Origin of the sequence: Streptosporangium sp. NPDC051022 (assembly GCF_040683035.1) — a bacterium.
Classification (GTDB): Bacteria; Actinomycetota; Actinomycetes; order Streptosporangiales; family Streptosporangiaceae; genus Streptosporangium.
Genome location: NZ_JBFBCF010000001.1, coordinates 413,079 through 469,202 on the forward strand (window position 1 = coordinate 413,079; position 56,124 = coordinate 469,202).

The following is a 56,124-nucleotide window of genomic DNA, read 5'->3' on the forward strand; positions in this document are numbered from 1 at the left end:
AGCGGCTGCCGGTTCCGCACCCGCTGCTGGAAGGCCGCCGACGTGTGCGCGGAGGAGGAACCCGGACTGCTCGACCGTACCGGGCTCGGCGCACTCAACGCCTGCCACTTTCCCGCCCGCGAGTAGCAGGGGACTTCCCCCTCCGAGCGACCGCCCGTGCCAGGCGCGCAATGCGGAAGGCCCGGAAGCCGTACGGCTTCCGGGCCTTTCTACGCGCCAGGATCAGAGGCGGTAGATGTGGTACACCTTCTGGAAGGTCTCGTGGACGGTCCAGGTGCCCTTCCAGCCGACGGGGAACACCGCACTCGACCCGGGCGTGAGCTTGACGGGTTCGCCGCCGTCCTCCTGCACGGTCATGCTGCCGGAAAGCACGTAGATGGACTCCTCCCGGTTGGGGTACTCCCAACGGGACGCCCCCGGCGCGCACTCCCAGTGGCCGATGATGAACTTCTTGTCCTCGCTCATGTGCAGGACGCGGTTGCGGGTGAGAATCTCGGCAGGCTCGATGGGCGTGGCGCTCGGCGGCACGAGCGGCCGCTGCTTCGCATCGCTCAGATCGAGCTCTTCGGGGCGAAAGTTCATCGTCATGGATCGTTCCTCACTTCGTCTGGATCGCCGGACGGCCTGGCCCCGGTCCTCGCCGGGGCCGATGACGACGGCACTGCGTGAAGTCTTTTTGAATTCTACCCCTGATATATTACACGTCAAATCTAGTGCATGCCAGGGGTGATGGTCGTCGTCACCCGTGTGCCCCGCCGATCGGCGTGCTGACCGGCCGGCCGCTCTCGGCCTCCCGGGCGGTCGCGCGGGGGAGGCCGAGGACACGCTCGAGCCAGGAGTCGCGGGCGGCCTTCGACGCCCGGCTGACCGTGGCGTCGGGAGCCTGCTCCGTGAAGCCGTGGAACGCCCCCGCCCAGATGTGCAGCTCGGCCTGGCCGCCGACCGCCCAGATGCGTGTCGCGTAGTCGACGGCCTCGTCGCGGAACACCTCGCAGGCGCCCGCGTCGATGTAGGCGGGCGGGAGACCGGACAGGTCGGTCGCCCGCGACGGCGCGGCGTACGGGGACGCCTCCGGGCCGCCCGCGTCGTCACCCAGCAGGAAACGCCAGCCCCAGAGGTTGCTGTTACGGTCCCACCAGCCGATCCCGTCGTACTGGTGACTCGACGCCGTGGTGTTCCGGTCGTCGATCATCGGGCAGTACAGCCCCTGCCCGGCGATGGCGGGCCCACCCCGGTCGCGCGCCAGCAGCGACACGCCCGCGGCGAGGCCGCCGCCCGCGCTGCGCCCCATCACGACGATCCGTCCCGGGTCGAAGCCCAGTTCGCCGGCGTGCTCGGAGACCCAGACGAGGCCCGCGTAGCAGTCCTCGACCGGCGCGGGATGCGGGTGCTCGGGTGCGAGCCGGTACTCGACCGAGACCGCGACGAGCCCGTAGACGTCGACGAGCTCCACGAAGCTCTCCATGGACCAGAACCGGTTGCCCATGCACATCCCGCCGCCGTGGATGTTGTACAGCGCGGCCGGAGTCGTGACCCCGCCCTTCGGGCGCAGGATGGAGACGGTGAGGTCCGGGGCTCCGGCCGGGCCCGGGATCACCCGGTCCTCGAACTCCACCGGGCGGCCGCCGAGGATCTCCTCGATGGGCTTGGTCATCGACCCGCCGCCGTCGCGCTGCGCGCGTACGGTCTCCGGGCCGAGCGGCGGGCCTCCGCCGGTGTGGAGCGCCTGGTAGACGGGCAGGAGATCGGGGTCGAACGGGACGGGTGTCACGGTCATCGGGTGGCCACTCCTTTGGATCTCGGACAGGGGAAACGGCCGCATCCGCTGACCGGTCGTGATGTTCTGATGCGAGAGAGTGAGCAAGAGCGACTTCATCCCGTTCTCTATAGATACTAGACGTGATGTATCAGTCCCTCTATCGTGTGATGTGGGGCACCCGGGCCGGACGGCGTATGCCGTCCGGCCCGTGGAAACCGGGTCTAACGTGCCGGGTCGAACTCGGCGGGATAGACCGTCGTGCTGATCAGTCTGCCGAACCCGTCGAGCGTGAAATGGGCAAGAGCCTGCTGGGACTCGTCGAGCCCGAACAGCACGCCTCGCGAACGGATGCTGCGGATGTCGCGGTGGTCGGCGACCGTCACCGCCGCGCAGGGGAGCGCCTTCTCCCGCCAGGCGAACAGGAAGATGCCGGGGCGCAGTTCGTAGGCGGTGCACTCGTCGGTGTCCGCGAGCCCTTCCTCCGAACCGGCCAGGCACTGCCAGGTGTACTGCCGCGGCCCGAGGTAGATGTGCTCGTACACGCGGTCGGGGCCGTACTCCCACAGCACGCGGCGGCCGGTGAGCGCGGTGGACGGCGCGGGTGGGAGCATGGTCGACTCGATGCCTTCGATCCGCGCCGTCGCGAAGCGCTGCCGGACCCGGGGCAGGCCCGGCGAAGGGTCGCCGATCAGGGTGCTCACCGACAGTGCGTGCCCGCTCGTGAAGTCGAGCGCGAGGCTTACGGACTCCGTCGGCGTCTGCGTGTGGCGGAACTGCACGTAGAGGAGATCGTCCGCGAACCGGAACGCCTCATAGCGGCCCTCTCCGGAGGCCGAGACGTCGTCTCCGCGCCCCGGGCTACGCGTCCACGTGACGGTGTCCGCACCGAAACGGTGCGTGATGCGGGTGCCGTGGTTGTCGTAGAGCACGACCACGCGGCCGATGAGGGCGGACGGCGGATCGGTTCTGGTGAGGCCGATGTCCGCGGCCGCGAGAAGTCCGTGGACGGGTCGACTGATCGAGGCTTCGGAAAGATCGCTAATCATGGTTCTCCTCACCGGAGGAAGACGAGGCGAGGGCGAGCGAGGACGCCGCGGGCGCGGATGAGGCAGCGCCCGTGACTCCCGCTCGGCTCATCAAACTCGGGTTCGCCCGCAGCGGCGGACTCTGGTCTGTCAGTAAGCGCGCGGCTGTACGCCGATCGTCAGGTGTAACGCTGGTCACGTGGAGCGGGATGAACGAGGCGGAGACGGTGTGGTGGAACTCGGCGAAATCATGGGCGAACGCCGTGGTGACGTGGCCGATCCGCGTCTCTTGAACAGTATCGTTCAAGACTTACCTCCCTTGCCTCAAGGGCAAAGCTTGCCGATCCCATATCGGATCTCGACAGGTTCGGTGCTGTCAAGGTGCCTTGGGCCGGCACCTGATCGGGTGATCGCCGCACGTCCGACGATCGACGACAGGCTCCGAAGCGCGCCGGGCGACCGCTACCGAGGTGGGTGGAGCCGCTCACGGGCGCCGATGTACTCCGCGACGATCTGCTCGACGATCTCGGCCGCCGGGAGCACCGAGTGGATGAGCCCGGCGGACTGGCCCGCCTCGACCTTGCCCCAGGTGACGTCGCCGTACAGCGCGGCGTCCCTCAGCGTCGCGGCCTGAAACGCCTTGCGGCGCACGTCGAGGTCCGCGTTGGCCTCCTCGAGTTCGGTCATGCGGGCGGTGAACTCGTTCGCGAGCGCGCGGGTGACGCTGAGCCCGCGTCCGACGGCGCGGGTGCTGTCGACGGTCGCCGCGAGGACGGCGGCCTTGTAGTTCGGGTGGACGGTCGCCTCGTGGCTGGCGAGGAATCGGGTACCGAACTGCGCGGCGCCGGCCCCGAGGGCGAGCATCGCGGCGAGGCCCGCGCCGTCGGCGACGCCGCCGGAGGCGATGACGGGGATGTCGGGAACCTCGGTGACGACGGCGCGCACGAGGACCTGCGTGGTGACCATGGCGGGTGGCGGGTGGCCGCCCGCTTCGGCGCCGACGACGACGAGCCCGTCGACGCCCGCCGCCGCGGCCTTGTGGGCGTGCTCGGTGCTGGCGACGACGTGCAGGCACGTGGTGCCGACGTCGCGGAAGCGCTCGAGGTAGCGCTGCGTGCCGCCCTGGGCCGCGATCAGGACCGGCGGTCTGTGCCGGAGGAGGACGTCGATCACCTCGTCGGCACCCTGCCGGTAGAGGGGAAGGTTGACGGCCCACGGCCGGTCGGTCCCGGCGGCCATCTCGTCGAGCGTGCGCGTGAGGTCGGCGAGCCGCATCGGGCCCGCGGCGACGACGCCGAGTCCACCGGCCCGGCTCACGGCGAGCGGCAGGGCGGAGCTGGACGAGGCCCAGGACATGCCCCCCTGAATGATCGGCAGGTCGATTCCGAGCAGGCGGGTGACCGAGGTGGGGATCACGCTCCCACCTCGCTGCGCTTCTGCTCGAGCAGCCCGCGCGCGTGGGCCGCGAGCTGGTTCTTCTGCACCTTCGAGCTCGCGGTCATCCCGATGTCCTCGAACCCCTCCACGACGCGGAGGTAACGGGGGACCTTGAACCCGGCGAGGTGCGTGCGGGACCAGTCGAGCAACTCCTCCTCGGTGGCGTTACCGGGCTCGGTGAGCACGACGAACGCGAAGGGAACCTCGATCAACCGCTCGTCGGGGACCCCGACCACGGCGGCCTGACGGACACCGGGATGGCGGTGCAGGGCATCCTCGATGTCGGCGGGTGCGACGTTCTCTCCACCGACTCTGATGATGTCCTTCGTACGTCCGACGAAGTGCAGGCGCCCGGCCGCGTCGAGGATGCCGACGTCGCCGGTGAACAGCCATCCGTCTGCGTCGACGGTGGCGGCGGTCTGCTTGGCGTCGTCGAGGTAGCCCCGCATGACGTTCCAGCCGCGGACGAGGATCGAGCCCGGTTCGCCGGGGGCGCAGTCACGACTGTCGTCGAGGGTGCGGATCCGGACCTCGACACCCGGCTGGATACGCATCGCGCCGGAGGCCCGTACGGCCTCGTCCTCCCACCAGGCGGACAACGCGACGTTGGGGGAGGCCTCGGACAGGCCGTAGGCGGCGACACACTCGGCGGCGCCGAGTTCGTCGATCACGCGTCGGATCACGGTGGGGGACGCCGCGACCCAGGCTCCCCGCAGGTGCAGCGTCCGCCGGGCGCGGTCGGGGTGGTTGAGCAGCATCAGCGCGATGGTGTCGTTGCCGGAGAAGTGCGTGCACCGTTCCGCCTCGAACAGGCGCAGCGCCTCGGCGGGCTCGAAGCGGGGCATGGTCACCAGTGTGGTGGCGTGCTGGATCGATGCGAGCACCGAGAGCGTGCTCCCCGCGACGTGGAAGAACGGCCGCGCACTGTGGTAGCGATCGCCCGGGCGCAGGCCGAGGCGTACCCCGGCGAAGAAGGCGTCGGCGCACATGCTGCGATGGGTGAGCAGCACGCCCTTCGGCCGCGAGGTGGTGCCGGACGTGTACTGGACCAGCAGGATGTCGTCCGGACCGGCGGCGGGCGGCACGGCGCCCACATCGCTCCCCGCGTCGATGAAGTCCGACCACGCGGTCGCCCAGCCGGGGACGTTGTCGCCGAGCACGACGACCGACGTGAGCTCGGGCAGGGCCGGGCAGGTCGGGGTCCCGGCGTGACCGATGCCGAGCTCGCGCAGCATCGTGATGAAATCCACGCGCAGGACCCGGTCCGCCACGAACAGGGTGGAGATGCGGGCGTGGTGCAGCGTGTACTCCACCTCGCCGGCGGTGAACCGGGTGTTCACCGGGACGGTGACGGCTCCGACGCTCCCGAGGGCGACGAACAGGGCGACCCAGCGTGGCTCGTTGCCGAGGCAGACGCCGACCCGGTCACCGTGCCCGATGCCGGCGGCGGTGAGAGCCGCGCGGATGCGGGCGACCTCCCGGGCCAGCTCGGCGTAGGTGATTCGGTCATCGGCGGTGACTATCGCCTCGACGTCGGGAGCGAGCAGCGCGGCGCGGTCCAGCGCCTCGTGCGCGGTGACAGGACACGCCGTTCTGAGATCCATCAAGCTTCCTCCGTCCCGGATCCGGTGCGCCGGACCTGTGGTCCGTCCGGGGCGACATACGCGCAGATCGTGATCGCGTCGGCCATCGAGCCACCTCCTCGTGCTGGCTCTAGGAGTACGCAAATCTGTTGACGTTGTCAACACCCTAGAGATCGTTTGGGTGGTCGCGTTCCTGGCGCTCCACGTCCAGTGCGAGGTCGGCGAGCTTGTCGAGTGCGCGCACCAGCACCTTTCGCTCCTCCGGGGACAGGACAGCGAGGAACGTCGCGTCGCGCTCGTTCGCCGCACGTATGAGGCCGCGGTAGAGCTCTATGCCCGTCTCGGTGAGCGCCAGCTGGAATGTCCGTCCGGACCCCGCGGTCCGGTTGACCAGGCCCCGCTCTGTCAGCTTGGTCACGACGCGGCTCATCTGCGCTTTGTCGAGGCCGGCGCGCCGGGCCAGCCGGTTCAGGGTGAGCGTCGGATCGGCCGCGATCAGGGCGATCGCCCGCCACTCGCCGAGGGTGACGTCGAACTCGCGGCGGTAGCGCAGGGCCGCACTGCGGGAGAGGGCCGCCGATGTGCGTGACAGGCGATAGGACAGCAACTCGGTGATGGGGACGAGATTCCTGACGTTCGCGCGCTCGGGCATGGAGGGATCGTAGTCCGGCAGGGGGCGGTGTTGCATCATCAACAACTAGCGGGTCCGTGGCGATCGCTGGGTGATCGCCACGGACGCGGGCGTGCTGGCGGCTTCCTCTACCGGGCCGCATACAGGCCTTCCCATTCGCCCGTTTCACCGAAGTTCGGTGCCTTCGCCGCGGCCTGCCCACCTCATCCTGGACGGGAAAGTCTTCGACACCGATGCCGCCAGAAGACCGCCGGCGTGAAAGGCGAGAAGACCGATGCCTGGCACGCGGAAAAGGCCTCCGATTTCGGTGGCGATATCCCCCGTGTTTATATCCCCCATAGGCCGACGCGCCGCAAACATCATCGGTTTACCTTCAGGGAGTTGCCATGCCTCCAGGCAAGTATTACCGGCGGGGACATTGAGTCAATAAAACGAGACCGAAAAGCGCGCAGGGGTCCGGATGGGTGATTCTGGCAGTCCTCGCCGCCTTCGCGTGGTTCGCCACCCCGGGTCCGGGGCGGACGAGAACACGCCGCAGACGCGGACCGCTGCTCCACCGACGCTGATCCGGACCACCTGGCGGATCGTCTGATTCGCGAAACCCTGCTCGGACCAGTTCGGGGTGTAGTTCGCGCTCGGGCGCTGCGGCGAGGCGGTCCAGGTGGCGCTCCAGCCGCGGGCCGTGGCGGCGCCCGGGGCCGGGGGCGCCGCGAACGCCACTTCGGAGCCGCCCAGCAGCGTGGTGGACATGAGGGTCAAGGTGAACAGCAGCCGCCGTGGTACGGCATACATGGGTGATCCCCTAACGATTGACCGCGTGTGCAGAGCACAAGCACGGCGGTTCAGATGGTCGGCGAGGTCCGGTGAAGGGGGTGGCACGGTCGTCCGTCATTCAGCGGTGCCGGACTTCTTGAGCCGATCGCTGCCGACGGTGAGAAGGACGATGAGGAAGAACGCGACGAACGCGGTGGAGGTTCGCAGAACGTGGAATGCCTCCCACCGTTGCAGGATCGCCGCGTAATCGGCCGGAGCCGAGGTGAGGGCCCACTGCTTGATCTGGCCGTTGATGGGCACGTTGCCGAATCGGGTGACCAGGAACGAGATCACGGCCAAGGCTGCCGCGCCTGCGGCGAGAAGTCGCGGGGCGGCGCGCGTCATGACGGCCAGCAGGAGTGAACTGAGCACTGCCAAGGCCATCAATGTCTGCATGACGAAGCCGTTCACCTGCATCAGCGCCGTGTGGAAAGTGAAACGCACATCGAGGGGAACGATCCGGAACGCATATGCGACGTTCACTGCGCCATAGCTGAATGCGCCAGAGAGCAAGCCGGTGGACAGAAGTGCGAACGCTTTGACGGGGCGAACCAGCACGATGAGATCTCCTATGAGAACGAAGAACACGTTTACTTGTCCGCCAGGCGCCAGGCGCCAGGCGCCTGCCGTACCTGCCGGAGCCTTTTTCGAGAAGAGGCCACGCGGCTCCCGTGTCGCGGCTTCCATCTGAGTCGTTCTCATGCCGAGATCGTCGCTTTCGCCGCCGCTCACAGTCGTCCCACCTGGGAGGACTCCTTCGGCTACGCTGCGGAGCGCAGACGCGGACGGGACTACCACGCTGGGAGCAGCGCGGACTCCAACCTGGTGCGGAGGAGGGCGATCAGGACAGGCCCTACTGTGCAGGGATGAGGTCTAAGGTCGGATGGCGCCCGCCGGCGACGGACGTGTCACTCGCGGCGGTGGTGGGCGCGCTGCTGACGGTCGGCGCGCTGTCGGCCCCCGATACGCATCCCCTGGACTACCTGACCATCGTGGTCGCCTCGCTCGCGCTCGTCGCGTGGCGCAGGACTCCGGTGAGCGTTCTGGTCATCACCACAGCGTGCATGCTGCTCTTCGCGACGCGGACGAATCCGGGGCCACCGGCCGCCTTCCCCGTGCTGGTTGCGATCTACGCCACGGTCCGGGCGGGCCACCGGGGGCTCACGGTGGTCGCCGGTGCCGCGTTCCTGGGCGGTACCTTGGCGGTCAGCCTGGCCCAGGCCACCGAACGGTCCGTCCAAGATCTCATTGATCGCACGGTTCTGCTGCTCGGCTGGTTCCTCGCCGCCGCGGTCACGGGAATGGTCAGCAAGCATCGGGCGGCCTACCTGCACCAGGCCGAGCAGCGGGCCGCCGAAGCCGAACGCACCCGGGAGGAGGTCGCGCTGCGGCGGGCAGGCGAGGAAAGGCTGCGCATCGCCAGGGAGCTCCACGACTCGCTCACCCACAGCATCTCGGTCATCAAGGTGCAAGCCGGGGTGGCCGTCCACCTCGCACGCAAACGCGGGCAGGAGGTGCCAAGCGTGCTGCTGGCCATCCAGGAGGCCAGTGGCGAGGCCATGCGCGAACTCCGCGCCACCTTGGAGGTACTGCGCGACGATGCTGCCGACGAATCGCAGGGCAGCGGGCTGGACCGGCTCGACGACCTGGTGAACAGAGCCCGTTCTGCCGGCCTGCCCACCACCGTCACGATCAGCGGTGATCGGCAGACTCTACCCGCCGCCGTCGACAGCACCGCCTACCGGATCGTTCAGGAGGCGCTGACCAACATCACCCGTCATGCGGGCCAAGCGTCGGCTTCGGTGCACATCGGTTACGCTCCCGGCGAGCTGACCGTGCAGATCGACGACGACGGCGACAACAGCCCGAGCGGGAGTCCCGTGCCAGGCATCGGCCTGACCGGCATGCGCGAGCGCGTCACCGCTCTCGGCGGTCGGCTGCGCGCCGCACCCCGGTCAGAAGGCGGCTTCACCGTCCGCGCCGAACTCCCTGTGAAGGAACTCCTGTGATCCGCGTGCTGCTTGTCGACGACCAGGCGCTCATCCGCGGGGGATTTCGTGCCCTGCTGGAGGCCGAGGACGACATCGAGGTGGTCGCCGAGGCCGCCGACGGCCGGCAGGGCCTTGCCCTCGCCCGCCGGTACGTCCCCGACGTCGCGCTCATCGACGTGAAGATGCAGGTCATGGATGGTATCGAGACGACCAGGCAGATCGCAGGCGACCCGGATCTGAGCAACGTCCGCGTGGTGATCCTCACCAACTACGGGCTGGACGAGTACGTCTTCGACGCCCTGCGCGCGGGTGCGACCGGATTCCTCGTCAAGGACACCGAACCGGCCGACCTCCTGTACGGCATCCGCGTCGCGGCCCGCGGCGACGCACTCCTCGCGCCCGCCATCACGCGCAGACTGATCAGTGAGTTCGTCGCTCGCCGCCCCAGGACCTCTGCCACCGGACTCGGCACGCTCACCAACCGCGAGCGCGAGGTGATGGCGCTGGTCGCCCGAGGTCTGTCCAACGACGAGATCGCCGCGCACATGGTCATCAGCCCGGCTACCGCCAAGACTCACGTCAGCCGAGCCATGGTCAAACTACAGGCTCGCGACCGCGCTCAACTCGTCGTCTTCGCCTACCAATCCGGGCTGGTCACCGCCCTTGAATGAATCGATGCTCTCGCGGAGCTCGGCCCGGCATCCGACCGCGTACCGCGAACAGAAATCGAGCGTCACATACAGGTCGTAGGTGACGCCCGGCCACGGCCTCCAGAGCTTGTCGCAGAAGAATGCGAGCGGGCGTTTCTCTCACATGGGCGGGGTATAACGAGCTGATCCTTTGGGGGGAGACCTTCGCCGGGCTGCGGATGAGCCGCTTCGACCGACTGCTGCGGGTGTTCACGCCGGTGTTCCCCGTCTGTTCTGGCACGGATCTGGCACGTGATCAACGTCGCCTGGAAGGACCTGGACGAGCATGCATGGGGCATGGCGCACCCGCGAATGTGTCCGCATGCCTGATCGCCTTGTCCGTCGTCGATCCTTCCTGTCGGAGAGAGCTGAGCATTTTCGGAACGCGGTACTTGCCGTCGCTATAACGTCCGTGTTATGAACCGGGGAGAGGTGGAACTGGAGCCAGAGGTCGATGAGTGGTTCGACACGCTTGATCAGGAGGACCAGGAGACGGCGGCGTTCTACGTCGACCTGCGGGCCGAGCGTGGCGTCCTGCCGGATGAGCCCTACACTCGTCAGCTCCGTGGCAAGCTGCGTGAGCTGCGTTTTCACCTCGATCGGGAGGCGGTACGGATCACTTACCGGATCGCACCGGGTAGGCGGATCATCATGCTGACGGTGTTCCGCAAGCAGCGGATGCGCGAGTCCGCCGAGATTGAGCGGGCGTGGCGGGCCATGCAGCGGTGTGTCGCTGAGGCTCACACGGCAGACGAGGAGTGAGCGGCATGGGCGAGCGCAAGAGCTGGAGCGCCAAGCGGGCTGAGATCATGAGCCGCCCGGGAGCGGGGGCGGCGTACGAGGCTGCCAGGATCCGCTTTGAGCTGGGTGAGGCGGTACGGCTGCGCCGTGAGCAGCTCGGTCTGACCCAGAGCGAGCTGGCCGAGCGTACGGGGTTGAAGCAGCCGGCGGTGGCGCGGTTTGAGTCGGGCGGGACGATGCCGACCATTCCGATGCTGGAGCGGCTCGCGGAGGCCTTGGAGATGAGGTTGAGCGTTCAGTTCCAGCCACTGCGCGAGGCGAGCTGATCTTTCGAGGTGTTCCCATGATCTTTCTGCGGACGGTCAGGTTTGCGAAGCCGAATCAAGGTCGTTCCTTTCCCAGCGGCCGCGGAGCTTCCGTCCAGTAGGGGCGAGCGGGTACGACCTGGCTGGACGGGTCGCCTCGCGTGAAAGGAGTTGCCCGGTCAACTGCTGGGGAAGGCTCATGGAGCACGCGGCGGGCGGAGGTGGGTTCGTGGCCTGGGAGAGGTTTTTCTCCGGCGCAACCGGATGGCGTAGGCGAGCGCTGATCCGGCGAAGAGCACGCCGGTGACCAGCAGCCAGCGGCCCAGGTACGGGCTCGTGTCCAGTGCCGTTGACCTGCGGTAGTTGACTTCGGCCAACTCCAGGATGAGGGGGAACCAGATGAGCAGCAGCAGCCCGGACAGCGCGGTGGGCACGCGCAGGTAGTTGGTCCACGGAGGCCACGGGACGGGACCCGGCGGCCGGCGGCGGCGCCACGGGCGCCGCCGCGCGGTGATGTCGGCGAGGGTGTACAGCGGGTACAGCAGGAGGTCGTGGATGATCGCGGCGCCGACGAACCACACCAGGAAACCGGCCCAGATGCCGGCGGCGACGACGCGGCTCGCGGCGTACCCGGCCAGGGCGAAGCAGGCGATCAGGGCGAGCAGGTGCAACGGGTCGGCACCGTAGCCGGTGGCCATCCGCCGACGCATGCTGTGGATCCGGGAGAGCATGGCCATCCTCACGCCGTCGCAGGGTGGAAACTGAGCTTGCGGACCCACTTCGTGTTGTGCACGCCGGGGGCGTTCGGGACCATGATCCGGGCGGGATAACCGTGATCGAGGGACAGGTCGGCGCCGTTGACCCGCAACGCGAGCAGGGAGCGGGGGTCGGCCACCTGGCCTGTGCTCAGCGACGCCTGGCCGAAGGCGCCCCCACGTTCCAGGGACTCGACGAACACCTCCACGGTGCCGGGCGCCGCCCCCGCCAGCCGGGCGAGGTCGGCCAGCCGTACGCCGGTCCAGGTCTGCTCGGTCGACCAGCCCTCCACACAGGCGATCGGCAGTGCGTAGGTGTGTAACCGCATCGCCAGCAGTTGCGCACGGCTCAGATATGTGGGGCGCGGTCCGGCCAGCTCCAGTCGCCAGTCCGGGCCGGTGTCGGCCGGATCGATGCTCATGGCGGCGGCGGCCTTGTTCACCTGGAAGTCGTTGGGGTCTGGGCCGTAGGCGCGTCCATGGGGGGCCAGCAGCGCGGTACGGCGCAGCGGCCCGTCCAAGGTCTGACCGACGGACAGGCCAAGAGTGATCAGTGAGGCGCCGCCGACGAAGGCGAGCAGGCCTCGCCGTGACATGGTGGGTGCCTCCGGGGCCGGGGGAACCAGGCCGTCGGGATCGGGAGGTTCCGGCCGGGTGCCGTCCAGGCCGGTCCGCAGCTCGTCGAGCAGGCGTCGCGACCGCAGCGACCGGACCATCTTCGGCAGCTTGAAGGCGACATGGACGGCGAACGCCGCGAGGAAGATCCACGCCCCGTACAGATGCGCGGGGTAGAAGGAGAACGGGAAAACGTAGAAGAGCTGGATGTTCAGGATGCCGGTGACGAACTCGAACACCACGCCGCCGACCAGGAGCAGCAGGCTGGCGCGCTCCACCGCTTCGGCGAGGGAGCGTGCCGGTGGCCAGGCGAACAGTTTCGGAATCACCGACCACAGCTTGGCCAGCAGTACCGCGACCAACGTCAGTCCCAAGATGACGTGGACTCCTTGCGTGACCCGGTACAGCCATGCCGGATTTGTGGGCCAGTCGAACAGATAGAAGCCCAGCCATCCTCGTTCGGGAGTCGTGTCGTTGCCCGGCAGCCGCGGGTTGTAGGCGGCGTAGGACACCAGCCCCGTGATCGCGACGATCGGGATCCCCACCAGCAGTATCAGGCCGAACATCGACGTCAGCCACGGGCCGCGCAGCGGGCTGCGCCAGAACTCCGGCCGGAACGGGCCCGGTGGCGGATGTTCCCGTAGCCAGGCGGCGGCGTCTCGTCTCAGACGTGCGGTTTTGCGGCTCGTTCTCCTGGCGGGCTCGCGGTCGTGATGAGTGTCCCTTCGGGACGGCTGATCTGACATCGAATCACCCCGAAATCAGCGTCTGCCGAAAGCATCCATGCGCTCAGGCCGGTGGCCCAACGTCGGGTTAATGGTGCTATTTGTCGGAAACATCCCCTTTAGGCAGGGTAGCTGATCGCTTTCGATCATTCTCGGACCGTCGTCGTGTTGCGTAGCGGCTCCCATGGCCGCCCAGGCCGCCGATACGGTCCCCGGCGGTCACCCGAGCAGGCGGGTGATCTCCGTGCAGGAGCCCCGGTCCACGGGAAGCCACAGTGTCGAGGGGCGCGGTCCCCCACCGATCGGGCGGAACACCTCGTCTGGGACGCCCGCCAGCAGCCTCTGGGGACAGCGGCGGTAGTTCCGTGTCAGGTCGGGTGGGAAGCCCTGGAGATCGGTGGACTGCTCGACGACGATCGCGGCGAATCGCCGTTCGGCCACCGCGCGGGCGATACTGCGTTCGAGCTGTGCCCGGGGAACGCCGCCGGTGCCGCGCAGAACATCGGCGATGGCGGCTCGGTGGGCCACGGGCGTGAGCCCGGCCAGCACGTTCAGGCCCGGATCGGAGAAGACCGCGACCGGCCCGTCGAAGCCCCCCAGCCACACGCTGAGCCGGTCGCCCACGCGGCGGTCGTCGGCGCCCGGGACCACCCGGCCCGCGGTGAGAACCCCCACGGCCAGGACGGCGATCTGCACCAGGACCAGTGTGCCCGCGGCCGCCGCCCGGCCTGGACTCACCGTCGAGCCGCCCATCCCGACGCCGGCGAGCAACGCCACCGCCGCGTAGACCGGGAGCATGTTGTTCACCGCACCACCCGTGTGCAGGAGACCGGCGTAGCCTTCCGCGGCCAGCGCGAGGCAGCTCAGGCCGATGAGCAGCGAAATCCGCCGTACCGCGAGCAGGACCGCCCCGAGCGCGATGCCGAGGGTGGGTAACAGGTACCAGGTCCAGAACCCGATGAACGCGGTGTGCTCAAGGGGATGCTGGGCGAGGAGTGCGAAGACGTAGAACACGTACCAGCCGTGGCTGGTCATGCCCCACCAGAGCGTGGTCAGGGCCACCGTCCCCGCGAACGTCGCCGCCAGTACCCCTCCCAGACGGCGCCGGGGGCCGCACAGCAGCGCCACGGTGATCGCCCCCGCCTGGGCGAGCGCACTCTGTTTGGTGAGGAAGGCGGCCGCGAGCAGTAGTCCGGCGACCACCGCGCCGCCTGGCCCGCGCATCCACCGGGCCGCGTACAGCCCGGCGAGGCTGAGAAAAAGGAACAGCGAGTCCACCCGGGCGAAGTCGAGCCAGGTACCGGCGGCGAAGTAGGTCGCGGCGTAGAGTCCCGCCGCGGCCACCCCGGCGGTCAGGTCCCCGGTCTCGCGCTGGACCAGTCGCGCGAGGAGGACGAAGCAACCGGCAGAGGCGGTCAGCGAGACCAGCCGGAGCGGGAGATAGGAGACCCCCAGCACGCCCGCCAGGGCCGCCGAGACGGCGAAGTACAGCGGGGGGTAGGCGTCGGGCACGTAGTCAACCGTGGGAGAGGAGTACAGCGGCAGGCCGGTGAGCAGCCGTTCCACCTCGACCAGGGAGTTGCCCTCCAGCCACTCCAGGGCGTACGGATAGCCCATCCGGCTGACGGCGGTGGCGACGCACGCGACGATCGCGACGAGTCCCGCGGCCGCGGCGAGCATGATCGGAAGCCGTGCCACACCTGCCGGGCCGAGCCGCTCTCCGAGACGACCGCTCTGAAACCCGTGGGAGTGCGGCCGAGCGCTCACGGCGGGGCTTCGGCTCTGTCCGGAGGGGATGGGAACACGTTCACGGCCACACCGGTCACATTATCGGCGAAGTCCCCGGCGGCAGGGCCGGCGCGTCGCATGAAGCGGTCTCGACCCGGTCAAGGCCGCCTGTCCAGGACATTCGCGCGACGATTTTAAGTTTTCCGTTACACGAGAAATTGCCTGCGTAAAATTTACGTCACCATGCCGCCGTGGCGGCATCCGGTCCCCATCCCGAGGCACCCTCTGATCGTGGACATGAACTGGATGTTTCCCGGAAAGTAGATGACCACGCCATGAGGTCTCGGTATATCTCGCAGCTCTAGCGTCGAACTATGGGGATGGACGTGGTGCCGCCCTGCCCGGACGGGGAGGCGGTCCTGCCGCGGGGGCTCGGGCGGACGCCGGGCGGTTTCCACCTGCGCCGGATCATGGTCCGCCGGGGCGGGGCGTGAGCGGGCCCGCGGCCGGGCGGTACGGCCGGAACCCGCCTTCTCACCTCTGGGCGGGACCGTCCCGGGCCCAGATCCTGGTGATCGCCAAGGAACCGGTACCCGGGAGGGTCAAAACCAGGCTGACCCCGCCCTTCACCCCGCGTGAGGCCGCGGCGCTGGCCGCCGCGGCGCTGGAGGACACGCTGCGGACGGTCGCCCGCGTACCGGCCGCCCGCCACGTGCTCGTGCTTGACGGCGTTCCGGGAGTGTGGCTCCCCGAGGGCTTCACGGTGCTGCCGCAGCATGGATCCGGGCTGGACCAGCGGCTCGCGGCGGCCTTCGACGACGCCCATCGCCTCCTGCCTGTCCCCACCGTGCTCATCGGCATGGACACCCCGCAGGTCACGCCGGGAATGCTGGCCCTGGCGCTGTCCCTGCTCGGTATCCACGACGCGGTGTTCGGGCCGGCGACGGACGGCGGATTCTGGCTGCTCGGCCTGCGCGTCCCCGACCCGGCGCTGCTGCTCGGCGTTCCGATGTCGAAGCCGACCACCGGTGAGATCCAGTTGCGGAGGCTCAGAGAGGCCGGGTTGAGCGTCGCCCCGATGCCGTGCCTGACCGACGTGGACAGCGCGGCGGACGCGTCCGCCGTGGCCGCTCTTGCCCCACGGTCTCTCTTCGCCGTCACACTCGCCAGGACGGGCCGCTCCATTGATCGGTCGATTCCGTGAGGCGGGTTCCAGGGGACGTGGTGGCCGGAGTGGTCGCCTACCTGGGCGGCCCGGCCACGCCCTCCTACGCTCTGGCAGCCGGGCTCGTAGTTCTTACGGCCTGCGAACGTCGGCGTGGCAGAGCTTCTGCGGAGGTGACGCCGTCACTACCGTCGGTCAGGTGAGAGTGATGGTCACCGGCTCGGCCGGTTTCATCGGAGGTCACGTGGCCGAGGCCTTCCGGGCGGCCGGGCACGAGGTGGTCGGGCTCGACCTGCGGACCGGCGGCGACATCAGGGACGCCTCCGTCCTCGACGGGTTGCTGCCGGGCGTGGATCTGGTCGCGCATCAGGCGGCCAAGGTCGGCCTCGGGGTGGACGTCGCCGACCTGCCCGGCTACGCCTCGGTCAACGTGTACGGTACGGCGGTCCTGCTGGCGGCGATGGCCCGGCAGGGCGTCGGCCGGCTGGTGCTGGCCTCCTCCATGGTGGTCTACGGCGAGGGCGCCTACGACTGCGCCGAGCACGGGCCGGTCAGGCCGGGGCCGCGTTCGACGGCCGACCTCGACCGGGGTCACTTCGAGCCGTTCTGCCCACGCTGCGGCATGCCGCTGAGCCCTGCGGCGATCGGCGAGGAGGCACCACTCGATCCCCGCAACGCCTACGCCACCACCAAGCTCGCCCAGGAGCACCTGGCCGCCAACTGGGCCAGGGAGACCGGGGGAGGAGCGGTGGCCCTGCGTTACCACAACGTGTACGGGCCCCGCATGCCGCGCGACACCCCGTACTCAGGGGTCGCGGCCATCTTCCGCTCCCAGTTGGAGGCGGGGCGGGCACCGAGGGTGTTCGAGGACGGGCGCCAGCGCCGCGACTTCGTCCATGTCCGCGACGTCGCCGCCGCCAACCTGGCCGCCGCCCGCGCCCCGTTCGTCACGGGCGCGCTGGCCGCCTACAACGTGGCCAGCGGCGCGCCGCGCACCATCGGGGAACTGGCGGCGGTCCTGGCCGCCGAACGTGGCGGTCCCGCCCCGGTCGTCACCGGCGAGTACCGGCTCGGGGACGTCCGGCACATCGTCGCCTGCCCCGACAGGGCCCACACCGAGCTCGGCTTCCACGCCGCCGTCGACTTCGAGACGGGCGTCAGGGAGTTCGCCACCGCCCCGCTGGGGGCGACGCCGTGACGGTCGACGTGGTCCTGCCGTGCCTGAACGAGGCGGCCGCGCTGCCCTGGGTGCTCGACCGCATGCCCGAGGGGTACCGGCCGGTCGTGGTCGACAACGGCTCCACAGACGACTCGGCCGAGATCGCCCTCTCCCTTGGCGCGCACCTGGTACGGGAGCCACAACGCGGGTTCGGCGCGGCCTGTCACGCCGGGCTCCTGGCGGCCACCGCCGACGTGGTGTGCTTCATGGACGCCGACGCCTCCCTGGACCCCCGCCAGCTTCCCCGCGTCACCGCTCCGGTCCTGAGCGGGCAGAGCGATCTCGTGCTCGGCCGGCGCAGGCCACGGGATCGCGGGGCCTGGCCGTTGCACGCCCGGATGGGCAACGCCGTTCTCGCCCGGGGCCTGCGCCGCCGTACCGGGGTCGACGTGCACGACCTCGGACCGATGCGCGCCTGCTCCAGGGCAGGGCTCGTGGCCCTGGAACTCACCGACAGGCGCTTCGGCTATCCACTGGAGATGGTGCTGCGGGCCGCCGCGAGCGGCTGGCGCATCACCGAGGTCGACGTCGACTACCTCCGGCGCGACGGACGATCCAAGGTGACCGGCACCGTACGGGGAACGATGAGGGCCGTGGCCGACATGCGGCGGGTCATGACGGACCGGGACGCGCCGCCCGGCTCCGCCTGAGAATCTTCGCGCTCGCGAGCCGCGGTACCGCCGTGATCGGCGGACGTACGCAGCCGCTCGTCCCCCGGTGGCCGCGGTTCGCCGAGGTCACACTCTTCCGCGCCGAGAACGCGATAAACGGCCGTCCTCGTTCCCACTCCCGTCGTGGGCTCAAGGCCGGTGCCGGTTTCGCGTGGCCGGAGGGTGCGCCGCCTGAGCGGTGTGATCGAACCTTGAGAAGAACCGGGCAGCCGTCTGCCGCGGGCCTCGCGGCTCTCACTCTTGTCGGCTCCTTTCTTCTCTTTGATCCTTGCCTTCTCCGGCCTCATGATCATTGATAGGTTGGGGCCAGGTGAGCCGGGAAGACTGGTCGGCAGTCCGTTTTGTCGATCTTCAAGGACTGTCATGCGCGCTCGTGATCTGGTCACCGACTTCCCGACGGTCTCCTTGGACTCCCGGGTCCTGGAGGCCGCCCGGTTACTGGCGGCTCACGACCTGCCCGGGCTGATCGTCGTCGACGCCGACGGTTCGCCGTTCAGCATCCTGCCCGGCACCCAGGTGCTGCGCCTGGCCGTTCCGGGCTACTGCCAGGACGACCCGGCGTTGGCGCGGGTGGTGGACGAGGCGCACGCCGACACCTTCCTGCGGTCCCTGGCCGGGCGGACCGTGCGTGAGTGCCTGCCCGCCAACCCGCGGGAACTGCCCATCACCGATCCGGACGCCACCGTGCTGGAGATCGCCGCGCTGATGGCGCGCACCCACAGTCCACTGGTGGCGGTCATGGACGGAGATCGCCTGCGGGGAGCGGTCACGCTGCAGGCGCTCATGGACCGGATGCTCGCTCTGTGACGGCGCTCGCCTGGCTGTCGGTGGCGGTCTTCCTCGGTGCGTACGCGCTGATCGCCACCGAGTGGGTCCACCGGGTCGCCGCCGCGCTGGGCGGGGCGGGGATCATGCTGTTGATCCACGCCACCGACTCGGGGGCGGCGTTCTTCTCCGAGCACACCGGCATCGACTGGAACGTCATCTTCCTGCTGCTGGGCATGATGGTCATCGTCGGGGTGCTCAAGCAGACGGGGGTCTTCGAGTACCTGGCGATCTGGGCGGCCAAACGAGCCAGGGGACGCCCATTCCGGCTGATGGTGCTGCTGGTCGTCATCACCGCGTCCGCCTCGGCACTGCTGGACAACGTCACCACCGTGCTGCTCATCGCCCCAGTGACGTTCCTGGTCTGCGAGCGGCTCGCCCTGCCGGTCGTCCCGTTCCTGATCGCCGAGGCGATGGCCTCCAACATCGGCGGCACCGCCACCCTGGTCGGCGATCCGCCCAACATCATCATCGCCAGCCGGGGCGGCCTGACCTTCAACGACTTCCTCGTCCACATGGCGCCCATGGTGCTGCTGCTGGTCCTGGTCTTCGTCGGCCTGTGCCGGGTCATGTTCCGCAAGACGTTCGTCTACGACCCCGAGCGGGCCGCCGAGATCATGGCCCTGAACGAGCGGGAGGCGATCGCCGACCGGACGCTGCTGTGGCAGAGCCTGGCCGTGCTGGCCCTGGTCCTGGCCGCCTTCGTCCTGCATCCGGTTCTGCACTACGAGCCGTCGGTCGTGGCGATCCTCGGCGCGGGTGTCCTGGTGGCCGTCACCAAGGTCACCACCGAGGAGGCCATCGCCGAGGTGGAATGGCCCACCCTGGTGTTCTTCGCGGGGCTGTTCGTCATGGTCGGGGCCCTGGTCGAGACCGGCGTCATCGGCCGGATCTCCGAACTCGCGGTGAACGCGACCGGCGGGCGGCTCGGGCTGGCCACGATGGGTCTGCTGTGGATCTCGACCGGCCTGTCGGCGATCGTGGACAACATCCCCTACGTCGCCACCATGAGTCCGATCGTCGCCGACCTGGTGCAGGCGAGCGGCGGCAACGACCATGCCCAGGTGCTGTGGTGGGCGCTGGCCTTCGGCGCCGACCTCGGTGGCAACGCCACCGCCGTCGGCGCGGCGGCCAACGTCGTCGTCATCGGCATCGCCGCCCGCAACCGCACCCCGATCAGCTTCTGGGACTTCACCAGGTACGGTCTGGTCGTCACCCTCACCACCGTCGCGTTGGTGACGCCGTACCTGTGGCTGCGCTACCTCATCTGAGCATCAGAGCGTCAAGGATCCGTCAGGTTCGCGGAAGTTTCTGTGCGAGACCTCTATACACTCTCGCTCCGCGCCTGCTGTTACGGTAACGCGCGGTGCGCTGCTCCCCGCTGATCGTTTCGACAGGGCCCTAGTTCGACAGGGCCCTAGTCCGCCGAACCGGGAGGTTCGGCGGAGGTGTTTCGCCCGCTCTGCCAGCGGTCCATGAGCCGGGGCAGCTCGCGCATCAGGAACCCGTGGAAGTCGCGCATCTCCCGCAGGCGCCGCTCGGCGTGCCCGCCCGGTTCGGCCTGTGCCAGGCCCTTCTCCGCAGCCTGGAGCATGGCCGCGATCATGGTGTTCTGCTGCGAGTGCATCGCGGCCCAGGCACCTGGCGGCAGCCGGTAGTGTCCCCGGCGGCTGCCCGGCGCCGGGACGCGCTCGACCAGGCCGACGGCTCCGAGAGCCTTGACCGCGTCGGAGACGGTGCCCGCGCTGGCCCGCAGCGACTCGCTCAGCTCTCCCATGGTCAGGCTGGGCTGCTCGCTGAAGATCAGCGCAGCCAGCACCCGGGCCGTCATCCGCTGCAGGCCGCCCGTGGTCAGTACGAGTGCCAGATGCTCAGCGGACTCCGCAGGCTCGCCCGCTGTGTCATCCACGTGTCGTCGCCTTCCGGTCATCGCGTGTCCGAGGTTTCCCAGGCTCACCAGCCTATGGCGTCTTCCAAAATTCCGCAAAGTTCGCTAACTTCCGAAATCTCGATAAAGATTGATAGGGCGGTTGGAGGCCGACGGTCACCGCCAACCCGCAACCCGGTGACCCTCTCCCCCCGGGGATCGCGCACCTGTCGCCTGGCGGGTCGCCGAAACCGTCAAGAAGGAACCGCCGAGAAGGAAAGAGGTACGCGATGAGGGTGCTCATCCTCACCCATGGCACACGCGGAGACGTCCAGCCCTACGCGGCGCTGGCCCTGGCCCTCCGCTGGGAGGGGCACGAGGCGACCCTTGCCGCGCCCGCCGCCTCCGCCGCCCTCGCCGAGCCATACGGCCTGGACTTCGTCCCCGTCCACGACGGGCCCAACACGCTGATGGCCGACCCGGAGCTGCGCGAGGCCATCGAGACGAACTACCGCGGTATCCGGGGCAAGAAAATCGCCCTACAGGTCATGAGGCGTAGCAAGCCCCTTCTCGCCAGAGTGCTGGCGGACATGGCCCGGGTGGCCGAGAGGGGCGCGGACGTGATCGTGCACGCACCGAACATCCCCGGCTGCCACATCGCCGAGAAACTGGGCGTCCCCGCCGTTCCCGCCCTGTTACAACCGATCTGGGTGCCGACCGAGGCCTTCCGCAACCCGATGCTCCCCATTCCGCTGCCACGGGCGCTGAACCGGGCCTCCTACCTGCCGCTCAAGCTGATGCTGCGCTCCATGGGCGGAAAACAGCTGCGTGAGGACATCCTTCACCTGCCCCGCAGGAAAGGAGCGCACGACTTCCTGCGCCGCCCGGACGGCGAACCCGCCACCGTGCTGCAGGGATTCAGTCCCCACGTGCTGCCCGACGGCCTGGACTATCCGGCATGGGTACACACGACAGGTTTCTGGTTCCTGCCCGCACCACCGGACTGGGAGCCCTCGGCCGAGCTCGCCGCGTTCCTGGACGCGGGAGATCCGCCCGTCTACATCGGTTTCGGCAGTATGGCCGGCACCGACCCGCGCCGCCTCGGCCGGATCGTGGCCGAGGCGGTGAGACTGGTCGGAGTACGGGCGGTGGTAGCCGCCGGGTGGGGCGGCATCCAGATAGAGGACCTGCCGCGAGAGACGTTCCTGCTCGACCAGGCCCCCCACGACTGGCTGTTTCCACACATGGCCGCCGTCGTCCACCACGGCGGCAGCGGCACCACCGGCGCGGCACTGGCCTCGGGGCGCCCTCAGGTGGTCTGTCCCTTCGTCGCCGACCAGCCATTCTGGGCCGAGCGCATGCACGCCGCCGGGGTGGCTCCCGCCCCGCAGCCGCAACGCCGCCTGACCGCGGAGGGCTTGGCCGAAGCCGTTCGCCGGGCCGTCACCGACCGCGTCATCGCCGAACGGGCCGAGCGGCTCGCGCAGAGGATTTGTGCTGAGAACGGCGCAGCTCAGGCCGTCGACATTCTGAAAGGGGTACTGCCATGAGCCTCGCTCCCGCTTTCGGACCGCACCTGGCCGACCTGGTCCGTCGACCGCTCACGCCCGCGACGCCTGTCAGGCCGACCTCTGAGCAGGGCGATGTTAAACCCGATCTGATGCGCGTGGAGTTCTCCTCTGGCGCTGACTGTTCGCCGAGGTAAGTGCCAGGCGCGCGAGCACTGCCGGATCTGTGCCGAGTTCGCGTCACTTCTCGATCGCGGTGAGGTGCTCCACCGCGCTTTCGACGGTGGGGTGGAGCCGGAGCCTCCTGTCCGAACCAGTGATCTTGAGAATGCGGGCCAGCCGGTGGTGAGTGCCGCCGATCACTGGCTGTCCCGCTGCGGCCTCGATCGTGTTCAGCGCCGCCGTGAGAACGCTCAGCCCAGTGGAGTCGCAGAAGGTGAGGTTCTGGGCGTCGACAACGACGCGTGGCGGTGTGCGGAGTGCGGTCGCCTCGTCGACAAGCCTTCGGCCCGCGGAGGTGAGACACATGAGGCTTTCGCGGCGGTTACTCGGGCTGGTCCTGCGGACGATCAGGTTCGAGGCCGCCAGACGATCGGCCATCCGCATCGCCGTGGAGGGGTTGACGTTGAGCGGCTCCGCCATCGTGACGAGCTTGGTTTCGCCGTGACCGGCCAGTACGACCAGCATGCGGAACCGCGGCAGCGTCACCCGATCCTCCACCGAGCTCGGCGATCGGGTGGCGATCGCCACCAGCAGCCGCGAACCGGTGAGGACCGCCGAGGTGACAGCGTCGAGGTCCACGCCGTCCATCCGGCCCGCCTGATGCTCTGTCATGAGCACTGTTCGACACCGCCCTCCGAGCGGGAGTCGTCGTTCGACACCGCCCTCCGAGCGGGAGCCGTCAACGAAGTCTTTCACCGCCTGCCCACTGTGGCGAGACCTGCCGGGCCCCGCGGGCCCGCCGGCCGCTCGGGCGAGGACGATCCAACCGGATGGTCAAGGGGGTCGGCGGACTGCTACGCCTGGTTGCTGCACTCCGGTTTGATCGGTTCCGGTGTGACCGCCGACGGCTGGTGGCTGAGGCGTCCGACGCGCAGGCGGACCTGGTGAATCGGTAGGACCTGGTTTTCCCGTCCTTGCGAACGCGGGTTTCCATGTGTGCGACGGAGTCAGTTTCAGCTGTTCAGAGGGCATGCCAGAGGGAATCCGGGAGATCGTTCGGCGGCGTGAGCCCATGCTGAGCCCATGAAGATCGAAAGCCTGACCGGTGATCAAGGGATTACCTGGTCAGGCTGGGTGAAGGGGGGAGCGGGTGACGGGAATCGAACCCGCGCTGTCAGCTTGGGAAGTCTCCATCGCGCCTGGCCGCTGAGCTGGGAAGACGCTGACCTGCGGGGGAGCGGGTCGAGTGACCGTGATTCCCCGTGGTTCCCCCTTGATCCCCCTCCTGGCGGGCACGCAGCGGGCACGGGGGTCATGCGCCAGCGTGTGTCAACGACGCTCGAAAACTGGGTCATGCACCTGCTCGGTGCCCTGGACCTGGCCACCGGGAAGATCTGCTACCGGATCCGTGAGCGCAAGCCCTCTCTACCAGACTGTTTTCTTATTTCGGACTTCGGTCTGCGGCCCTGTGGCTAGCCCGTAAAACGCTCACTCAAATTGCATACCATCCCCTATGGATATCCACCAAAGCTGTGACTACCATCAAAAAGTAAACATCGACGCCGAAAGAGATAACTAATGAGCCGTATCAAGAAGTTCGGCGTTTCGGTGGCCGCGGTGGCCGCGATCGCCGCCGCGACAGCTCTAATGTCACCGGCTGCCCCCGCCCAGGCGGCGACCTGCAGCAGTAGTGCGGAGATTGGCATTAGCGGCGGCACTGGCTGGGCGATGTGCAGCGGTACCGGAGTGACTCAGACACGGGTCGTGCTCTTCTGTCAGAATAGTGGTGGTAGCTACACCACGCTTTACGGCCCTTGGGTCGCTAATTCCGTTAGATCAAATGCCAAATGCAGCAGCAGCTCATGGCCGATATCGGTCGGATATCAAACAATCTGAGTCGACCACAAGCTCATCCGGTCGCGGCAGAGCATACAGGAACAGCTCGAAGAGCCAACCAGGCGACTGAATGAAAGCAAGGCTAAAAGACTCTTCGTCATCACCCGTCTGTGATGCAGCGGACCACTTCATCACAGACGGGTGATGACACTCCTGCCCGACGTCGAGCGGGCGGCAGCTACCGTGAGGAGCAGCATGGCGCCGGCCACCGGTGCTCGCGGCCGGCCGCACGATCGCCTCCCGGTTGGAGAAGATGCCCACGGGTCCGATGGCGGATCTCCTTGTTCAGACGCTCTTGGGGGTTGTTGCTCCACGTCTGACACCACACGGCCTTGGGGAAGGCGGTGAACGCCAAGATGTCGTCTCGGGCCTCGTCCAGATGCGCCGCGGCGGCCAGGTACTTGGCTTCCAAGACCTCGACGACATGGCGCTGCTGGGCGTGGACCGACTCGGCGTCGGGCTGCTCGAAGACGGTGCGCAGCATGGTGGCCACCCACGGCTGGGCCGATTTCGGAACGCGCGTGATCAAGTTTCGCGCGTAGTGAAGCCGTTGAGAATCAACACGGCGAGATGGAGGCGAGGAGCGCGGCTGCGGTCCGGTGGCGGGTTGGGATGGGTGCGGGGTTGTAGCCGCCGTGTTCCAGGGGTGGGCGGGTCTCGATGAGAGTGTTGCCGATCGTGCGGGAGCTGACTTCAAACAGTTCGCTGAGGACTTGCCGTACGCAGAATTTCCGCTGGTAGAGGATGGCAGCGAGGATCCGCTCGGCATCGGTGATCTTCTGTTGGAAGATGCCGCCTCGGGCTCCGGGGAGTCGTTCACCGCTGCGTCGCTGATAGCGGAGGCGTTCGAGGCGGGCAGCTTGGAGTGAGGTGAGTCGCTCGATCATCTGGCGGAGTTCTTCGCGGCTCATCGCGGTCAGAGCAGGGCGCGAAAGCGTTTCGGAGATTTGGGGCCGTTGGGCGGGGACGTCGTTGTTGTCCAGGAAACTACGCGGCTGTGCGGCGGTGGTAAACCGGATGGTGGTGGCGGAGACCGTGACCTGGTGGTCGGTGAGCAGCTTGCGGGTCTCGGCGACCCAATAGCCGTGGGACCACTCTGGGCCTGAGCCTCCCACTGGACAGCGTTTCAAAACCTGGGCACCGAGATCGCCCGCTATCCCCCACGCAAGATCAACAGCCTTGGAAACAATCAAGGCCCGGCCCCGGATTCACGTCCTGAGCTGGGCCTTCACTCTTGGGGCGGGTGACGGGAATCGAACCCGCGCTGTCAGCTTGGGAATCGGCTGCTGGTGTTGGTGGGCTGAGCAGGGAGAACGGGGGTGCAGGTAGATGGGGCATGGCTCCCCGTGAGTCCCCGTGGATGACCGGTGTTCCCCGCCTGTTCTGGCACGGATCTGGCACGTGATCAACGTTGCGCGGGAGGACTTGGACGAGCAACCAAGATCGAGGAGTGGGTGCGGGGGCAGGTCTGGTATTCATCCCCGCCACGAGTTACCATCGAGTGCATATACTATTGATGGTATGTCTCAGTGGGGGATCGACCTAGAGCCGGAGGTGGAGTCTTGGCTGGACGGACTTTCCTTTCCGCTCTACCAGCGGGTTATGCGGAACGTAGACGACTACCTCGTCACTGGTGGCATCCCTGATGGGGATCACGTGAAGAAGCTGAAGGATGCCGAAGGTGTGCACGAGCTGCGTGTTTCTCTCGACCGCACGACCTGGCGGTTGACCTTCTGGAAGCCATCCAACAAGGTGATCGTGGTCCTGACGGTCTTCCGCAAGACACAGGACGGGACGCAGACCGCCGATATCGACCGAGCGATCGCTGCTAAGAAGCGGTGTGAGGCAGAGCACGACCTAACCACCACGCACGTGTTCGAGAGGAGCGCATGATGGGTCACAGCCGTTGGGAAACCTACAAGGCGAAGCGTCTGCGCGAGATGGAAGCGGATGCGCAGCCCCACTCCGAATACGAGCAGGCGGGCCGTGACTTGGAGCTCGGAGACCAGTTGCGTGAGATCCGTAGGCGTCGAGGCCTGTCTCAGAAGGTCGTAGCGGAGCGCTCCGGGATGTCCCAACCCGCCCTGTCTCGCATCGAGGGCGGTGGCGGTATCCCGGATATAGCGACACTGCTGCGCCTCGGTGCGGCAATGGGGGTTCGGTTCCGCGTCGAGCTCGTCGTCGACGACGACACCACTGAAATCGAGCCTCTAACGGTGCATCACCGACAGCTCGCGACCGCATAAGTTACAGACGGCCACTTCGAGGCTTAGTCCGCAGGCTTCCGCTGCTCCTTCCCGGTAGCGGTCTTCAGCCGCGACAGGCTTGCTCAGGAGTCGTCAGCGCCAGGGGAACGAGGAAGGCCCAGTTCTAGATCACATCCTTGAGCTGGGCCTTCGATGTTGGAGCGGGTGACGGGAATCGAACCCGCGCTGTCAGCTTGGGAAGTCTCTGTCGCGCTTGGTCACTGAGCTGGGAAGACGCCGACCTGCGGGGGAGCGGGGTGAGTGACCGTGGTTCCCCGTGAGTCCCCCTTGATCACCCTCCTGACGGGCACGCAACGGGCACGAGAGGGACATGGGGAACGTCTCGCCTTCGTCGTCTTGGTGCTCGGTGGGCTGGGGTTGAGGGACGAAACCCCGGACCGTCGATCGCCCCCAAACCCTGTACGGAGATCAGCCACCGCCAGGTGATCGTGAGGGTGGTACCGGGGAGGTGCTTGACCTCAGTCAGCTGCCTTATTCGGGCAGATTCAGCCCATGAGCCCTGAGCGCCTTACAAGCCCGCTGGAGACATTCTTCCGCCGAGTATGCATCGGCTCGCACGGCCCATCGGTCATCTTGGGGTCCGCCGCTCGCATGGAAGGTCCAAGGCCGAACACCTCCGCGCTCGGCGTCCACCCTGATCAGGGCGTTCACATCGTGCTCCAGAAGCCATCCGAGCATCGCGATCGCGTCCATCCGGGCAGCATACGGTTCCCGGCGGCGCGTCGCAGGGGCCGGCGAGTGCGTCGGATACGGCGGCGCGGCGCGCCGCCGCTTGACTACGCGGGCCGCGCTCATCTACCTACACAGCGAGGGGGACCGGGACGGAAGATCGCCGAGGAGGTCCTGAAGGCTGAAGTCCGAGAGGGATCGGGCACGTAGCGGGCACGGAAGATCGAAGAGGCTCAGAAAACAATCAAGGCCCGGGTCGGGAAATGATCCCTGACCTGGGCCTTCGCTCTTGGAGCGGGTGACGGGAATCGAACCGGACAGGTAAGAGGGTTCTCACCTGCGGGTTTGCTGTTTTCGCTGCTCGCGACGATGGGGTTGGAGCGGGTTCTGCGAGGTTCTGTCAACTCTTGCCGGCCCGGTGTGCCCACGTGGGCACACCGATGATCTTGTTCGTGAGAATTCAAATCCGCAGAGGTGAGTAGACGTGTGCAGGGCAGATACGGGCATTACCGCACAGCTGTAGCAGAGGCTCGAACTATCCAGCGGCCACAAGGCTGCTGCTCTTGGTACGGAGCACGGTTTCCGTCTTCGTGGAATCACTCCCGCCTGCGAGGGGACAACAGCCGCGTCCTCGACACCACCGCTCTCCTGAACGGACTACCCCCCGCAGGCGCGGGGCGACAAGGTCTCGGATCCGGTTGGGCCGGCGTAGACGGAACCACCCCCGCAGGCGCGGGGCCGACATGGGGCAGTACATGCGGTCGTCGTCGGACACAGGACCACTCCCGCAGGCGCGGGGTCGGCTCCGCGACCACAGCCTTTCCTCCAGCTGCGGACCACCCCCGCAGGCGCGGGGCCGACCAGGGCCTGGGGTACCTCATCCGGAATCTCGTGGGACCACCCCCGCAGGCGCGGGGCCGACTTGCCTGAGCCGAGCCGGATCACGTCCAGACCGGGACCACCCCCGCAGGCGCGGGGCCGACCTGTGCGCCCTCTGTCGCGAGGCGTCGATATGCGTCGGCCCCGTAGGCGCGGGGATGGTCCGAGAGGGGAACGAAGGGGCGCCTTTCAGGGGTCGTCGGCCCCGCGCGTGCGGGGACAGCTAGTCGGATGTGGGCACTCGGGTAGTCACTCTGCAGGAGATCGTCGGTGACCTGACCTGGCACCTCCAGCGGTTCAGCGAGCCGGCACCTGATGGCCTGGTCTTCGTGGGGGAGAAGGGCGCTCAGCTCCGGCGAAGCAACTTCACGAAGGTCTGGGCCAGGGCCGTGGCGGAGGCAGGGATTCCGAAGATCCACATTCATGACCTGCGGCACACGGGCAACACGCTGGCGGCGATGACCGGGGCCTCGCTCAAGGAGTTGATGGCGAGGATGGGGCACTCCAGCACCAAGGCGGCGATGGTCTATCTGCACGCGGCCAAGGACAGGGACCGGGCCATCGCCGATGCCCTCGGGGAGATCGTCAAGGAGGGGCTCAGATCCAAGGAGGACGAGCCCTTCGCCGAGAGCAAGATCAACTGATCTGGCATGGATCTGGCACGTGAGTGAGAAACGTCTCAGGAAACAATCAAGGCCCAGATCGGGAATCCATCCCTGAACTGGGCCTTTGCTCTTGGAGCGGGTGACGGGAATCGAACCCGCGCTGTCAGCTTGGGAAGCTGATGTTCTGCCATTGAACTACACCCGCAGCGGCTTACCGCGTCCACTACTGTAGCGGAAACTTCGGCCACTCTCGCCGTCCGCGGGTCGGGTTTCTGGACCGTTCGCGAGTCGCGGCGTTGGTAGGTTGCCTCACGTGCTGCTTTCTGATCGCGACATCCTTACCGAGATCGAGTCCGGCAGGGTCAGGCTTGACCCCTTCCAGCCGGAGATGATCCAGCCGTCCAGCGTCGACGTACGGCTCGATCGATACTTCAGGGTCTTCGAGAACCACAGGTATCCGCACATCGACCCGGCGATCGAGCAGCCCGATCTCACGCGGATGGTCGAGCCCGAGGGGGACGAGCCCTTCATCCTCCATCCCGGGGAGTTCGTTCTGGCCAGCACGTACGAGGTCATCACCCTCCCGGACGACATCGCCTCCCGGTTGGAGGGGAAGAGTTCGCTGGGGCGGCTGGGCCTGCTCACCCACTCCACGGCCGGCTTCATCGATCCGGGGTTCAGCGGCCACGTCACGCTGGAGCTGTCCAATGTCGCGACGCTGCCGATCAAGCTCTGGCCGGGGATGAAGATCGGGCAGCTGTGCATGTTCCGGCTCAGTTCGCCCGCCGAGCATCCGTACGGGTCGGAGCGGTACGGCTCGCGCTACCAGGGGCAGCGGGGGCCGACGCCGAGCCGTTCGTACATGAACTTCCACCGGACCCAGATCTGAGGGATGAGGGGGATGATGAGAGGGGGTGGTGACGGAAATCACCGTGGGGTTTTTCGGGGGCTGCCGGGGCGCCGGGAGTCCCGTGCGATGGCTCGGTGAGAGAGGGATTTCCGGGCATCGCAAGAGGGGGAGCGGGGTACGTGGAGAGACGGTAACGCGCTGATCACCGTCGTGTGGAGGAGCTCCGTAGATGACCAGTTACGTCGTAACATGGGTCAAAACCAGCATAACGGTCATCGGAAAGATGCGCCCAAGGCTCCCTCAACCCAGGTGTTACCAGGTATACGCCGGGTAGCGCCAACTGGAAGAGTAGGCGTCTAGCGGGTGAAGTTCGCATCTCCGCTGGTAACCCTTACCCTTCTCTGCGGACCATCCCCGCACATCTGGAGAACGACGTGCGCCTGCGTCTCACGCCTAGTGAGGACAGCTACTACGACTTGTTCGCCGACTCGGCGAACAACCTCGTCACAGCGTCCCGTCTGCTGGTAGAGATCATCAGTGACGGGTCGGACCGGGAAGCCCTGGCCGAGAAGATGCGCGCTTGTGAGCACGCCGGTGACGAGCGTACTCACGCAATCATGAACCGGCTCAATGAGAGCTTCATCACGCCTTTCGACCGCGAGGACATCTACCGCCTCGCGTCGAACCTCGACGACGTGATGGACTACATGGAGGCCGCCGCCGACCTCATCGTCCTCTACCAGATCGACCACCTTCCCAAGGAGGTCGTCCGCCAGGTCGAGGTTCTGGAACGTGCCGCCGAGCTGACCGCCGAGGCCATGCCCCGCCTGCGTTCCATGAGGAACCTCAACGAGTACTGGATCGAGATCAACCGGCTGGAGAACCAGGGTGACCAGGTCTACCGCCGGCTTCTCGCGAAGCTGTTCGGCGGCGAGTACGACGCGTTGACCGTCCTCAAGATGAAGGAGGTCATCGATCAGCTGGAGATGGCCGCCGACGCCTTCGAGCACGTGGCCAACACGATCGAGTCGATCGCGGTCAAGGAAAGCTAAGTGGACCTCACGCTCGCACTCGTCATCGGCGTGGTGGTCGTGGCGTTGGCGTTCGACTACACCAACGGCTTCCACGACGCCGCGAACGCGATCGCGACCTCGGTCTCGACGCGCGCGCTGACGCCCAGGGCGGCCCTGTTCATGGCCGCGGCCATGAACTTCCTGGGCGCCCATCTCGGCACGCAGGTGGCGGCGACTGTCGGCAAAGGCATCATCGACGCCCCGAAAGGCACCCACGGCCTGGTGATCGTGGGTTCGGGGCTGGTCGGTGCGATCGCCTGGAACCTCATCACCTGGTACTTCGGGCTTCCGTCGTCGAGCAGCCACGCCCTCATCGGCGGCCTGGTCGGTTCGGCGCTGGCCTCGTCGAGCACCGTCCACTGGAACGGTGTGATCGACAAGGTCGTCATTCCGATGATCTTGTCTCCGCTGATCGGCTTCCTCCTGGCGGCGATCATCATGATCGCCATCCTATGGGGTTTCCGGCACTCCCAGCCCGCGAAGACCAACCGGGGCTTCCGCCACGCGCAGACGATCTCGGCCGCCGCCATGGCGCTCGGCCACGGTCTGCAGGACGCGCAGAAGACCATGGGTGTGATCTTCCTGGCGCTCGTGGTCGGCGGGTTCCAGCACGAAGGGGACTCCATCCCCCAGTGGGTCATCCTCTCCGCCGCCGCGGCGATCTCGCTGGGCACCTACGCCGGTGGCTGGCGGATCATGCGGACGCTCGGCCGCCGGATCATCGCGCTCACCCCGCCGCAGGGGTTCGCCGCAGAGTCCGCCGCGGCGAGCGTGCTGTACGTCGCGGCCATCGGCTTCGGCGCCCCCGTCTCGACCACCCACACGGTCACCAGCGCGATCATGGGCGTCGGCGCGACGAAGCGCCTGTCGGCCGTGCGCTGGGGGGTCGCGGGCAACATCGTGACCGCCTGGGTCCTCACGATCCCGGCCGCCGCGCTGGTCGCCGCGCTGTCCTACTACGCCCTCCACTGGATGATCGAGTAAACGCGGACGGTCGTGTGAACGCGATGTGAACGCCGGTCGGGGATCCCCGACCGGCGTTTCATCATTTCTGGTACATGACGTCGACGTCCCACCGGGTGAAGCCCAGTTTCTCGTAGAGGCGGATCGCCGCGGCGTTGCTCTCGTCCACGTACAGCATCACCTGGGCCAGACCCCGGGAACGCAGGTGCGTCAGGCCTGCGAGGGTGAGCGCCCTGCCCAGGCCGCCGCCCTGCTCGGCGGGGTCGACGCCGACGACGTACACCTCGCCGATCGGCTCGTGGCCGTGGCCGCCGTCGCCGTGCACCTTGGTCCAGTGGAAGCCGACCAGCCTGCCGCCGCCCGACGCCGAGGCCGCTCGTTCCGCGAGGAAGAATCCCGCCGGGTCGAACCAGGGCTCCTGCTCACGCCGTTTCAGGTCGTCCACGGTCCAGGCCCCCTGCTCGGGGTGGTAGGCGAAGGCCTTGGCGTTGAGGGCGAGCCAGGCCTCCTCGTCGGGGGTGCCGGGCTCGAACGTGCGCAGCCGTACGCCTTCGGGGAACTCGAAGGCGGGGAACGCGGCGAACAGGGAGCGGCGCATCTGCCACAGCGACCTGACCTTGGTGAAGCCCGCCGAGGCGGCGAGGGCCTCGGCGCCGGGGTGGCCTCCGTGCGCCCACAGGCGCAGCCGCCCGCCGGTCTGTTCCAGTACGGCCCGCAGCAGGTGCCCTCCGTATCCCCTCCTCCGGAACGCGGGATGGATCACCAGTTCCCCGCTCGGCCCCTCGACGGGGTCGGTCGGGTCCACGTGCGCGTAGCCCGCGAGGTCGTCGCCGGAGTACAGGAGCACGGCTCCCGCCCGCTCGTCGCCGCCGTAACGCAGGTGCAGCATCACGTGTTCGTTGAGTGGCCTGACTCCGTCCGCCTCGGTCGCGGCCTCGACCACCGACAGGACGGCGGCCACGTGCTGTTCGTCGAGTCTTCCCCTGTGTTCCACGCGCGGGTTCATGTTCTGGACTTTAGGCGGCCCCCGATCCCAGCGAGTGGTCGGGGACTGGCAAAAGCCGCCATTCTCTGAACCGGCGAATCGTTACCTCTAGGACATTTCTTGCATGGGTAGCCGCCTTAGTGTCGTGATCCATGATGTCTCGTACCTTCCAGCGGTTAGCCATGGCCGGGGCCCTCGCGGGGGCCGGTCTCGTGCTCGCGATGGGGCCGGCCGAGGCGGGCGCCAAGGCCGCTCCCAAGGCTCCCAAGACGGTTCCGGTCCGACTGCTCGCCCTCAACGACTTCCACGGCAACCTCGAGCCGCCGACCGGTTCGTCCGGCCGTATGGTCGACGAGACCGGCACCACCGTCGACGCCGGCGGCGCCGCCTACGTGGCCACCCACCTCAAGCAACTGTCCGACAAGAACACGCTGAAGGTCGCCCAGGGCGACCTGATCGGGGCCAGCCCGCTGCTTTCCGCGGCCTACCACGACGAGCCCTCGGTCGAGTTCCTCGGCAAGGTGGGCGTCACCGCCTCGGCCGTCGGCAACCACGAGTTCGACGAGGGCTACACCGAGCTCAGGCGCATCATGTACGGCGGCTGCCACCCGGTGGACGGCTGCTCGCCCGCCGGCACCTGGAAGGGCGCGAAGTACGACTACCTCGGCGCCAACGTCATCTTCAAGAGGCAGAACGGCACCGCGGCCAAGGCCGAGCAGGAGGCGCTCGCCGCGCTCACCGGCCAGGCCGATGCCGGGAGCACCGGCTCGCTGCGCGCCCTGCTGAAGGACTACGGCATCCCCGCGCTTCCCCCGGTCGCCATCCGCTGGATCAACGGCGTGCCGGTCGGCTTCATCGGCCTGGTCACCCAGACCACCCCGAACATCGTCACCTCGGCGGGCATCAAGGACCTGGAGTTCATCGACGAGGTCAAGGCCGCGAACGTCGCCTCCAGGCTCCTCAAACTGGTCGGCGTCAAGGCCCAGGTCGTGCTGGTGCACGAGGGCGACCAGGTCACCGCGGGCCAGTCGCCGGACGCCTGCAGCGCCCAGCCGGGCGCGGGCACCCGGATCGCCACCCAGGTCGACCCCGAGATCGACATGGTCCTCAGCGGGCACTCCCACCAGGCCTACCTGTGCACGGTGTCCGACCCCAGCGGCGGCAAGCGCCTGTTCAGCCAGGGCGGCTCCTTCGGCCGCGTGATCACCAAGGTCGACTTCCAGGTGGACGTCCGCACCCGTGACGTCGTGCGCTCCTCGGTCGTGGCCGACAACCAGGTCGTGACCCGTACGGTCACCCCGGACCCGGAGATCGCCGCGTTCGTCCAGAGCTGGAAGGACCGCGTGGCGCCGGTGGCGAACAGGCCGATCGGCAAGATCACCGCTGACATCACCAACACCGCGGTCGCGTCCGGTGAGTCCCCTCTGGGCAACCTCATCGCCGACGGCCAGCTCGCCGCGACCAAGACGGGGGGCAACGCCCAGATCGCGCTGATGAACCCGGGCGGCGTCCGGGCGAGCCTCACCTACGCGGGCTCGCCGGCGGGTGAGGGCGACGGGGTGGTGACCTACGGCGAGGCCTTCACGGTGCAGCCGTTCAACAACCTCATGCAGGTGGTCACCCTCACCGGCGCGCAGCTCAAGACCATCCTGGAGCAGCAGTTCACCGGTGGCCCCAACGCCCAGGCCTTCACCAAGATCCTGCAGCCGTCGTCGAACCTCACCTACACCTACAGCAAGGGCGCGGCGTGGGGCTCGAAGGTCTCCGACATCAAGATCGACGGTGTCGCCGTGACGGACACCCAGAGCATCCGGGTCGCCGCGAACAACTTCCTCGTCGGCGGCGGTGACGCGTTCCTGGGGTTCAAGGACGGTACGGACCTGTGGAGCGGCCCGCTGGACATCGACGCCTTCGCCGCCTATCTCACCGCGAACCCGTCGATCACGCCTCCGGTTCCCAGCCACATCACCGTCGTTTCCTGACCTCCCTGACCTCCCTGACCTCCCTGACCTCGCGGCCTGTGACAGGTTCGGGCCGGGTGGTCTGTGACGGGGGTCGAGAAGGCTCGGAGCGTCGTTCCGAGGGATCGCCCCCGGTTCACGTGGTTCGTGTTTCGCACGGGCCGGTTCACTCGCTCGTGTAGAGGGGGAGGGGCCGCCGGATCGCATCCGGCGGGCCTTCCCCCTTTCCCTCTTTCCCTGACGGGGCTCCCTCTTTCCCTGACGGGGCGGGGGCGGGAGAGGCGGTACCGCCCGGCGTCGGAGGCCTCGGGCACCACAACCTGTCGTTACAGTAAGTGTTTAAATGATTACTCTTCGAACATGATGGGGCGCGTCCTGCGGCGAGCGGGACGGAGGAGACCGCCAGGAGCCTTCCCGGGCCCCTGCGTCACCGAACCGTGCGGGCTCGCCGAGCAGAGTCCTGTCCCCAAGGAGCAGTGTGAAGAGAATCCTCCTCGTTCCCGTCATGACGGCCGGGATCATCGCGATCACCACCGGTGCCGCCTACGCCTCGCAGTACATCGCCTATGAGGGCCCTGGTTTCACCGGCAGGTCCGTCCTCATCGAGGCGTGCGGACCGTCCAACATCCCCTTCCACGGGTCCTACAAGTGGTACGGCGACGGCCAGGCCGGACGCATGTACGAGCAGCCCAACGCGCAGGGGCGGATGCACTTCAGGCTTCCCGCCAGAGACGGTGCGGAGCAGAGGACGCCTGTCGGCTGGCAGAGCATCTTCATCGAGTGCTGATCCCGGCTCGCGGGGACGGCCCCGGGTAGACGTGCCGGGGTCGTCGTGGGCGTGGCAGCGAGAGGTGTCCGCCGGGCGTCACCTGGCGGGCGCCTCCGCGGTGTGGCCCGGCGGTCCGGGGAGTTCGGTCCGTTTTCGCGGTGGGCCTCGGGTGGGCCTCAGATGGGCCTCGGGTGGGCCTCAGTGGCGGGCGGGCTCGCGCTCCTCCGCGGACTCGTTGCCGCGCTCGGGGACGAAGCGGTAGCCGACGTTGCGCACGGTTCCGATCAGCGATTCGTACTCGGCGCCGAGCTTGGCGCGCAGCCGCCGGACGTGGACGTCGACGGTCCTGGTGCCGCCGAAGTAGTCGTAGCCCCAGACCTCCTGCAGGAGCTGGGCGCGGGTGAAGACCCGCCCGGGGTGCTGCGCCAGGTATTTCAGGAGTTCGAACTCCTTGAAGGTCAGATCCAGTGCCCGGCCGCGGAGCCGGGCGGTGTAGGTGGCCTCGTCGATCGCCAGGTCGCCGCTGCGGATCTCGTCGGGGGCCTCCTCGGCCGCGGACAGGTTCAGCCGGCCGACGGCCAGCCGCAGCCGGGCCTCGACCTCCGCGGGACCCGCCCTGTCGAGGATGACGTCGTCGGCACCCCACTCGGCGGTCATCGCGGCCAGGCCGCCCTCGGTGACGATCACCAGGAGCGGGCAGGTGATGCCCGTGGTCCGCAGCAGTCTGCACAGGCTCTTGGCGTGAACCAGCTCACGGCGGGCGTCGACCAGGACGGCGTCGGCGGGTGGGGTGTCGATCAGCGCGGACGCCTCGGCGGGCGCGACCCGGATCGAGTGCAGCAGCAGCCCCAACGCTGGAAGCACCTCGGTAGAGGGCTCAAGGGCGTTGGTGAGCAGCAGGAGATTGCTCACGATGCCTCCTTTCCGCGTCTTACCGGCAAGGGCCGTACAAACACGTAAGGACCCGGGGGCTACGTCGCCCAGGTCCCGTAATACGTGAGGATAACCCACGGGGGCGAAGCGTCCGCTGGGTGTCCACCTGGTGAACATCGCTTCCAGCGTGGATTCACTGTAACGGTACGGTGACCGAGAGTGTGTGTTGGGGGTCGATTAACAGATGGCGAAGGGCATGATCCGCTACTGGGCGGCGGCGAAGGAGGCCGCGGGCGTCGCCGAGGAGCCGTTCGAGGCGTCGACGCTGGCCGAGCTGATGACGAACGTCACACTGGGGCGCGCGGAGCTGGCCCGCGTGGTCCGGCGGTCGTCCTTCCTGGTCGACGGGCATCCCGTGGGCAGGCGGGCACATGAGACGGTCGTGCTCGCCGACGGGGTGACGGTCGAGGTGCTTCCGCCGTTCGCGGGAGGGTGATCGGCCGGCCCGCAGGCCCGCCGGTCCGGGAAGAGACGAGGCGATCTGCTCGTCTGTGCGGCGTTTTGGGCAGGATTGCCAGGGGATGTGGTGGATGGCACGCTGGCCGCACCGGCGCAATGAACAGGGAGTCAGATGCGTAGGCTGGTCGCTTTCCTGGTTTTGCTGCTTGTCTTCCTGGCGATTGTGGACAGGGTGGCCGTCACAGGGGTGCAGAAGGAGATCGCCACCCAGGCGACCGCACAGTACGACCTCGAGACCCCGCCCGAGGTGACCATTCTCGGCATCCCGTTCCTGACCCAGGCGATCGCCGGGCGATACGACGAGGTCAAGGTGGCCGCTGGGCCGATGAGCCTGAACGGCGTGCGCCTGTCCGGCGTCGACTTCACCCTGTACGGCGTGACCGCCCCGCTCCAGGACCTGCTGTTCCACCAGGAACGGGTGGAGATACGCGCCGAGCGAGTCAAGGGCACCGTGGTCGTCCCGCTGGAGACGCTGAACCGGAGGGCGCCGCACGGGATCAAGGTCGGCGTCGACGGCGACGCGCTCACCGTCAGCGGGGAGATCAACGTGCTGGGACAGAAGGTCCCGGTCAAGGGCGATCTGAAGATCAAGGCGACCGAGGGCGAACTGCGGTTCACCCCGGGGGAGATCACGGTCGGCGGCGGCATCCCGGTGCCCCAGCCGGAGAAGTTCGTGACCTACCGGATCCCGATCAAGAACCTGCCGTTCAACCTGAAGGTCACCGACGTGACGGTCGTGCCGCAGGGGATACGGATCTCCGGCGAGGCGACCGACGTGCCCCTTCGCGGCTGACCGATCCGCGCGACCTCGGCCGGGTCGCTTTGACCGGACGGCTCGGAGCGGGCCATCCTCGATCTGGTCGGCTTCGTCCGGGCGGCCCCGTCCGGCCGTTCCCGGCCGGGGCGACCGGTGACCGAGCCGACCCATGCCTGAACGACCCGCGCCCGTCCCGACCCGGGACCGAACCGATCCGCGACCGAACCGACCCCTGACTGAACCGATCCGCGACCGAACCAACCCGGGACCGAACCGATCCGTGACCGAGCCGACCCGTGACTGAACCGATCCGCCCCGCCGTACGTGGTGAGAATGTGAGCCACGCAGGAACCGCCGACGAGCAGCTCGTCAGAGCGCTTTTCGACGAGCACGGCGGCCCACTCTACGGTTACGTTCTGCGGCTGACGGGTGACCCGGGGAAAGCGGAGGATGTCGTGCAGGAGACGCTGCTGCGAGCGTGGCGGCATCCTGACGCACTCAGCGGGCGACCCATCCGCGCGTGGCTGTTCAAAGTGGCCCGCAACCTCGTCGTCGATCAGCACAGAGCGCGCAAGGCGCGTCCCCCGGAGGTGGGGGACGAGGCGCTCGCCGTCGTGCCCGTGGACGACGAGCTCGAGCGGGCCGTCGAATCCTGGGCCGTCGCGGAGGCGCTGGCCACGCTGCGGTCCGAGCACCGTGAGGTGCTCGCCGAGGTCTATTACCAGGGAAAGTCGGTCAAGGAAGCCGCCGAAGCGCTCGGTATCCCTGCCGGAACGGTGAAGTCGCGCACGTATTACGCGCTTCGGGCGCTCAAGCTGGCGCTGGAGGAGCGGGGGCTCGCGCCATGATGATGACCTGTGATGAGGTGCGCATGTCGCTCGGGGCGTATGTGCTCGGGGCGCTGGAGCCGGAGGAGTGCGTGTTCGTCGAGGCGCACCTCGCCGAATGCGACGACTGCCGCGCGGAGTTCGAGGAGCTGACCGGTGTGGCCGGTTTCCTCGGCCGGGTGTCGGAGGAGGACGTGGCGCAGGTCGCCAGTCCGCCGCACGCGGTGCTCGACAGGCTTCTCAGCGCGCGGGTGAAAAGACGCCGGATCACCCGGGTGCTGCTCTCGCTGGCGGCCTCCTTCTTGGTGGTCGGGCTGGGCGGGACCGTGTGGACGGCCATGCGGCCCGCGCAGGATGCGGGGACGGCGATGTCCGCGCCCGTTTCGGCCGCCTCGGGGGGGAGCGACAGCGGTTACGCGTTCGGGACGTCCCAGGAGGCCCAGGTTCAGGCTCAGAAGAGCGTTCCCTCTCCCGCCTCCTCGGAGAAACCCGAGGCCCGGGCCCTGCAGGACGCTCCCGGCCAGCACAGGACGGTCACCGGGAGGAACCAGAGCATCCACGCCACGGTGACGATGACCGACGGGGGCGGGATGACCACGGTCAAGGTCGTGCTCTCCGGGGTCGCCAAGGGCACGCCCTGCAAGCTGGACGTGATCGGTGCGGCCGGTGACCGGCAGACGGCGGCGAACTGGGTCGTCGACAAGGCCGCCTACGACAGGTCGGGGCCCTTCGTGGGGACCACCACGATCCCGTTCAGGAACATCTCGAGGTTCGAGGTCACCACCGCGGAGGGGCGCGTCCTGGTCGGCGTCTCCGCCGCTCCCCGGGCCACGCCCTGAGGGGAGCCGTCCCGATCCGGTGAGAACGGTTCCCGGTCCGCGCCGTGGCCGGGGACCGCGGGGCGGGAATGGTTCGGAAGGGGGCGGTGTTGCCGTGCTCTGTGACCGGATTGACGGTGGTGTTCGCCACATTGGCGCTGGCCACGCTGGTGGGTGTGATCGTGCGGCGGCGCAACGGCGTGCCGCGTGAGGCGGGGGGCGACGTGGAGCGGCTGACATCCGGTGACCTCGACACCTCCCTGGGAGAGCGGGCCACGCTGGTGCAGTTCTCCAGCGCCTTCTGCCAGCCGTGCCGGGCGACCCGCCGGATCCTGTCGGAGGTGACGGAGATGGTGCCGGGGGTGGCGCACGTGGAGATCGACGCGGAGTCCCGGCTCGACCTCGTCCGTTCGCTGAACATTCTGCGTACCCCGACCGTACTGATCCTTGACCCGTCGGGGCGTGTGGTGAAACGTGCCTCCGGGCAGCCCCGTAAGGCCGATGTCATCGGAGCTCTGGGCCTCGCCATCGGCGAGTGAACGGGGCAGCCTACCGCTCTTTGAGCCATTTAGTCTCATAAATTGGACAGGGATGTGACAGACGATGGGACGTCGGGGTAGTGTCATGGCCATGAACCCGACGACAGAGCTGCTGACGAAGCGGCGCGCGGTTGACTTCTGCCGCGTGACCACCGCGCTCTGTCGCGTTTCCTAAAGGGCGATCTCACGCGGCCTTCGAGTCGCACCGATCTGTACAACCCTTCAGGAGCATCGAGCGATGCATGTTGATCCCCGAGCCCTACGTTTCTCCGCGGCCTTGACGACGGTTGTTCTCGCTCTCGTCCTCGTGACGGGCAGCGTGTTGCTGCTGGCGTTTCAGGCGGTGGTGTTCGCGCTGAGTCTTTTTGGCGCATCGCCGTACGGGATGATATTCAAAGGGATAGTGAAGAGCTCTCCCGCGGAGTTGGAGGACGCGACTCCGCCGCGTTTCGCGCAGGGAGTGGGTCTTTTCTTCGCTCTGATGGGTCTGGTCGGATACGTCACACAGATCATGCCGTTGGCCCTCGGCGCCACCGCCGCGGCACTGTTCGCCGCCTTCCTCAATGCAGCTTTCGGTTTCTGCCTGGGCTGCGAGATGTTCCTGATCATTCGCCGTCTACTGCCCGCCGCAAGATAATCTCCCGGAGGATTCCGATGAGCCGCTCCGCCGTCCTGGTGGACGCTGACTGGGTCGAGGCCAACCTCGACACCGACGGCATCGTCCTCGTCGAGGTCGACGAAGACGCCAGTGCCTACGACAAGGGCCACATCCGTGGCGCCGTGAAGATCGACTGGAGGCAGGACCTCCAGGACCCCGTCCGCCGCGACTTCGTGGACCGTGAGGGCTTCCAGGCGCTGCTGTCCTCTCGGGGCATCGGCAACGACGACACCGTGGTCCTCTACGGTGGCAACAACAACTGGTTCGCCTCGTACGCGTACTGGTACTTCAAGCTCTACGGCCACGAGAACGTCAAGCTCCTCGACGGCGGCCGTAAGAAGTGGGAGCTCGACTCCCGCGAGCTGGTCAAGGACGTCCCCAACCGTCCGGCCACGAACTACCAGGCCAAGGACCAGGACCTGTCCATCCGCTCCTTCCGTGACGACGTCGTCGCCGCGATCGGCAAGCTCAACCTGGTCGACGTGCGCTCGCCCGACGAGTTCACCGGCAAGCTGCTCGCCCCCGCGCACCTTCCGCAGGAGCAGGCCCAGCGCGCCGGCCACGTGCCGACCGCCCGCAACATCCCCTGGTCGAAGGCTGCCAACGACGACGGCACCTTCAAGTCCGACGAGGAGCTGAAGGCCCTCTACGAGGGTGCGGGCGTCGACTTCAGCAAGGCCACCATCGCCTACTGCCGCATCGGCGAGCGCTCGGCCCACTCGTGGTTCGTCCTGCACGAGCTTCTCGACCAGGCCAGCGTCACCAACTACGACGGTTCGTGGACCGAGTACGGCTCGCTCGTGGGCGTGCCGATCGAACTGGGAGAGGCCCGATAATGACTCAGGGATGCGCAGCTCCGGAGCAGACGATTGCCCTTCCGGCCGGGATCGACCTGTCGACCCAGGCCGTCATCCAGGGAGTGGTCTCCGGCGTGGGTACGGCTTACGCCCGCCTGCTCGACCACTCCGGCGAGTTCACCGGCGAGGTGGTGGTGTCCGAGGAGGGCATCTTCCGCTTCTTCGCCGCTCCCGGTGACTGGACTGTCCGCATCATCGCGGGTGGCGGCGTCACCAAGGACATTCCCGCCCAGGCCCGCCTGGGCGAGGTCACGCAGCTCGCCGTGGCTGTCTGACCCGTTCGTCGAAGAGGAGCCGGCATCCCGTCACGGGGTGCCGGCTCCTTTCGTGTGCGCCGCCTCTTCCGGCGTGTTCGTTTCCGCCCGGTGGCGCGCGGGCGGGTCAGGCGCCGACGCGCTCCTCCACCCGGCGGACCGCGCCCGCGTAGGCGGGGTCGGGGGACATGGCCGCGGCCATGCGCAGGTGGGGCAGCGCCTCGCCGTACCGGCTGGACCGTTCGAGGGTCCTGCCGAGCAGGAACCTGGCGTAGTGGTCGCCGGGAGCGTGGTCGACCAGCGACTCCAGCGTCCGCCGCGCCCGGCCGAGCTGTGCCGAGCCGTAGTAGGCGCGGGCGGCGAGCAGGCGAACCGCGGGGTCGTCGCCGTGCTCGTCCAGCAGCGGCCGCAGCATCTCCAGGGCGCCGAGGGGGTCTCGGGCCTCCAGCAGGGACTCGGCGTGACGCAGGCGTTCGACCTCCTCGGGGAGCTCGCGCTCGGGGACGGCCCGCCGTACGAGGTCTCGCAGGATCTCGGGCGGCTGGGCGCCCGAGACGGCGGAGCCGCCGACCACGAAGGTCGGGGAGGTGGCGACGCCGATGGCCTTGCCGCGCAGGAGCTGGTAGCGGACCTCGGCCGTTCCCTCCCCCGAGGCGAGCGCCTCGGCCATGCCGTCCAGGCCGGCGTCGGCGGCGAGGGACACCAGGGTCGCGCGGTCGCCGATGTCGGCCGCCTCGCCGAAGTGGGCGCGCAGGATCCGCTCCACGACGGCGTCCTGCAGGGCCGGGCCGCCCCGCTCGCGGGCGAGGGCGATCACCCGGTGGGCGTCGAACGTGTTCGGCCGCCAGACGGCGCCCCAGCGCGGGCCGACCCCCTCCTCCGCCGCGACCCCCTCCTCCGCCGCGACGCCCGCGACGCGGTCGCGGTTCTCCGCGGGGGTGAGGGTGGGCTGGCAGGCGCGCAGGGCGCCCTCGGCGACCGGGTCGCGCAGCGCCTCGTCCAGGGGCTCCGACTCGGCCGGGGCCATCGGGTCGATCCGGTACGGCCGCCAGACGACCTCCACGTCCTGGCCGAACTCCGCCCTCTCCAGACGCTGCCTGCCGATGTAGGCCCAGGCGCAGACCATGTCGGCCCAGACTTCGATGCGCTTCATGACCGGTGTAACAAACGACACCTGTCGTTTATTCGACAGGTGTCGTTTAGTCTTGCCACGTGCCCGAAGACGATCCGAGAATCCGCCGGACCAGGGAGCGGCTGCGCGCCGCGGTCCTGCTCCTGGCCGGGGAGCGCGACCCCGAGTCGATCACCGTCGCCGAGATAGCCAGGGTGGCCGAGGTCAACCGGGCCACGGTCTACGCCCACTACCGCGACCGCGACGACCTCGTGCTGGACGCGATGGAGAAGGCCGTCGGCGAGCTGGCCGCCCAGGCCGCGCGCTGTCCGTACCGCGAGCCGGGCCCGGTTCCCGCGGCGCTGGTCGCGCTGTTCGAGCACGTCGGCACCCGGGCCCCGCTGTACCGGCGGATGCTCGGCCCGCACGGCAGCGCCCGCTTCTGCGCGCGGCTGCGCGAGGTGCTGGCCGCCGAACTGCGCGTCCCGTTCGCGGCGGGCTCCAGGCCGCCGGGCCACGACGACGTGCCGCCGGAGATCCACGCCCATTACGTGGCGGGCGCGCTGGTCGGGGTCGTGACCTCCTGGCTGGAGGAGCGGCGGCCCCGCCCCGCGGAGGAGATCGCGGCGTTCGTGTGGAGTCTCGTCCGCTCCTGATCGGGCTGCGGCCCGCCGGGGGAGTCGCTAGCATTCGTCGGGTGCCCGGAACGCCTGTTATGTCCCCGTCGTCGCCCGCACCGCGAGCCACGGGCCGGGCGCCGAGCGCGCTCACGGCATACTCCCTGCCCCTGCACGCTCTCAGGATTCTGGGCTCCTGCGGCATCTCGCTGGTGATCTGGTTCTCCGCCGGGCGGGCGATCCGCTCGGTCCTGATGTGGACGGGCACCGAACTGGCGCACGGGGACTCCCGTCAGGCACGGCTCGTCGTCACGATGCTGATCTTCACGCTGGTCGTGCTGAACGAACTCGTCGTCATGATCGGCATGCTGCACTCCGTGCGCGGCGCGCTCCGCGAGATCCAGGTACGGCGGGCCGGGGACGAGGCGGACGAGAGCCTGTTCGGCGCGCTCAACCGGGCCACACTGGTCTTCGCCACGATCTACATGGCCTGGGGCTTCCACACCGAGGACGCCCGGGAGTTCGACTCCCTCGACTTCATGAGAAACGTGGACCAGGACATGAAGGGGGCCTTCGCCGGCATCCAGGGAGAGGCGGGCACCGCGCTCACCGCGCTGGACGTGCGGCTCTCCCTCGCGATCGCCGTGGTGGCCTACGCGCTGAAGACCCTGTTCGGCTGGCTGCACGCCAACGACAAGGTCAAGGGCAGCGGCCTGTTCGCCACCTTCTTCGAGCTGGCCTTCGCCTTCTACAGCATCAACGCGCTGTTCGCCTTCACCTCGGCCAGGTCCGACTGGATCTCCCAGCGGGCCGTGGTGACGACGTTCAACGGCTGGGTCGAGCAGATGGGGCAGGCGCTGCCGTGGTGGGGGACCTTCACGGAGTGGCTGGGCGAGGTCTGGCCCCACGTCGTGGACGCGCTGGTCATCCCCCTCACCTGGCTCACCGTGGCCGCGCTCGTCTACGGCGCGTTCGCCGAGGACACGCGTGCCGTCGTGCGGGGCACCCGGCTGGACGCCGTGGCCGACCGGGTGGAGCAGACCCACTCCCTCACCCGCTCCACCATGACCCGGGCCACGACCGGGTTCCAGGAGCGCTGGGTCCCGCCCGCCAACGCCTTCCGGCTCGCCGCCCGCGGGGGCGCCGCGCTGTTCGGCATGTTCTGCCTGTGTTACGTCGCGGTCCACGTGGGAGGCGAGTACGCGGACCGGGGGGCGAAGTCGCTGATCGGCATTGAGCAGCCGTACTTCTGGCTGGTCATCGGCCCTCCCGTCGACTTCGCCAGAGACCTGGTCGTGGGCGTGCTGACCGTCTGCCTGCTGGCGGCCACGTTCGACATCGCGGCCACCCGCAGCCGTGAGGCCGGGGAGACGGTCACCGCCTGAACAGCAGCACCTGGTCCTGCGGCTCGGTCTTCTCCGTGCCCGCGCGCTTGAACATCTCCTCCACGGTCTCCTCCCGCAGCGGCTGGCGGAGCGTGCTCGGGATGATCCGTACCTGGATCTGGCCCGCGAGCGCCCTGGGCACCAGGCCGATCACGTCGTAGGTGTATCCGATGCCCACCTTGTGGTCCTTGACCTCCAGTGGGAGCCCGTCGTTGAGGATCTCGGCCTGCCACATGCGGCCGTCGGGGTGTTCGAGCTGGATCGTGGGCTTGGCGCGCCGGATCACGCCCTCGGTGTTCAGGGAGGTCCTGGTCACCGTGATCTTCAGCCACTGCTGGTCGGGTTTGATCGGCCGCGTGCCCGGCAGGTTGTCGGTCTGCTCGACCTTGACCTTCCAGGCCACGTTCATGAGCGTCCCGGTGCCTCCCGGGACCACGGCGTGGATCTGGTAGTCGGGGACGCCGGTCCGGTAGAAGCTGTAGCCGTTCCAGGTGGCGACGCCCACGGCCAGTGCCGCGGCGAGGACCGCGGCGCCGGCCCGCAGCGCCGTACGGCCGCGCGGTCGCGCGGGGGCGCCGCCCTCAGGGGACGCGCCGGTCTCGGGGGAGGCGCCGGTCTCGGGGGAGGCGGCGGGCGGCTCGGGAGACTCGGGGGGTGTGGCGGGAGACCCCGGGGGCGGCGCGGCCGCGTCGTTCCGCGCGGCCGGTGCCCCGGGCACGGGCCCGAGGGCGTGGGCCGGAGCGGTTCGCTGCAGCGGCGCCGCGGGAACGGCGGGGAAGGGCTGGGTCGACGCGCCCACCGGCTCTCCGGAGGGTCTCGCCCTGGGCGGCCATACCTGCTCGTCGGAGAACGTCCGCCGGGGACCGGGCGTCCACCCCGTGCCCGTGCCGGGCTGCCGGGGCGGGGCGGCGGGGGATTGCCGGGGCGGAGCGGCGGGGGATTGCCGGGGCGGAGCGGCGGGGGGCTGCTGGAACGGGACCCCCGTGGCGAGGCCGGGCTCCTGGGGGCGGGGTGGGGGAGGGGCGGGCGTGTACGGGCCCCCGTGCGCCGCCGGACGGCTTCCGTGCGCGGACGCGCCCTGGTGGCTCTCAGGGGCGCCCCAGGGAGCCGGATGGCCCTGGTGGACGTCCTGGGTGTGAGAGGGCCCCTGAGGGGCCGGGGCGGCGTGGGAGGGGGCAGGGAAGGAGGGAGCCTGCGAAGGGGGCTGGGGAGGTGGAGTGTGCGGAGGACCCTGGGGAGCCGGGATGTGAGGGACGGCCTGGGGAGCCGCCGGGGCGCCGTGGGGAGTGCCGTGAGGAGCAGCCTGGGGAGTGCCGTGAGGGGTGGCGTGGGGAGCGGGGTGGGGGGCGGCGTGTCTGCTGGGACGGGGGGCGGGCGGGGGCGTCGGCCACGATCCGGCGGCGGGCAGGGGAGCCCCCCGATACGGCTCCTGTGGCGCGCTCTGGGACCGGTCCGCCGGGCCGGGAGGCTCTTGCGCGGGGAAACGGCTCTGGTCCTCCGGGGACGGGGTGCCGGTCACTTCTTGCTCGCCAACTGGTAGACGTCCTTCGCGTTCGTGACCAGGCGCTGCGCGGCGGCCTCGTCGAGGTCCAGGTCGACCTCCACCTCGGGCAGGAGCGCCTCTCCGATGAATCCGTTCTGCGGGGCGAGCACAATCCGTGATCCTGCCAGGGCCGTGGCCGGGATCTCGAACACCGCCACGCTCTCAACCCACCAACTCGGCTGGACGTAGAAGTTGGTGATGGTGCGGGAGGCGTCCACCTTGTCGGTCGCGGCGTAGCGCTTGCCGTCCTGGGTCAGCAGCACGGGGGCGCCGAGTTTCTGCGGCGTCCGCGTGGCCGTCGCCGTCACGTCGGCGACCAGGAAGACCCCCGTGGTCTCGGCCCTCTTCGGCGTGCCGCTCAGGTCCGCGGCCTCCACGGTCTTGGCGACGTGGACGGCCTTGACCTCCGCGCCGAAGCGGGAGGCCGAGATCTTCTCGCCCACCTTTCCGGTCCAGGTCAGGTGGGCCGTACGCTGCTCGTCGGTCAGCGCGATGCTCTGCAGGGCCACCGCGGCGACGGCCAGCGCCACTCCCACGGCCAGCACGCCCGCCTTGCGCGCCCGGCTCGGCTGCCTGGGGGCACGCCGCCGGCGTCGTGCGGGCCTCTCCCGCCCGGCCGGGGTCTCGGCGCCGGCCGGGGCACCACCCGGTGCGCCCGCCGCGGTGCCGGGCGTCCCGCCCGTCACTGTGCCCGTCACTGTGTCCGCCGCTGCGCCCGTCACTGTGCCCGTCACTGTGCCCCTCACCGAGTCCGTCCCCGTGCCGGTCACAGGTTTCCCGCCTGCCGTGCGGGGAGGTTTCCCGCCTGCCGTACGGGGAGGGTGACCTGCGCGACCACCTTGGGCGGGGAGTCGGCCTCGTCGCCGTCCTTGACCAGGAGCCAGTCGCGTTTGACGTTCTTGATCGCCCCCGCGGAGAACTCGAACGTCCCGACGTCGTACTGGACCTGTTTCGGCGCGTGTTGCCTGGGCTCCAGTTCGTACCTGAGTACGACGGTGGCCGGCAGGTCCGGATGTAGCTGCCTGCTCGGCACACTCCGGCCGGGTACCGAGACGGTCGGGCCGGACTCGTCGGCGATGGCCGGGGTCATCTTCAGCAGGGAGGCGGCGAAGAAGACGCCGGAGGTCTTCCCGTACCGGGGGAATCCCACGCCGGTGGTCTCGTCGCCCTTGTTGGTGACCTGGAGTTCGACCTCCAGGAAGCGTTTGCCCTCCCCGCCGAACTGATCCGGCTGGAAGACCGTGCGGGATTCGACGAACTTGGTGGTGAACTCGCCCTGATCCAGACTCGCGCCGGGGCCGAGTTGTTTGGGAGGCTCTTGAGGGGCCTCGCTGAACCCGCCGAAGGCGGCGGTGATCCCCAGACCGGTGGCCGCCACCAGAGCGGCTATCGGGACCGCGACCGGGCGCCGTCGCGTGCTTTCGCCACCGGGGGGAGACGTCATGACAAAGGATGGTAATCGCTTACCTTCATCCCATCCGACTCATTCATCCCTTAAGTGGCGGTGAACATGGGGAAAATACAGCAGATTGGCGGGAACGCTGCCCGAATCGGAGGTCCAACTCTTACGCTGTCTCCGAGGTGGCGAGAGCCCAATGGCGGAGGTTCCGTGGCGGACGTGCATCCCGAGCATGCGCAGCTCCAGGCGGACCGGATCTACCTGGGCTGGCAGTACGCTCTGCTGCACCCGGATCCGGGTCCCGCTCCCAGACGACCGTCCCCGGACGACGACGGCACCGTCGTCGTCGAGCAGGTCGATCCCGAGTGGATCCGCAGGGAGCGGCTCAACGAGCACCTGCTGAACCGCCCGGTGAAGATCTTCAGGACGCTCATGACCGCGCTCGCGGCGCTGATCCTCGTCCTCGGCGCCACCGGGCTGCTGAGCTGGTCGTTCGCCGCCGTCGGGCTGATCGCGGCCGGCGGGGTGGCGGTCTTCTGCACCTACGCGATCCGCCAGGGCGACCGGGCGATCCGGCACCGGATCCGTGAGCGCCAGGCGGTCGGCGACCGGCAGCGGGAGGAGCGGGACAGGGAGATCTTCCACGCCCAGGAGGAGCACGCCGCCCGCTACCGGGAGTGGGCCGAGAAGAAGGAACGCTACGACCGGCAGCTCACCTGGTACGCCGTGACCGTGCCGGACGAGATCGACCGGATCGACGTGGCCGGGGGCACGCTGCCCGGCTGGTCGGCGCTGATCACCCTGCTCGGGGCGACCCGCCTCTACAGCGGCGGCCACCTGACCGTGCTCGACCTGTCGGAGGGCGCGGTCGCCAAGGACCTGATCGAGCTGGCGCGCAGGGGCGGCGACGATCCGCTGGTCTGGGTGCTTCCGGTCGACCTCCCCCGGCTCGACCTGGGGGCGACGCTGGCCCCGGAGGCCTTCGCCGACGTGCTCGCCCACGTGGTGAGCGTCAGCGAGGAGCACCGCACGACCAGGGACCTGTCGTTCGACAACGCGATCCTGGAGCGGGTCCTGGAGGTCCTCGGGGAGAACGCCACGATCAACCAGGTCACCGCGGCCCTGCGGGCCCTGGCCCAGGTCGGCGACCCGCGCGACGACCTCCAGCACGGCCTGATCACCGCGAGCCAGCTCGACCGGCTCGGCACGCTCTTCGGCCGGGGCGTCAGCGACCGGGTGGTGATCGAGCGCGCCTGGGCGCTGGAGTCGCAGCTGCGCAAGCTGGAGACGCTCGGCTCGGAGGCCGTACGGCTGCCGCCCGCCCGCCTGCGGGTGGTGTCCATGGACCGGCAGGCCGGCGTGTTCGGCAACCGCGTCCTGGGCACCTACGTGGCCACCGCGCTCACCCACATCCTGCGCCAGTCGCCCGCCTCCGAGCGGCCGTGGTATCACACGATCATCGTCGCGGGCGCGGACAAGCTCCGCGGCGACGTGCTCGACCGGCTGATGGACGCCTGCGAGACCTCCAGGACCGGTCTGGTGCTGACCTACCGCTCGCTCACCCCGACCGTCAGGGAACGGCTGGGCCGGGGACACGCGGCGGTGACGTTCATGCGGCTCGGCAACGCCGAGGACGCCCGGATCGCCAGCGAGCACGTCGGCACCGAGCACCGCCTGGAACTCGCCCAGCTCACCGAGACGATCAGCGCCGCGGGCGTGGGACTCGACGGCGGCTACGTCTCCACCGTCGGCCAGGCCGACGACGGCGACGACGCCCGGGACGTGAGCCGTACCGACCTCAAGGAGGACATCACCTTCTCCACCGAGTGGGGCCGCCGCGCGACCAAGGCGATGGGCGACACCGAACGGGTCCTGCACCGGTCCCGGGAGTTCCTCGTCGAGCCCCACCAGCTCCAGCAGCTGCCGACCACCTCGGTCATCGTCACCGACGCCACCGACCAGGGCCGCAGGGTCCGCCTCGCCGACGCCAACCCGGCCATCCTGACCTTCCCCAAGACCACGCTGGGGGAGTTCGACGAGATCAGGGAAGCCGTGCTGGAGCGCGCCGGAGATCGCCCCGGAGATCGCGCCGGAGACCGTGCCGGAGACCGTGCCGGAGACCGTGCCGGAGACAGGGAACGGCGCGAGGAGCCGAGTCTTTTCGAGCAGGCGCCGCCCAACCTCGGGCCGCCTCCGGCCAGGCTCGACTGGCGCAGACGCCAATGAAGCGTTCTTGTCTGGTAATGGCCTGGTCAATGCGGAGGTGCGAGCCCCTAGGGAGGTTCGACCTTGGTTGCCGGGGTACCCCGCCCCCGGATCCCCGCCGTCCCGTACGGCGGGCCGATCCGTGAAGCGTCGACCCCCCGGTCTAGAGCCGGGTCCCCCGGGTGGAGAGCAAATGCAACCGAGCGTGTCCCGTCCTCCCAATCCCCTGGCCGGTCCCTGGTATCGCATCCAGGCGATCACGGCCCCCTCGCGCAGTTCGTCGGCCGAGTGGGACTTCGTCACGGTCCTGCCCGCCGTACTCTCCGCGGCCCAGCGCAACCGCCCCTTCGTGGTCGGCTGGCTCTCCCGGGGGTCGGGCGCGCCGCTGGAGCTCATCACCAACGCCGGCCCGCTGACCCCGCCCCGCCCGCCCCGCCGGGCCGCCGCCGAAGCGGAGCCGGCCCACACCGGCCCCGAGCCGCTGCTGTTCCCCAGCGGGGCCAGGGGCGTGCGGATCGGTGACGAGTGGCTGCGCGACCTGTCCGACCTGGTGTGGGCCGTCTGCCCCGGGCGGCAGGCCCCGCCGCTCGGCGGGCGCCGCGACCCCGACGCCGACGAGCTCAAACGGCCCACGCTTTTCGAGTCCACGCTGGTCACGCTCATGTCCCGGCCCTTCGCCTGGCTGGTCGTCGCCGAGCAGACCGACCTGCTCGACGCGGAGGTCGCGCATCTGCGGACGCAGCTCAACGTGCTGAGGCAGTACGGCGACGCCTCGGAACGTTCCCGCTACGACGCCGAGCGGGCCGAGCGGCGCATGCAGGAGCTCGACGCCTTCCGCGAGGCCGGGCTGTGGAGCGTGCGGGTGCTGGCCGGTGCCGCGGGCCCCGAGGAGCTGCGCCAGATCGCCCCCGTGCTGGTCGGCTCCGCCGAGATGAGCCACCACCCCTACCGGCTGCGCAGCGCGCTGTCAGGCCCGGTGCACGGCTTCGTGGAGGCGCTCTCGGTGACCCTGCAGGACCCGGCGGACGGCACCGCGGCCCCGTTCGCGGCCACCGCCGGGGCGCTGGCCGCCCTGGCCGGGCTGCCCCGCAGGGAGGTGCCGGGGGTCAGGGTGCTGGACGCCGGTTTCTTCGACGTGACCAGCGAGGCGGATGTCGCCCCCGGGGCGCTGACCGTCGATCTCGGGTCGATCCTGGACGGCCAGGACAGGGCGGTCGGCTCCTTCCGGGTCCCGCTGGCCACCCTGAACCGGCACGCCTTCGTCACCGGCGCCACCGGCTCGGGCAAGTCCCAGACCGTCAGGCACCTGCTGGAGCAGCTCAGCGGGGTCGGCATCCCCTGGCTGGCCATCGAGCCGGCCAAGTCCGAGTACGCCGCGATGGGCGGCCGGATCGAGCACCTCGCCCCGGTCACCGTGATCAACCCGTCGGCCCCCGAGAGCGTGCCGTTCAGCGTCAACCCGCTGGCCCCCGAGCCCGGCTATCCGGTCCAGGCCCACATCGACATGGTGCGGGCGCTGTTCATGGCGGCCTTCGACGCCGAGGAGCCGTTCCCGCAGATCATGTCGCTCGCGCTGCAGCGGGTGTACGAGGCGAACGGCTGGGACGTGGTCACCGGCTGGGCGGCGCCGGGGGCGGCGGTGCGGCCGGCCGTACCGACCCTCGAACAGCTGCAGCGGCACGCGATGGACGTGATCCAGGAGATCGGCTACGGCAAGGAGGTCCAGGCCGACGTCGAGGGGTTCATCTCGCTGCGGCTGCGGTCGCTGCGGGTCGGCTCGGCGGGCCGGTTCTTCGAGGGCGGTCACCCGGCCGACATCGGCGACCTGCTCCAGCGCAACGTGGTGCTCGCGATCGAGGACGTGGCCAACGACGAGGACAAGGCGTTCCTGATGGGCACGCTGATCATCCGGATCGTCGAGCACCTGCGGATGCGGGCCAGGAAGGAGCGCGGCAGCGGTCTCCGGCACGTCATCGTGATCGAGGAGGCGCACCGGCTGCTGCGCGACCGCGGCGCGGGCCGGGCCAGCACGCACGCCGTCGAGCTCCTGGCGGGCATGCTCGCCGAGATCCGCGCCTACGGCGAGGGCATCGTGGTGGCCGAGCAGATCCCCACCAAGCTCGTCTCCGACGTGGTGAAGAACACCGCGCTGAAGGTCGTGCACCGGCTCCCGGCCGAGGACGACCGCCAGCTGGTCGGGGCCGCGATGAACCTGAGCGAGGAGCAGTCCCGGCAGGTCGTCTCGCTCCCGCCGGGCGTCGCCGCGGTCTTCGCCGACGGGATGGACCGGCCGCTGCGGGTGCAGGTGCCGCTGGGGGAGGACCGCGAGCGCCTGCTCCCGGGCCACATGCCCCCGATCTGCGGCCGCCGCTCGGCGGCGTGCGGCCAGGAGTGCCGTACCGGGCGGGCCTGCACCCTCGTCGAGCTGCGCGAGGCCGACCTGCTCGCCGACGCCCCCGAGTGGGCCTGGCTGCGCATCTGGACCGACACCCTGGTACTGGCGTTCTGCGCCAACCGGCCGGTGCCCGGGGTCCCCAGGGCGCTCGCCGACCTGTGGGCCGAGCTTCCGCTGCGGCGGCGCGAGTGCCTGCTGGCCACGACGGTCGAACGCAGCGTGGGCCGCAGGGCGTGGTCGCTGCGGACCATCGGCGACCCGGCGAAGCTGACCGAGCAGGTCGCGGCGACCGCGACCCGGCTGCTCGGGCCCGACCGGGAGCCGGGCGAACGCCCCGGGCCCGCCTGGGTCATCCCCCAGGTCCGCTGGCTGCACGAGGTGGACCGGCTCTTCCCCTACGGCCAGCCCGCGCCCAACCCGCGCGGCGCCGCGCCGGTCATGGAGTACGCGCTGTTCAACCGGCCGGCCAACGGCACCGAACTGCTGGGCCACCGGGCCAAGGCGCTGCGCCACCACCCGCTGTCCATGGAGGTCGACCGCAACCGGGCACTGGCCTGGCGGGTCATCCTCGGGGACGACGAGCACGAGGGGATCGAGCAGGACGTCCTCACGGTGACGATCGGCGTCGATCCGGCGGAGCGGCTGCGGCACGTGGCGCAGACGATGGGGGCGGGGTGGCTGGAGAGCGTGCTGTCGTGGCCGCGCCGTTTCGTGCTGCCGTTCGACGCGGCGTCACCGGAGTCCGCGGAGCTGGCCTTCAGCGAGTGAGCCCCGGAGCGGATTCCGGGCGGGTCCCGTTTCGCGCGGGTCCGTTCCGAGCGGGTCCGGGTCCCGAGCGGGTCCGACCCCAAGCGGGTCCGGCCCCGCACGGGTCCGGCTCCGAGTGGGTCCGTTCCGAGCGGGTCCGGGTCCCGAGCGGGTCCGACCCCAAGCGGGTCCGGCCCCGCACGGGTCCGGCTCCGAGTGGGCCCGTTCCGAGCGGGTCCTGGAACGGTCTTCGGCGGTTGCCGGGGAACGGGGCCGGAGCGGTGCCGACGAGCGGGTGCTGGAGTGACTTTTGGTGCTTTTGGGTGGGTTTCTGGGTGTTTTGGGAGGCGAGTTCCGGAGTGGGTTCCGGCGGGTTCCGGTGGCGGTTTCCGGGATGCTTTCCGGCGGCGCGCGCCGGTGCAGGGAGACACGCCTCGAGCCGTCGCGGGACGGTGACCGTGCTCAACCACGGCTAGGATCGGCGGCATGAACGATGCGGCCAATCCGGCCCGTCCGGCTACCGGATCGTCCTACGACGGGTCGCTACGCGAGGAGACGGCATGACTCAGCTTCCGCTGCGGGCGCAGCTCGCGAGCGCTCTCGGCCGGACGGCCGCGACCCTGTCCAGGGCGACCGGGCGAGGCGACGGATCGGTGATCGGCGGCCGGGTCGGCCTGGCGCTGGAGCCCGACCTGCTGCGCAAGCTCGCGCGGGACCGCAAGCTGGCGCTGGTGAGCGCGACCAACGGCAAGACCACCACGACCAGGCTGATCACCTCCGCGCTCCACGAACTCGGCGACGTCGCGACCAACGCCTTCGGCGCCAACATGCCCGCCGGGCACGTCTCGGCGCTGTCGTCGGCCAAGCACGCCCCCTACGGCGTCCTGGAGGTCGACGAGAAGTACCTCCCCGAGGTGATCGACACCACCGGCGCCGGAGTCGTCGTGCTGATGAACCTCAGCCGGGACCAGATGGACCGGGCCGGTGAGATCTGGCTGCTGGCCCAGAAGTGGCGGCGGGCGCTGGCCGGCAAGCCGACCCACGTGATCGCCAACGCCGACGACCCGCTGGTGACCTGGGGCGCCTCCACGGCCGGCAGCGTGACCTGGGTGTCGGCCGGGCAGCCGTGGAAGGAGGACTCCTGGTGCTGCCCCGAGTGCGGCGGCCCGCTCGACCGCAAGGGCATGGACTACACCCCGCCGGGAACGGCCGGCGCGGGCGCCGCCTCCAACGCGGTCGTCTCCCGCCTGGCGGAGAACGACTGGGCCTGCCGCGAGTGCACCTTCCGGCGTCCCCAGCCGTCCTGGTTCCTCGACGACGACGCGGTCATCGACCCGCACGGGCAGCGCTGGGTGCTGGACATCCAGCTTCCGGGCCGCGCCAACCGCGCCAACGCCGTGATCGCGCTGGCCACCGTCGAGACCTTCGGCGTGCCGGTCGAGCGGGCCCTGCCCCGGCTGCGCGAGGTCAAGTCCGTCGCGGGCCGCTACACCACCGTCGAGCGTGACGGCAGGCACGCCCGGCTGCTGCTGGCCAAGAACCCGGCCGGTTGGCTGGAGGCGTTCGACGTCTTGGACCGCTCCCTTCCGGTGATCCTGTCGGTCAACGCCCAGGGACCCGACGGCCGCGACACCTCCTGGCTGTGGGACGTGGACTACCGCGTGCTGCGCGGCAGGCCGGTCTACGTCACCGGGGAGCGCCGCCTCGACCTGGCCCTCCGGCTGGACGTGGCGGGGGTGCCGTTCCAGCTGACGGGCTCCTTCGGCGAGGCGCTCGCCGCGCAGCCGCCCGGCAAGGTCGACGTGATCGCCAACTACACCGCCTTCCAGCAGATTCGATCGGAGTTCGGCCGTGCAGTCTGACAGCGTCCTGCGGATCGTCTGGATCTATCCGGACCTGCTGAGCACCTACGGCGACCAGGGCAACGTCCTGGTCCTCGAACAGCGCGCCCAGCGCCGCGGCATCCCGGTCGAGACCTACCACGTGCGCTCGGCCGACCCGGTGCCGGAGGGCGGCGACATCTACCTGATCGGGGGCGGCGAGGACCGGCCGCAGATCCTGGCGGCCGAGCGGCTGCGCCGGGACGGCGGCCTGCACCGGGCCATCGCGCGCGGCGCGTGCCTGCTGGCGGTCTGCGCCGGCTACCAGATCATGGGCACCACGTTCGGCGGGGAGGAGGGCCAGCCGGTCGACGGCGTCGGAGTGATCGACATCTCCAGCGGGCGCGGCACCGGCCGGGCCGTCGGTGAACTGGCCGGTGAGGCCGACTCCGTGCTCGGCATCCCGACGCTGACCGGCTTCGAGAACCACATGGGCGTCACCCGGCTCGGGCAGGGCGTGCGGCCGCTGGCGCGCACGACGGTCGGCACCGGGAACGGCGACGGCACCGAGGGCTGCCATGTCGGTAAGATCATCGGTACCTACCTCCACGGTCCCGCGCTCGCCCGCAACCCAGGCCTCGCGGACCTCCTGCTCACCTGGGCCGTCGGCGCCCAGCTGCCGCCGATCGACGACACCTGGTTCGACCGGCTGCGGCAGGAACGGCTGGCGGCCGTACTACCCCAGTGAACCGACGGCCGTACCGCTCCAGCGAAGCGGCCCCGGGGAGCCCCCGGAGAGCCCCTTGGGGAGTACGGACCCGATGAACGCGCTCCGAGGCGGCGCGGCCTCGAAGAGCGTGCCGGAGGCGGGCGGGGGAAAACGCTCCGCCGGCCTCCGGTGGTCCTCGGCGACCCGGCCGCCGAGCCCGCCGCTGGACGGCCGACCGGTGAACGGGCCCGTCAGTAGACGAGGGCCTGCACCCCGTCGCCGAGAACCTCCTCGACGAAGGTTGGGGCCCCCGCGATGCGGATGCCCTCGATCACGTCGTCGACCGTGATGTCCCGGCGGGCCGCGCACTGGGTGCACAGCGTCACCCGCCCGGCGGCCAGAACCGCGTCGAGCAGGTCGCCGAGCTGGACCGCGTGCGGCAGCGTGAACTCCTTGGCCCGCCCGGGGAGGGCGAACCACGACGACTCCCCGGTCAGCCAGAGCGAGACGGGGACACCGCTCGCCAACGCCGCCGCCGCGACCGTGAACGCCTGGTTGCAGCGCTCGGGCGCGTCCGCGCCCGCGGTCACCTTGATCACCAGTGATCGTGCCATACCCCGAAGCCTATGCGGGTCCGCGTCACAGGCGCGAGCCGTACCGGGACGGCTCTAGGCTCGGATGCATGGACGTTCCCGAACTGCACTCCGCCCTTGAGCCGATCGCCTTCCTGCTGGGCCGGTGGGAGGGCGCCGGAGTGGGTGGCTACCCGACGATCGAGAGTTTCAACTTCGGCCAGGAGATCGTCTTCGGTCACAACGGCAAGCCGTTCCTGACCTACACCAGCCGGACATGGCTCCTCGACGAAACGGGGACCAAGGTCCGTCCGCTGGCCGTGGAGACCGGTTTCTGGCGCGCCCTGCCCGAGCGGCGGCTTGAGGTGTGCCTGTCCCACCCGACCGG

At 69.2% G+C, this 56,124-nt stretch carries 57 protein-coding genes, 1 tRNA gene, 1 pseudogene and 1 CRISPR repeat array (2 of these 60 running past the window's edge); of the genes and pseudogenes, 35 read left to right on the forward strand and 24 right to left on the reverse strand.

The window, feature by feature from the left end:
* Positions 1-126, forward strand: partial view of an oligopeptide/dipeptide ABC transporter ATP-binding protein gene (locus AB0N02_RS01885; protein ID WP_363941462.1) — the final stretch only. Its footprint begins 888 nt before the window's first position; 126 of the gene's 1,014 nt are visible here — the last part of the coding sequence; its start codon lies off the left edge, out of view; the stop codon is at positions 124-126.
* A 96-nt stretch (positions 127-222) separates the two neighbouring features.
* On the opposite strand, the gene AB0N02_RS01890 is transcribed toward AB0N02_RS01885, so the two are convergent.
* From AB0N02_RS01890 to AB0N02_RS01930, 9 genes are all read right to left on the reverse strand, one after another.
* Complete coding sequence (locus tag AB0N02_RS01890; protein WP_363941465.1) at positions 223-588, reverse strand: cupin domain-containing protein; 366 nt, start codon at positions 586-588, stop codon at positions 223-225.
* Positions 589-739: 151 nt separating this feature from the next.
* A complete protein-coding gene (locus AB0N02_RS01895) occupies positions 740-1,777 on the reverse strand; it encodes an alpha/beta hydrolase (RefSeq protein WP_363941468.1) in 1,038 nt (345 codons plus the stop codon).
* A gap of 203 nt (positions 1,778-1,980) precedes the next feature.
* Positions 1,981-2,805, reverse strand: coding sequence for a MoaF C-terminal domain-containing protein (locus AB0N02_RS01900; RefSeq protein WP_363941472.1), 825 nt, complete (start codon positions 2,803-2,805; stop codon positions 1,981-1,983).
* Positions 2,798-3,091 (reverse strand): hypothetical protein, encoded by a 294-nt coding sequence (locus AB0N02_RS01905; RefSeq protein ID WP_363941475.1) that lies wholly within the window; start codon positions 3,089-3,091, stop codon positions 2,798-2,800. The genes AB0N02_RS01900 and AB0N02_RS01905 overlap by 8 nt, the downstream gene beginning before the upstream one ends.
* A gap of 155 nt (positions 3,092-3,246) precedes the next feature.
* Entirely contained in the window at positions 3,247-4,200 is a 954-nt protein-coding gene (locus AB0N02_RS01910; RefSeq protein WP_363941478.1) for a nitronate monooxygenase, read from the reverse strand.
* Positions 4,197-5,825: an AMP-binding protein gene (locus AB0N02_RS01915; protein WP_363941480.1), complete on the reverse strand. Its 1,629-nt coding sequence runs from the start codon at positions 5,823-5,825 to the stop codon at positions 4,197-4,199. Before AB0N02_RS01915 ends, AB0N02_RS01910 begins: the two co-directional genes overlap by 4 nt.
* A gap of 145 nt (positions 5,826-5,970) precedes the next feature.
* The gene (locus tag AB0N02_RS01920; RefSeq protein WP_363941483.1) at positions 5,971-6,456 is read right to left on the reverse strand and encodes a MarR family transcriptional regulator; all 486 of its coding nucleotides are present in this window, start codon (positions 6,454-6,456) and stop codon (positions 5,971-5,973) included.
* 402 nt (positions 6,457-6,858) lie between these two features.
* A complete protein-coding gene (locus tag AB0N02_RS01925; RefSeq protein ID WP_363941485.1) occupies positions 6,859-7,185 on the reverse strand; it encodes a hypothetical protein in 327 nt (108 codons plus the stop codon).
* Between the two features lie 138 nt (positions 7,186-7,323).
* On the reverse strand, positions 7,324-7,980 hold the full coding sequence (locus AB0N02_RS01930; RefSeq protein WP_363941487.1) for a DUF1772 domain-containing protein: 657 nt from the start codon (positions 7,978-7,980) through the stop codon (positions 7,324-7,326).
* 134 nt (positions 7,981-8,114) lie between these two features.
* Between AB0N02_RS01930 and AB0N02_RS01935 the strand changes: the two genes are divergently transcribed.
* From AB0N02_RS01935 to AB0N02_RS01950, 4 genes are all read left to right on the forward strand, one after another.
* Complete coding sequence (locus AB0N02_RS01935) at positions 8,115-9,257, forward strand: sensor histidine kinase (protein WP_363941489.1); 1,143 nt, start codon at positions 8,115-8,117, stop codon at positions 9,255-9,257.
* Entirely contained in the window at positions 9,254-9,910 is a 657-nt protein-coding gene (locus AB0N02_RS01940) for a response regulator transcription factor (RefSeq protein WP_363941491.1), read from the forward strand. The genes AB0N02_RS01935 and AB0N02_RS01940 overlap by 4 nt, the downstream gene beginning before the upstream one ends.
* A gap of 435 nt (positions 9,911-10,345) precedes the next feature.
* Complete coding sequence (locus AB0N02_RS01945; protein WP_363941494.1) at positions 10,346-10,690, forward strand: type II toxin-antitoxin system RelE/ParE family toxin; 345 nt, start codon at positions 10,346-10,348, stop codon at positions 10,688-10,690.
* 5 nt (positions 10,691-10,695) lie between these two features.
* Complete coding sequence (locus AB0N02_RS01950; protein WP_363941496.1) at positions 10,696-10,995, forward strand: helix-turn-helix transcriptional regulator; 300 nt, start codon at positions 10,696-10,698, stop codon at positions 10,993-10,995.
* A gap of 176 nt (positions 10,996-11,171) precedes the next feature.
* On the opposite strand, the gene AB0N02_RS01955 is transcribed toward AB0N02_RS01950, so the two are convergent.
* The 3 genes from AB0N02_RS01955 to AB0N02_RS01965 all read right to left on the reverse strand — a co-directional run bounded on the left by AB0N02_RS01955 (position 11,172) and on the right by AB0N02_RS01965 (position 14,767).
* A complete protein-coding gene (locus AB0N02_RS01955) occupies positions 11,172-11,705 on the reverse strand; it encodes a hypothetical protein (protein WP_363941499.1) in 534 nt (177 codons plus the stop codon).
* An 8-nt stretch (positions 11,706-11,713) separates the two neighbouring features.
* Positions 11,714-12,910, reverse strand: coding sequence for a molybdopterin-dependent oxidoreductase (locus AB0N02_RS01960; RefSeq protein WP_363941501.1), 1,197 nt, complete (start codon positions 12,908-12,910; stop codon positions 11,714-11,716).
* A gap of 378 nt (positions 12,911-13,288) precedes the next feature.
* Positions 13,289-14,767: a glycosyltransferase family 39 protein gene (locus AB0N02_RS01965; RefSeq protein WP_363941502.1), complete on the reverse strand. Its 1,479-nt coding sequence runs from the start codon at positions 14,765-14,767 to the stop codon at positions 13,289-13,291.
* A 520-nt stretch (positions 14,768-15,287) separates the two neighbouring features.
* On the opposite strand from AB0N02_RS01965, the gene AB0N02_RS01970 reads away from it, so the two are divergent.
* The 5 genes from AB0N02_RS01970 (at position 15,288) to AB0N02_RS01990 (ending at position 19,948) form a co-directional block, all read left to right on the forward strand.
* Positions 15,288-16,001, forward strand: coding sequence for a TIGR04282 family arsenosugar biosynthesis glycosyltransferase (locus tag AB0N02_RS01970; protein WP_363941504.1), 714 nt, complete (start codon positions 15,288-15,290; stop codon positions 15,999-16,001).
* Positions 16,002-16,161: 160 nt separating this feature from the next.
* Positions 16,162-17,160, forward strand: coding sequence for an NAD-dependent epimerase/dehydratase family protein (locus AB0N02_RS01975; RefSeq protein WP_363941507.1), 999 nt, complete (start codon positions 16,162-16,164; stop codon positions 17,158-17,160).
* Positions 17,157-17,831 carry a glycosyltransferase family 2 protein gene (locus AB0N02_RS01980; RefSeq protein WP_363941508.1) on the forward strand — a complete coding sequence of 225 codons (675 nt, stop codon included), beginning with the start codon at positions 17,157-17,159 and terminating at the stop codon, positions 17,829-17,831. Before AB0N02_RS01975 ends, AB0N02_RS01980 begins: the two co-directional genes overlap by 4 nt.
* Positions 17,832-18,215: 384 nt before the next feature.
* Positions 18,216-18,659, forward strand: coding sequence for a CBS domain-containing protein (locus AB0N02_RS01985; protein WP_363941510.1), 444 nt, complete (start codon positions 18,216-18,218; stop codon positions 18,657-18,659).
* Positions 18,656-19,948, forward strand: a complete 1,293-nt coding sequence (locus AB0N02_RS01990) for an ArsB/NhaD family transporter (RefSeq protein WP_363941511.1) — start codon at positions 18,656-18,658, stop codon at positions 19,946-19,948. Before AB0N02_RS01985 ends, AB0N02_RS01990 begins: the two co-directional genes overlap by 4 nt.
* Before the next feature lie 146 nt (positions 19,949-20,094).
* On the opposite strand, the gene AB0N02_RS01995 is transcribed toward AB0N02_RS01990, so the two are convergent.
* Positions 20,095-20,586 (reverse strand): MarR family transcriptional regulator, encoded by a 492-nt coding sequence (locus tag AB0N02_RS01995; protein ID WP_363941513.1) that lies wholly within the window; start codon positions 20,584-20,586, stop codon positions 20,095-20,097.
* 248 nt (positions 20,587-20,834) lie between these two features.
* On the opposite strand from AB0N02_RS01995, the gene AB0N02_RS02000 reads away from it, so the two are divergent.
* Positions 20,835-22,094, forward strand: coding sequence for a glycosyltransferase (locus tag AB0N02_RS02000; protein ID WP_363941515.1), 1,260 nt, complete (start codon positions 20,835-20,837; stop codon positions 22,092-22,094).
* Between the two features lie 198 nt (positions 22,095-22,292).
* Here the strand turns inward: AB0N02_RS02000 and AB0N02_RS02005 are convergent, their stop codons facing one another.
* The 3 genes and pseudogenes from AB0N02_RS02005 to AB0N02_RS02015 form a co-directional block, all read right to left on the reverse strand.
* Complete coding sequence (locus AB0N02_RS02005; protein WP_363941518.1) at positions 22,293-22,886, reverse strand: MarR family transcriptional regulator; 594 nt, start codon at positions 22,884-22,886, stop codon at positions 22,293-22,295.
* A 1,449-nt stretch (positions 22,887-24,335) separates the two neighbouring features.
* Positions 24,336-24,660, reverse strand: a pseudogene (locus tag AB0N02_RS02010) (transposase); the annotation flags it as partial.
* A 7-nt stretch (positions 24,661-24,667) separates the two neighbouring features.
* Positions 24,668-25,303, reverse strand: a complete 636-nt coding sequence (locus tag AB0N02_RS02015) for a hypothetical protein (protein ID WP_363941521.1) — start codon at positions 25,301-25,303, stop codon at positions 24,668-24,670.
* 328 nt (positions 25,304-25,631) lie between these two features.
* On the opposite strand from AB0N02_RS02015, the gene AB0N02_RS02020 reads away from it, so the two are divergent.
* The 3 genes from AB0N02_RS02020 to AB0N02_RS02030 all read left to right on the forward strand — a co-directional run bounded on the left by AB0N02_RS02020 (position 25,632) and on the right by AB0N02_RS02030 (position 28,569).
* Positions 25,632-26,003 carry a type II toxin-antitoxin system RelE/ParE family toxin gene (locus tag AB0N02_RS02020; protein WP_363941523.1) on the forward strand — a complete coding sequence of 124 codons (372 nt, stop codon included), beginning with the start codon at positions 25,632-25,634 and terminating at the stop codon, positions 26,001-26,003.
* Positions 26,000-26,356: a helix-turn-helix transcriptional regulator gene (locus AB0N02_RS02025; RefSeq protein WP_363941525.1), complete on the forward strand. Its 357-nt coding sequence runs from the start codon at positions 26,000-26,002 to the stop codon at positions 26,354-26,356. Before AB0N02_RS02020 ends, AB0N02_RS02025 begins: the two co-directional genes overlap by 4 nt.
* Before the next feature lie 1,349 nt (positions 26,357-27,705).
* Positions 27,706-28,147: a CRISPR direct-repeat array (repeat unit 27 nt; unit sequence GGACCACCCCCGCAGGCGCGGGGCCGA).
* Between the two features lie 11 nt (positions 28,148-28,158).
* Entirely contained in the window at positions 28,159-28,569 is a 411-nt protein-coding gene (locus AB0N02_RS02030; RefSeq protein ID WP_363941527.1) for a tyrosine-type recombinase/integrase, read from the forward strand.
* 92 nt (positions 28,570-28,661) lie between these two features.
* Here AB0N02_RS02030 and AB0N02_RS02035 read toward each other — a convergent pair.
* Positions 28,662-28,735, reverse strand: a tRNA-Gly gene (locus AB0N02_RS02035).
* Positions 28,736-28,843: 108 nt separating this feature from the next.
* Here AB0N02_RS02035 and dcd point away from each other — a divergent pair.
* From dcd to AB0N02_RS02050, 3 genes are all read left to right on the forward strand, one after another.
* Positions 28,844-29,419 (forward strand): dCTP deaminase, encoded by a 576-nt coding sequence (dcd, locus tag AB0N02_RS02040; RefSeq protein ID WP_363941529.1) that lies wholly within the window; start codon positions 28,844-28,846, stop codon positions 29,417-29,419.
* 395 nt (positions 29,420-29,814) lie between these two features.
* Positions 29,815-30,432 (forward strand): DUF47 family protein, encoded by a 618-nt coding sequence (locus tag AB0N02_RS02045; RefSeq protein WP_352014610.1) that lies wholly within the window; start codon positions 29,815-29,817, stop codon positions 30,430-30,432.
* Positions 30,433-31,437, forward strand: a complete 1,005-nt coding sequence (locus AB0N02_RS02050; RefSeq protein WP_363941532.1) for an inorganic phosphate transporter — start codon at positions 30,433-30,435, stop codon at positions 31,435-31,437. It abuts the gene before it with no gap.
* Between the two features lie 61 nt (positions 31,438-31,498).
* Here the strand turns inward: AB0N02_RS02050 and mshD are convergent, their stop codons facing one another.
* Positions 31,499-32,422 (reverse strand): mycothiol synthase, encoded by a 924-nt coding sequence (gene mshD, locus AB0N02_RS02055; RefSeq protein ID WP_363941535.1) that lies wholly within the window; start codon positions 32,420-32,422, stop codon positions 31,499-31,501.
* Between the two features lie 131 nt (positions 32,423-32,553).
* Here mshD and AB0N02_RS02060 point away from each other — a divergent pair, with 131 nt between their 5' ends.
* A complete protein-coding gene (locus tag AB0N02_RS02060) occupies positions 32,554-34,383 on the forward strand; it encodes a bifunctional metallophosphatase/5'-nucleotidase (RefSeq protein WP_363941537.1) in 1,830 nt (609 codons plus the stop codon).
* Positions 34,384-34,840: 457 nt separating this feature from the next.
* The gene (locus AB0N02_RS02065) at positions 34,841-35,149 is read left to right on the forward strand and encodes a MiAMP1 family antimicrobial peptide (RefSeq protein WP_363941540.1); all 309 of its coding nucleotides are present in this window, start codon (positions 34,841-34,843) and stop codon (positions 35,147-35,149) included.
* Between the two features lie 180 nt (positions 35,150-35,329).
* Here the strand turns inward: AB0N02_RS02065 and AB0N02_RS02070 are convergent, their stop codons facing one another.
* Complete coding sequence (locus AB0N02_RS02070; RefSeq protein ID WP_363941543.1) at positions 35,330-36,043, reverse strand: response regulator transcription factor; 714 nt, start codon at positions 36,041-36,043, stop codon at positions 35,330-35,332.
* A 205-nt stretch (positions 36,044-36,248) separates the two neighbouring features.
* Between AB0N02_RS02070 and AB0N02_RS02075 the strand changes: the two genes are divergently transcribed.
* The 9 genes from AB0N02_RS02075 to AB0N02_RS02115 all read left to right on the forward strand — a co-directional run bounded on the left by AB0N02_RS02075 (position 36,249) and on the right by AB0N02_RS02115 (position 41,254).
* On the forward strand, positions 36,249-36,500 hold the full coding sequence (locus tag AB0N02_RS02075; protein ID WP_363941545.1) for a MoaD/ThiS family protein: 252 nt from the start codon (positions 36,249-36,251) through the stop codon (positions 36,498-36,500).
* Between the two features lie 135 nt (positions 36,501-36,635).
* The gene (locus AB0N02_RS02080; protein ID WP_363941547.1) at positions 36,636-37,316 is read left to right on the forward strand and encodes a DUF2993 domain-containing protein; all 681 of its coding nucleotides are present in this window, start codon (positions 36,636-36,638) and stop codon (positions 37,314-37,316) included.
* 299 nt (positions 37,317-37,615) lie between these two features.
* On the forward strand, positions 37,616-38,128 hold the full coding sequence (locus tag AB0N02_RS02085; RefSeq protein ID WP_363942486.1) for a sigma-70 family RNA polymerase sigma factor: 513 nt from the start codon (positions 37,616-37,618) through the stop codon (positions 38,126-38,128).
* 2 nt (positions 38,129-38,130) lie between these two features.
* Positions 38,131-38,946 carry a zf-HC2 domain-containing protein gene (locus AB0N02_RS02090; protein ID WP_363942489.1) on the forward strand — a complete coding sequence of 272 codons (816 nt, stop codon included), beginning with the start codon at positions 38,131-38,133 and terminating at the stop codon, positions 38,944-38,946.
* 179 nt (positions 38,947-39,125) lie between these two features.
* Entirely contained in the window at positions 39,126-39,464 is a 339-nt protein-coding gene (locus AB0N02_RS02095; RefSeq protein WP_363942492.1) for a thioredoxin family protein, read from the forward strand.
* A gap of 91 nt (positions 39,465-39,555) precedes the next feature.
* On the forward strand, positions 39,556-39,639 hold the full coding sequence (locus AB0N02_RS02100; protein ID WP_362807785.1) for a putative leader peptide: 84 nt from the start codon (positions 39,556-39,558) through the stop codon (positions 39,637-39,639).
* Positions 39,640-39,702: 63 nt separating this feature from the next.
* Positions 39,703-40,101, forward strand: coding sequence for a DUF4395 domain-containing protein (locus tag AB0N02_RS02105; protein WP_363941550.1), 399 nt, complete (start codon positions 39,703-39,705; stop codon positions 40,099-40,101).
* Between the two features lie 17 nt (positions 40,102-40,118).
* Positions 40,119-40,958, forward strand: coding sequence for a sulfurtransferase (locus AB0N02_RS02110; protein ID WP_363941553.1), 840 nt, complete (start codon positions 40,119-40,121; stop codon positions 40,956-40,958).
* Positions 40,958-41,254: a DUF1416 domain-containing protein gene (locus tag AB0N02_RS02115; protein WP_363941556.1), complete on the forward strand. Its 297-nt coding sequence runs from the start codon at positions 40,958-40,960 to the stop codon at positions 41,252-41,254. The genes AB0N02_RS02110 and AB0N02_RS02115 overlap by 1 nt, the downstream gene beginning before the upstream one ends.
* 106 nt (positions 41,255-41,360) lie before the next feature.
* On the opposite strand, the gene AB0N02_RS02120 is transcribed toward AB0N02_RS02115, so the two are convergent.
* Positions 41,361-42,386 carry a DsbA family oxidoreductase gene (locus AB0N02_RS02120; RefSeq protein ID WP_363941559.1) on the reverse strand — a complete coding sequence of 342 codons (1,026 nt, stop codon included), beginning with the start codon at positions 42,384-42,386 and terminating at the stop codon, positions 41,361-41,363.
* 59 nt (positions 42,387-42,445) lie between these two features.
* Between AB0N02_RS02120 and AB0N02_RS02125 the strand changes: the two genes are divergently transcribed.
* Together AB0N02_RS02125 and AB0N02_RS02130 are read left to right on the forward strand one after the other, a co-directional pair.
* Positions 42,446-43,000, forward strand: coding sequence for a TetR/AcrR family transcriptional regulator (locus AB0N02_RS02125; RefSeq protein WP_363941561.1), 555 nt, complete (start codon positions 42,446-42,448; stop codon positions 42,998-43,000).
* 41 nt (positions 43,001-43,041) lie between these two features.
* Positions 43,042-44,346, forward strand: coding sequence for a hypothetical protein (locus AB0N02_RS02130; protein WP_363941564.1), 1,305 nt, complete (start codon positions 43,042-43,044; stop codon positions 44,344-44,346).
* Here the strand turns inward: AB0N02_RS02130 and AB0N02_RS02135 are convergent.
* The 3 genes from AB0N02_RS02135 to AB0N02_RS02145 all read right to left on the reverse strand — a co-directional run bounded on the left by AB0N02_RS02135 (position 44,336) and on the right by AB0N02_RS02145 (position 47,333).
* Positions 44,336-45,145, reverse strand: coding sequence for a hypothetical protein (locus AB0N02_RS02135; protein WP_363941567.1), 810 nt, complete (start codon positions 45,143-45,145; stop codon positions 44,336-44,338). The genes AB0N02_RS02130 and AB0N02_RS02135 overlap by 11 nt on opposite strands.
* Positions 45,146-45,861: 716 nt before the next feature.
* Entirely contained in the window at positions 45,862-46,587 is a 726-nt protein-coding gene (locus AB0N02_RS02140; RefSeq protein ID WP_363941570.1) for a hypothetical protein, read from the reverse strand.
* 68 nt (positions 46,588-46,655) lie between these two features.
* Entirely contained in the window at positions 46,656-47,333 is a 678-nt protein-coding gene (locus AB0N02_RS02145) for a hypothetical protein (RefSeq protein ID WP_363941571.1), read from the reverse strand.
* Positions 47,334-47,498: 165 nt separating this feature from the next.
* Between AB0N02_RS02145 and AB0N02_RS02150 the strand changes: the two genes are divergently transcribed.
* The 4 genes from AB0N02_RS02150 (at position 47,499) to AB0N02_RS02165 (ending at position 55,203) form a co-directional block, all read left to right on the forward strand.
* The gene (locus AB0N02_RS02150) at positions 47,499-49,514 is read left to right on the forward strand and encodes a hypothetical protein (RefSeq protein WP_363941574.1); all 2,016 of its coding nucleotides are present in this window, start codon (positions 47,499-47,501) and stop codon (positions 49,512-49,514) included.
* A 172-nt stretch (positions 49,515-49,686) separates the two neighbouring features.
* Entirely contained in the window at positions 49,687-52,656 is a 2,970-nt protein-coding gene (locus tag AB0N02_RS02155) for an ATP-binding protein (protein ID WP_363941576.1), read from the forward strand.
* A gap of 539 nt (positions 52,657-53,195) precedes the next feature.
* Positions 53,196-54,497, forward strand: a complete 1,302-nt coding sequence (locus AB0N02_RS02160) for a MurT ligase domain-containing protein (protein ID WP_363941579.1) — start codon at positions 53,196-53,198, stop codon at positions 54,495-54,497.
* The gene (locus AB0N02_RS02165; RefSeq protein WP_363941582.1) at positions 54,487-55,203 is read left to right on the forward strand and encodes a glutamine amidotransferase; all 717 of its coding nucleotides are present in this window, start codon (positions 54,487-54,489) and stop codon (positions 55,201-55,203) included. The genes AB0N02_RS02160 and AB0N02_RS02165 overlap by 11 nt, the downstream gene beginning before the upstream one ends.
* 212 nt (positions 55,204-55,415) lie before the next feature.
* Here AB0N02_RS02165 and AB0N02_RS02170 read toward each other — a convergent pair whose 3' ends face one another.
* A complete protein-coding gene (locus tag AB0N02_RS02170) occupies positions 55,416-55,778 on the reverse strand; it encodes a DsrE family protein (protein ID WP_363941585.1) in 363 nt (120 codons plus the stop codon).
* Positions 55,779-55,846: 68 nt separating this feature from the next.
* Between AB0N02_RS02170 and AB0N02_RS02175 the strand changes: the two genes are divergently transcribed.
* Positions 55,847-56,124: the 5' portion of an FABP family protein gene (locus AB0N02_RS02175; protein WP_363941588.1), read on the forward strand. Its footprint extends 232 nt past the window's final position; the window shows 278 of its 510 coding nt (coding positions 1-278); its start codon is at positions 55,847-55,849; its stop codon lies off the right edge, out of view.

Bases quoted from the DNA above. Each gene is read 5' to 3' on its own strand.
- AB0N02_RS01890 (WP_363941465.1), bottom strand. From the start codon at position 588: ATGACGATGAACTTTCGCCCCGAAGAGCTCGATCTGAGCGATGCGAAG.
- AB0N02_RS01895 (WP_363941468.1), bottom strand. From the start codon at position 1,777: ATGACCGTGACACCCGTCCCGTTCGACCCCGATCTCCTGCCCGTCTAC.
- AB0N02_RS01900 (WP_363941472.1), bottom strand. From the start codon at position 2,805: ATGATTAGCGATCTTTCCGAAGCCTCGATCAGTCGACCCGTCCACGGA.
- AB0N02_RS01915 (WP_363941480.1), bottom strand. From the start codon at position 5,825: ATGGATCTCAGAACGGCGTGTCCTGTCACCGCGCACGAGGCGCTGGAC.
- AB0N02_RS01920 (WP_363941483.1), bottom strand. From the start codon at position 6,456: ATGCCCGAGCGCGCGAACGTCAGGAATCTCGTCCCCATCACCGAGTTG.
- AB0N02_RS01925 (WP_363941485.1), bottom strand. From the start codon at position 7,185: ATGTCCACCACGCTGCTGGGCGGCTCCGAAGTGGCGTTCGCGGCGCCC.
- AB0N02_RS01935 (WP_363941489.1), top strand. From the start codon at position 8,115: ATGAGGTCTAAGGTCGGATGGCGCCCGCCGGCGACGGACGTGTCACTC.
- AB0N02_RS01945 (WP_363941494.1), top strand. From the start codon at position 10,346: ATGAACCGGGGAGAGGTGGAACTGGAGCCAGAGGTCGATGAGTGGTTC.
- AB0N02_RS01950 (WP_363941496.1), top strand. From the start codon at position 10,696: ATGGGCGAGCGCAAGAGCTGGAGCGCCAAGCGGGCTGAGATCATGAGC.
- AB0N02_RS01955 (WP_363941499.1), bottom strand. From the start codon at position 11,705: ATGCTCTCCCGGATCCACAGCATGCGTCGGCGGATGGCCACCGGCTAC.
- AB0N02_RS01960 (WP_363941501.1), bottom strand. From the start codon at position 12,910: ATGTTCGGCCTGATACTGCTGGTGGGGATCCCGATCGTCGCGATCACG.
- AB0N02_RS01985 (WP_363941510.1), top strand. From the start codon at position 18,216: ATGCGCGCTCGTGATCTGGTCACCGACTTCCCGACGGTCTCCTTGGAC.
- AB0N02_RS02000 (WP_363941515.1), top strand. From the start codon at position 20,835: ATGAGGGTGCTCATCCTCACCCATGGCACACGCGGAGACGTCCAGCCC.
- AB0N02_RS02005 (WP_363941518.1), bottom strand. From the start codon at position 22,886: ATGACAGAGCATCAGGCGGGCCGGATGGACGGCGTGGACCTCGACGCT.
- AB0N02_RS02020 (WP_363941523.1), top strand. From the start codon at position 25,632: ATGTCTCAGTGGGGGATCGACCTAGAGCCGGAGGTGGAGTCTTGGCTG.
- AB0N02_RS02025 (WP_363941525.1), top strand. From the start codon at position 26,000: ATGATGGGTCACAGCCGTTGGGAAACCTACAAGGCGAAGCGTCTGCGC.
- mshD (WP_363941535.1), bottom strand. From the start codon at position 32,422: ATGAACCCGCGCGTGGAACACAGGGGAAGACTCGACGAACAGCACGTG.
- AB0N02_RS02060 (WP_363941537.1), top strand. From the start codon at position 32,554: ATGATGTCTCGTACCTTCCAGCGGTTAGCCATGGCCGGGGCCCTCGCG.
- AB0N02_RS02075 (WP_363941545.1), top strand. From the start codon at position 36,249: ATGGCGAAGGGCATGATCCGCTACTGGGCGGCGGCGAAGGAGGCCGCG.
- AB0N02_RS02080 (WP_363941547.1), top strand. From the start codon at position 36,636: ATGCGTAGGCTGGTCGCTTTCCTGGTTTTGCTGCTTGTCTTCCTGGCG.
- AB0N02_RS02090 (WP_363942489.1), top strand. From the start codon at position 38,131: ATGACCTGTGATGAGGTGCGCATGTCGCTCGGGGCGTATGTGCTCGGG.
- AB0N02_RS02100 (WP_362807785.1), top strand. From the start codon at position 39,556: ATGAACCCGACGACAGAGCTGCTGACGAAGCGGCGCGCGGTTGACTTC.
- AB0N02_RS02105 (WP_363941550.1), top strand. From the start codon at position 39,703: ATGCATGTTGATCCCCGAGCCCTACGTTTCTCCGCGGCCTTGACGACG.
- AB0N02_RS02110 (WP_363941553.1), top strand. From the start codon at position 40,119: ATGAGCCGCTCCGCCGTCCTGGTGGACGCTGACTGGGTCGAGGCCAAC.
- AB0N02_RS02115 (WP_363941556.1), top strand. From the start codon at position 40,958: ATGACTCAGGGATGCGCAGCTCCGGAGCAGACGATTGCCCTTCCGGCC.
- AB0N02_RS02120 (WP_363941559.1), bottom strand. From the start codon at position 42,386: ATGAAGCGCATCGAAGTCTGGGCCGACATGGTCTGCGCCTGGGCCTAC.
- AB0N02_RS02145 (WP_363941571.1), bottom strand. From the start codon at position 47,333: ATGACGTCTCCCCCCGGTGGCGAAAGCACGCGACGGCGCCCGGTCGCG.
- AB0N02_RS02155 (WP_363941576.1), top strand. From the start codon at position 49,687: ATGCAACCGAGCGTGTCCCGTCCTCCCAATCCCCTGGCCGGTCCCTGG.
- AB0N02_RS02160 (WP_363941579.1), top strand. From the start codon at position 53,196: ATGACTCAGCTTCCGCTGCGGGCGCAGCTCGCGAGCGCTCTCGGCCGG.
- AB0N02_RS02170 (WP_363941585.1), bottom strand. From the start codon at position 55,778: ATGGCACGATCACTGGTGATCAAGGTGACCGCGGGCGCGGACGCGCCC.